Source organism: Streptococcus rupicaprae, from assembly GCF_040545225.1.
Classification (GTDB): Bacteria; Bacillota; Bacilli; order Lactobacillales; family Streptococcaceae; genus Streptococcus; species Streptococcus rupicaprae.
The window spans coordinates 1-57,671 of record NZ_JBEPLO010000014.1; the positions used below are offsets into that span (position 1 = coordinate 1).

57 protein-coding genes and 1 tRNA gene (1 of these 58 running past the window's edge) are annotated in these 57,671 nt (G+C 45.3%); 6 read left to right on the forward strand and 52 right to left on the reverse strand.

Annotated elements, in window-relative coordinates:
• The 13 genes from ABID29_RS06905 to ABID29_RS06965 all read right to left on the reverse strand — a co-directional run.
• On the reverse strand, positions 1-114 hold a 114-nt coding region (locus ABID29_RS06905; protein WP_354365487.1), incomplete at its 3' end, for a transposase.
• 213 nt (positions 115-327) lie between these two features.
• Positions 328-2,283, reverse strand: a complete 1,956-nt coding sequence (locus ABID29_RS06910) for a DUF2207 domain-containing protein (protein ID WP_354365377.1) — start codon at positions 2,281-2,283, stop codon at positions 328-330.
• A 348-nt stretch (positions 2,284-2,631) separates the two neighbouring features.
• Positions 2,632-3,048 carry a F0F1 ATP synthase subunit epsilon gene (locus ABID29_RS06915; protein WP_354365379.1) on the reverse strand — a complete coding sequence of 139 codons (417 nt, stop codon included), beginning with the start codon at positions 3,046-3,048 and terminating at the stop codon, positions 2,632-2,634.
• A gap of 11 nt (positions 3,049-3,059) precedes the next feature.
• A complete protein-coding gene (gene atpD, locus ABID29_RS06920; RefSeq protein ID WP_354365381.1) occupies positions 3,060-4,466 on the reverse strand; it encodes a F0F1 ATP synthase subunit beta in 1,407 nt (468 codons plus the stop codon).
• Between the two features lie 18 nt (positions 4,467-4,484).
• Positions 4,485-5,360, reverse strand: coding sequence for a F0F1 ATP synthase subunit gamma (locus ABID29_RS06925; protein ID WP_168549068.1), 876 nt, complete (start codon positions 5,358-5,360; stop codon positions 4,485-4,487).
• 17 nt (positions 5,361-5,377) lie between these two features.
• Positions 5,378-6,883, reverse strand: a complete 1,506-nt coding sequence (gene atpA / locus ABID29_RS06930) for a F0F1 ATP synthase subunit alpha (protein ID WP_354365384.1) — start codon at positions 6,881-6,883, stop codon at positions 5,378-5,380.
• Between the two features lie 14 nt (positions 6,884-6,897).
• Positions 6,898-7,434: a F0F1 ATP synthase subunit delta gene (locus ABID29_RS06935; protein WP_354365385.1), complete on the reverse strand. Its 537-nt coding sequence runs from the start codon at positions 7,432-7,434 to the stop codon at positions 6,898-6,900.
• Between the two features lies 1 nt (position 7,435).
• Positions 7,436-7,942 carry a F0F1 ATP synthase subunit B gene (gene atpF / locus ABID29_RS06940; RefSeq protein ID WP_354365386.1) on the reverse strand — a complete coding sequence of 169 codons (507 nt, stop codon included), beginning with the start codon at positions 7,940-7,942 and terminating at the stop codon, positions 7,436-7,438.
• Between the two features lie 15 nt (positions 7,943-7,957).
• The gene (atpB, locus tag ABID29_RS06945; protein WP_354365387.1) at positions 7,958-8,671 is read right to left on the reverse strand and encodes a F0F1 ATP synthase subunit A; all 714 of its coding nucleotides are present in this window, start codon (positions 8,669-8,671) and stop codon (positions 7,958-7,960) included.
• 28 nt (positions 8,672-8,699) lie between these two features.
• Entirely contained in the window at positions 8,700-8,900 is a 201-nt protein-coding gene (atpE, locus tag ABID29_RS06950; RefSeq protein WP_018373242.1) for an ATP synthase F0 subunit C, read from the reverse strand.
• A gap of 411 nt (positions 8,901-9,311) precedes the next feature.
• Positions 9,312-10,340, reverse strand: coding sequence for a diacylglycerol kinase family lipid kinase (locus tag ABID29_RS06955; protein ID WP_354365389.1), 1,029 nt, complete (start codon positions 10,338-10,340; stop codon positions 9,312-9,314).
• An 8-nt stretch (positions 10,341-10,348) separates the two neighbouring features.
• Positions 10,349-12,304, reverse strand: coding sequence for an NAD-dependent DNA ligase LigA (gene ligA / locus ABID29_RS06960; RefSeq protein WP_354365390.1), 1,956 nt, complete (start codon positions 12,302-12,304; stop codon positions 10,349-10,351).
• Between the two features lie 287 nt (positions 12,305-12,591).
• Positions 12,592-13,518 (reverse strand): peptidase U32 family protein, encoded by a 927-nt coding sequence (locus ABID29_RS06965; protein ID WP_354365393.1) that lies wholly within the window; start codon positions 13,516-13,518, stop codon positions 12,592-12,594.
• Between the two features lie 140 nt (positions 13,519-13,658).
• On the opposite strand from ABID29_RS06965, the gene ABID29_RS06970 reads away from it, so the two are divergent.
• The gene (locus ABID29_RS06970; RefSeq protein ID WP_354365394.1) at positions 13,659-13,955 is read left to right on the forward strand and encodes a DUF3270 family protein; all 297 of its coding nucleotides are present in this window, start codon (positions 13,659-13,661) and stop codon (positions 13,953-13,955) included.
• A gap of 407 nt (positions 13,956-14,362) precedes the next feature.
• Here the strand turns inward: ABID29_RS06970 and trhA are convergent, their stop codons facing one another.
• The 16 genes from trhA to ABID29_RS07050 all read right to left on the reverse strand — a co-directional run bounded on the left by trhA (position 14,363) and on the right by ABID29_RS07050 (position 26,899).
• The gene (gene trhA, locus ABID29_RS06975) at positions 14,363-14,992 is read right to left on the reverse strand and encodes a PAQR family membrane homeostasis protein TrhA (protein ID WP_354365396.1); all 630 of its coding nucleotides are present in this window, start codon (positions 14,990-14,992) and stop codon (positions 14,363-14,365) included.
• A gap of 109 nt (positions 14,993-15,101) precedes the next feature.
• On the reverse strand, positions 15,102-16,589 hold the full coding sequence (locus tag ABID29_RS06980) for a hypothetical protein (RefSeq protein ID WP_354365397.1): 1,488 nt from the start codon (positions 16,587-16,589) through the stop codon (positions 15,102-15,104).
• Positions 16,590-16,900: 311 nt separating this feature from the next.
• Complete coding sequence (locus ABID29_RS06985; RefSeq protein WP_354365399.1) at positions 16,901-17,611, reverse strand: ABC transporter ATP-binding protein; 711 nt, start codon at positions 17,609-17,611, stop codon at positions 16,901-16,903.
• Positions 17,611-18,375 carry an ABC transporter ATP-binding protein gene (locus ABID29_RS06990; RefSeq protein WP_354365401.1) on the reverse strand — a complete coding sequence of 255 codons (765 nt, stop codon included), beginning with the start codon at positions 18,373-18,375 and terminating at the stop codon, positions 17,611-17,613. Before ABID29_RS06990 ends, ABID29_RS06985 begins: the two co-directional genes overlap by 1 nt.
• A complete protein-coding gene (locus ABID29_RS06995) occupies positions 18,376-19,323 on the reverse strand; it encodes a branched-chain amino acid ABC transporter permease (RefSeq protein ID WP_354365402.1) in 948 nt (315 codons plus the stop codon).
• Between the two features lies 1 nt (position 19,324).
• Positions 19,325-20,194 carry a branched-chain amino acid ABC transporter permease gene (locus ABID29_RS07000; RefSeq protein ID WP_354365404.1) on the reverse strand — a complete coding sequence of 290 codons (870 nt, stop codon included), beginning with the start codon at positions 20,192-20,194 and terminating at the stop codon, positions 19,325-19,327.
• Between the two features lie 242 nt (positions 20,195-20,436).
• Positions 20,437-21,621 (reverse strand): ABC transporter substrate-binding protein, encoded by a 1,185-nt coding sequence (locus ABID29_RS07005; protein ID WP_354365406.1) that lies wholly within the window; start codon positions 21,619-21,621, stop codon positions 20,437-20,439.
• A 354-nt stretch (positions 21,622-21,975) separates the two neighbouring features.
• Positions 21,976-22,263 carry a DUF2129 domain-containing protein gene (locus ABID29_RS07010; RefSeq protein ID WP_354365408.1) on the reverse strand — a complete coding sequence of 96 codons (288 nt, stop codon included), beginning with the start codon at positions 22,261-22,263 and terminating at the stop codon, positions 21,976-21,978.
• Positions 22,264-22,362: 99 nt separating this feature from the next.
• Positions 22,363-22,602, reverse strand: coding sequence for a KH domain-containing protein (locus ABID29_RS07015; protein WP_354365409.1), 240 nt, complete (start codon positions 22,600-22,602; stop codon positions 22,363-22,365).
• Between the two features lie 27 nt (positions 22,603-22,629).
• On the reverse strand, positions 22,630-22,902 hold the full coding sequence (rpsP, locus tag ABID29_RS07020; RefSeq protein WP_354365411.1) for a 30S ribosomal protein S16: 273 nt from the start codon (positions 22,900-22,902) through the stop codon (positions 22,630-22,632).
• 203 nt (positions 22,903-23,105) lie between these two features.
• Positions 23,106-23,193 (reverse strand) — tRNA-Ser (locus tag ABID29_RS07025).
• Between the two features lie 37 nt (positions 23,194-23,230).
• The gene (locus ABID29_RS07030; protein ID WP_354365412.1) at positions 23,231-24,091 is read right to left on the reverse strand and encodes an NAD(P)H-hydrate dehydratase; all 861 of its coding nucleotides are present in this window, start codon (positions 24,089-24,091) and stop codon (positions 23,231-23,233) included.
• On the reverse strand, positions 24,091-24,930 hold the full coding sequence (locus ABID29_RS07035) for a bifunctional methylenetetrahydrofolate dehydrogenase/methenyltetrahydrofolate cyclohydrolase (protein ID WP_354365489.1): 840 nt from the start codon (positions 24,928-24,930) through the stop codon (positions 24,091-24,093). Before ABID29_RS07035 ends, ABID29_RS07030 begins: the two co-directional genes overlap by 1 nt.
• 125 nt (positions 24,931-25,055) lie before the next feature.
• Positions 25,056-25,790: an amino acid ABC transporter ATP-binding protein gene (locus ABID29_RS07040; protein WP_354365414.1), complete on the reverse strand. Its 735-nt coding sequence runs from the start codon at positions 25,788-25,790 to the stop codon at positions 25,056-25,058.
• Positions 25,787-26,518 (reverse strand): amino acid ABC transporter permease, encoded by a 732-nt coding sequence (locus ABID29_RS07045; RefSeq protein ID WP_354365415.1) that lies wholly within the window; start codon positions 26,516-26,518, stop codon positions 25,787-25,789. Before ABID29_RS07045 ends, ABID29_RS07040 begins: the two co-directional genes overlap by 4 nt.
• A 150-nt stretch (positions 26,519-26,668) precedes the next feature.
• Complete coding sequence (locus ABID29_RS07050; RefSeq protein ID WP_168549090.1) at positions 26,669-26,899, reverse strand: DUF1797 family protein; 231 nt, start codon at positions 26,897-26,899, stop codon at positions 26,669-26,671.
• A 303-nt stretch (positions 26,900-27,202) separates the two neighbouring features.
• Here ABID29_RS07050 and ABID29_RS07055 point away from each other — a divergent pair, with 303 nt between their 5' ends.
• The 3 genes from ABID29_RS07055 to ABID29_RS07065 all read left to right on the forward strand — a co-directional run bounded on the left by ABID29_RS07055 (position 27,203) and on the right by ABID29_RS07065 (position 30,568).
• A complete protein-coding gene (locus tag ABID29_RS07055; protein ID WP_354365417.1) occupies positions 27,203-29,413 on the forward strand; it encodes an ATP-dependent Clp protease ATP-binding subunit in 2,211 nt (736 codons plus the stop codon).
• A 376-nt stretch (positions 29,414-29,789) separates the two neighbouring features.
• Positions 29,790-30,239, forward strand: coding sequence for an NUDIX hydrolase (locus ABID29_RS07060; RefSeq protein WP_354365418.1), 450 nt, complete (start codon positions 29,790-29,792; stop codon positions 30,237-30,239).
• Between the two features lie 26 nt (positions 30,240-30,265).
• Positions 30,266-30,568 carry a DUF1827 family protein gene (locus tag ABID29_RS07065; protein WP_354365419.1) on the forward strand — a complete coding sequence of 101 codons (303 nt, stop codon included), beginning with the start codon at positions 30,266-30,268 and terminating at the stop codon, positions 30,566-30,568.
• Positions 30,569-30,621: 53 nt separating this feature from the next.
• Here the strand turns inward: ABID29_RS07065 and ABID29_RS07070 are convergent, their stop codons facing one another.
• The 20 genes from ABID29_RS07070 to ABID29_RS07165 all read right to left on the reverse strand — a co-directional run bounded on the left by ABID29_RS07070 (position 30,622) and on the right by ABID29_RS07165 (position 51,620).
• Positions 30,622-31,245 carry an alpha/beta fold hydrolase gene (locus tag ABID29_RS07070; protein WP_354365421.1) on the reverse strand — a complete coding sequence of 208 codons (624 nt, stop codon included), beginning with the start codon at positions 31,243-31,245 and terminating at the stop codon, positions 30,622-30,624.
• Between the two features lie 16 nt (positions 31,246-31,261).
• Entirely contained in the window at positions 31,262-32,125 is an 864-nt protein-coding gene (locus ABID29_RS07075; protein ID WP_354365423.1) for a GNAT family N-acetyltransferase, read from the reverse strand.
• A 64-nt stretch (positions 32,126-32,189) separates the two neighbouring features.
• Positions 32,190-33,176 carry an oxygen-dependent tRNA uridine(34) hydroxylase TrhO gene (gene trhO / locus ABID29_RS07080; RefSeq protein WP_354365425.1) on the reverse strand — a complete coding sequence of 329 codons (987 nt, stop codon included), beginning with the start codon at positions 33,174-33,176 and terminating at the stop codon, positions 32,190-32,192.
• Between the two features lie 223 nt (positions 33,177-33,399).
• Complete coding sequence (locus ABID29_RS07085) at positions 33,400-33,690, reverse strand: hypothetical protein (RefSeq protein ID WP_354365427.1); 291 nt, start codon at positions 33,688-33,690, stop codon at positions 33,400-33,402.
• Between the two features lie 360 nt (positions 33,691-34,050).
• A complete protein-coding gene (locus ABID29_RS07090; RefSeq protein WP_354365429.1) occupies positions 34,051-34,596 on the reverse strand; it encodes an ECF-type riboflavin transporter substrate-binding protein in 546 nt (181 codons plus the stop codon).
• Positions 34,597-34,605: 9 nt separating this feature from the next.
• Complete coding sequence (locus ABID29_RS07095; RefSeq protein WP_354365431.1) at positions 34,606-35,448, reverse strand: SAM hydrolase/SAM-dependent halogenase family protein; 843 nt, start codon at positions 35,446-35,448, stop codon at positions 34,606-34,608.
• A 449-nt stretch (positions 35,449-35,897) separates the two neighbouring features.
• The gene (ileS, locus tag ABID29_RS07100; protein WP_354365433.1) at positions 35,898-38,657 is read right to left on the reverse strand and encodes an isoleucine--tRNA ligase; all 2,760 of its coding nucleotides are present in this window, start codon (positions 38,655-38,657) and stop codon (positions 35,898-35,900) included.
• A gap of 467 nt (positions 38,658-39,124) precedes the next feature.
• A complete protein-coding gene (locus tag ABID29_RS07105; protein WP_168549099.1) occupies positions 39,125-39,880 on the reverse strand; it encodes a DivIVA domain-containing protein in 756 nt (251 codons plus the stop codon).
• Positions 39,880-40,671, reverse strand: coding sequence for a YlmH family RNA-binding protein (locus ABID29_RS07110; RefSeq protein ID WP_354365435.1), 792 nt, complete (start codon positions 40,669-40,671; stop codon positions 39,880-39,882). Before ABID29_RS07110 ends, ABID29_RS07105 begins: the two co-directional genes overlap by 1 nt.
• Before the next feature lie 3 nt (positions 40,672-40,674).
• Positions 40,675-40,962 carry a YggT family protein gene (locus tag ABID29_RS07115; protein ID WP_168549101.1) on the reverse strand — a complete coding sequence of 96 codons (288 nt, stop codon included), beginning with the start codon at positions 40,960-40,962 and terminating at the stop codon, positions 40,675-40,677.
• Between the two features lie 8 nt (positions 40,963-40,970).
• Positions 40,971-41,516: a cell division protein SepF gene (locus ABID29_RS07120; RefSeq protein ID WP_354365437.1), complete on the reverse strand. Its 546-nt coding sequence runs from the start codon at positions 41,514-41,516 to the stop codon at positions 40,971-40,973.
• A gap of 14 nt (positions 41,517-41,530) precedes the next feature.
• Positions 41,531-42,202 carry a YggS family pyridoxal phosphate-dependent enzyme gene (locus tag ABID29_RS07125; protein WP_354365439.1) on the reverse strand — a complete coding sequence of 224 codons (672 nt, stop codon included), beginning with the start codon at positions 42,200-42,202 and terminating at the stop codon, positions 41,531-41,533.
• Between the two features lies 1 nt (position 42,203).
• On the reverse strand, positions 42,204-43,472 hold the full coding sequence (gene ftsZ, locus ABID29_RS07130; protein WP_354365441.1) for a cell division protein FtsZ: 1,269 nt from the start codon (positions 43,470-43,472) through the stop codon (positions 42,204-42,206).
• 25 nt (positions 43,473-43,497) lie between these two features.
• Positions 43,498-44,856 (reverse strand): cell division protein FtsA, encoded by a 1,359-nt coding sequence (gene ftsA, locus ABID29_RS07135; protein ID WP_354365443.1) that lies wholly within the window; start codon positions 44,854-44,856, stop codon positions 43,498-43,500.
• Positions 44,857-45,132: 276 nt separating this feature from the next.
• On the reverse strand, positions 45,133-46,278 hold the full coding sequence (locus tag ABID29_RS07140) for a cell division protein FtsQ/DivIB (protein WP_354365445.1): 1,146 nt from the start codon (positions 46,276-46,278) through the stop codon (positions 45,133-45,135).
• Positions 46,271-47,365 (reverse strand): UDP-N-acetylglucosamine--N-acetylmuramyl-(pentapeptide) pyrophosphoryl-undecaprenol N-acetylglucosamine transferase, encoded by a 1,095-nt coding sequence (locus tag ABID29_RS07145; RefSeq protein WP_354365447.1) that lies wholly within the window; start codon positions 47,363-47,365, stop codon positions 46,271-46,273. The genes ABID29_RS07140 and ABID29_RS07145 overlap by 8 nt, the downstream gene beginning before the upstream one ends.
• Positions 47,366-47,377: 12 nt before the next feature.
• On the reverse strand, positions 47,378-48,739 hold the full coding sequence (murD, locus tag ABID29_RS07150; protein ID WP_354365448.1) for a UDP-N-acetylmuramoyl-L-alanine--D-glutamate ligase: 1,362 nt from the start codon (positions 48,737-48,739) through the stop codon (positions 47,378-47,380).
• A 284-nt stretch (positions 48,740-49,023) separates the two neighbouring features.
• Positions 49,024-49,566, reverse strand: a complete 543-nt coding sequence (gene hpf, locus ABID29_RS07155; RefSeq protein ID WP_354365449.1) for a ribosome hibernation-promoting factor, HPF/YfiA family — start codon at positions 49,564-49,566, stop codon at positions 49,024-49,026.
• 84 nt (positions 49,567-49,650) lie between these two features.
• Positions 49,651-50,319, reverse strand: coding sequence for a ComF family protein (locus ABID29_RS07160; RefSeq protein ID WP_354365451.1), 669 nt, complete (start codon positions 50,317-50,319; stop codon positions 49,651-49,653).
• On the reverse strand, positions 50,316-51,620 hold the full coding sequence (locus ABID29_RS07165; protein WP_354365453.1) for a DEAD/DEAH box helicase: 1,305 nt from the start codon (positions 51,618-51,620) through the stop codon (positions 50,316-50,318). The genes ABID29_RS07160 and ABID29_RS07165 overlap by 4 nt, the downstream gene beginning before the upstream one ends.
• Before the next feature lie 56 nt (positions 51,621-51,676).
• Here ABID29_RS07165 and ABID29_RS07170 point away from each other — a divergent pair, with 56 nt between their 5' ends.
• Positions 51,677-52,306 carry a YigZ family protein gene (locus ABID29_RS07170; RefSeq protein WP_354365455.1) on the forward strand — a complete coding sequence of 210 codons (630 nt, stop codon included), beginning with the start codon at positions 51,677-51,679 and terminating at the stop codon, positions 52,304-52,306.
• A gap of 91 nt (positions 52,307-52,397) precedes the next feature.
• On the forward strand, positions 52,398-53,321 hold the full coding sequence (gene cysK / locus ABID29_RS07175; protein ID WP_354365457.1) for a cysteine synthase A: 924 nt from the start codon (positions 52,398-52,400) through the stop codon (positions 53,319-53,321).
• 54 nt (positions 53,322-53,375) lie between these two features.
• Here the strand turns inward: cysK and ABID29_RS07180 are convergent, their stop codons facing one another.
• The 3 genes in view from ABID29_RS07180 to ABID29_RS07190 are tightly spaced (at most 32 nt apart) and all read right to left on the reverse strand, a layout consistent with a single transcriptional unit that may run on beyond the window.
• Positions 53,376-53,885, reverse strand: a complete 510-nt coding sequence (locus ABID29_RS07180) for a glycoside hydrolase family 2 TIM barrel-domain containing protein (protein ID WP_354365491.1) — start codon at positions 53,883-53,885, stop codon at positions 53,376-53,378.
• 15 nt (positions 53,886-53,900) lie between these two features.
• Positions 53,901-55,619 (reverse strand): CE1 family esterase, encoded by a 1,719-nt coding sequence (locus tag ABID29_RS07185; RefSeq protein ID WP_354365459.1) that lies wholly within the window; start codon positions 55,617-55,619, stop codon positions 53,901-53,903.
• A 32-nt stretch (positions 55,620-55,651) separates the two neighbouring features.
• Positions 55,652-57,671, reverse strand: the 3' portion of a protein-coding gene (locus tag ABID29_RS07190; RefSeq protein ID WP_354365461.1) for a family 78 glycoside hydrolase catalytic domain. 218 nt of this gene lie beyond the right edge of the window; only the last 2,020 of its 2,238 coding nucleotides appear in the window; the start codon falls outside the window, past its right edge; the stop codon is at positions 55,652-55,654.

Here is a 57,671-nt window from a genome sequence, read left to right on the forward strand (position 1 = left end):
TAAACTGCTTCGATATTGATTATAGATGACTTTTCGTCTATACTTAGGGGTGAACACAATGTGATATTTACAATTCCACTTTGTGTGTGATAAACTATGTGCTTTTTGAGCCATATTTTTCTCCTTTCGCTCTACAATAGGCTTGAACACCTTTATTGTATCGCGTTTGGAGTTTTTTTGGTATAACCTTCGATGCGCACCCGCATAGCGGGTGGTTTATTGGTCACGCACCTTCGGAGCGTAACGGACTTAAAGTCACATAATTACAAAAGACCCAAGCTGGCCTGCTTCGGTCTTTTAACATTTCATGTAAACTTGTGGATCAACTTAGAAGGATCCCCCTCCTCCGCCTCCGCCAGAGAAGCCGCCAGAGGAGAAGCCGCCTCCACTGCTGCTACTGCCTGAGGAGACAGAGAAGTTGCTGGCCTGCCTTGCTGTGTGAACATCTTGGCTGAAAGAACCCGTCCGTGCACTTAAAAACGGAGAATAGCCTCGGTAAACATAAGCGTTGAGAGATGGGTTATCCAATTGGATGTCATTGATTTCAAGGACTCGGCTCACTTCTTTGGCGTAGCCAAACAGGGTTGCATAGACCAAGAGGCGATTCCATAAAACAACTGCCTCAAGTTCCGTCTTGTCAAAACGGCCAATATCGCGCAGCATATTTTTAAAAGCCTCCCAAAGCTGATACTGTTCTAAACCTGCCTCGGTCAATAGGCCATCTCGTTTCAGACTTGACTTTTTACTATAAAGAGTCAAGATAGCGATCGCCATGAGCCCACTGAGGCCTAGGAGGACCCAACTGTGGGTTGAAAAGCGTGTGAGCAGGTAGAGGTAAAAGAGGAAGATAGTGAGTCCAACCGCGACAGAAGGGAGGCCAATGGTAAAGAGTTGCGCGCCTTCCCTCGACTGAAACGGTCTGTAGTAGACTGGAAGATTAAGTCTATTTAAGTCTCTATCTAGGGCATCGGAGAGCCCTTCAAAGGCTTGGTTATAGCGTTTGAGTAAGTTTTTTCCGCTAGCACGAATGGCAGTCTGCTTGCTCCGTGACCGAGAAGCCAATACATGGTTTTCTGCTGAAAAGTCTGAGAAGAGCTGGTCCATGGCCAGTTCTTTCTGGCCTGAGAAGGCCATGTTGAGAAAGGCACTTTCAGCCTCGCTAAGACCTTGACTAGACTGATAAACCAAGAGCGGCTCCTCTCCCTGCTCTTCAATAACCAAGTTGCCCCGGTCAATCAAGTCCAAGATGGTCGCTTGCGCAAGATGGTCAAAGTCCATGCGACTCGGCTGAGGATTGGCCGGATTGATGACTTCAAGCTCTGTATTGTAGATGGCACGCGTCACCTGCATGGGGTTGAGAGAACTTGGCACCTCATAGAGTCTCGAATTTTTAAGCATCTTGGTTCGAAGGTCAACCTTGCGCCTAAAGACAGTCCAGCGCAGGCCATCTAGGACCAAAGCCACAGCTGCGGCAAGAGGCAACCAAAGGTAGGTCACGCGCTCCATTAGCTGAGAATATTTTTTGATATTGGCTTCTGTGGCTTGATAGGCGGGGAGGCCATCTTCTGGGATGATCGTTTGTGTGTCCACAGCAGATAAGATCTCCCTGCTCCAGTAGCCATGAAACTCCAGCTTCTTCCCACTGCCTAGCCGTCCCAAGCGGACCAGATAGTCCTGACCATCCTGCTCCACCTGGGCAGCTTCCCTCAGATAGCCTGTGTGGACAGCCATCTGCCCCTTATCATAGGCTGGCGCAGTAATCCGAAAGTCGATATTATAGAGAGGAATATCCCAGTCACTGATGGGCAACCACTTGAGCTCTGCAATATCTTGGTAAGGATAGAGCATGTTTTGCAGGGGCCACCGAACCTGTATCTTGACTCGGTCACCGTCCTGTACTGCATTGTAAACCTTGAGGCGATAGCCATCTCCCATGTACTCAATAGCAACTTGTCTGGACTGCTCCAATTCGCCAGGATAGTTGGAACTGACCAGTGCATCATTTTTATAGACTCGGTACTGGATCTGGTCAGCCTGAATAGCAAAATTGGGAGGCAGGTCCCCCGCCATTCCTAGGGTCACATATTGACCATTGTAAGAATCCTCATACTGGTAATGCAATTCTTGGTCAAAGGTTGCTGAATTATCCTCCTTGATGGTCAAGTGCCCCTTGTACTGGGTAATGTCATAAGCCTTGACTACCTGAGGCCCAAAAAAGAAGGCCAAACAAGCTATTAAAAAAGCTAAGAAAAGTTTCTGCCATTTCTGCCGAGTCCCAATCATTGCCACACCTCCTTGTAGAATTTAAGATAGGTTACTTATCCTCAAAAAAATTAATCTAGCCTAGGAGACGAAGCTGATGATAGAACTAGAGTTGATCAAAGCAAGTTGACAAGAGCTATCATTGGTTTTCAAGAATATTCATCATTGTGCTAGTCTACCTATGCCAGAAGGGCCTTGGTACTTCTGGACGATTTACTAAGACTAGTATACCATTTTTTTGAAAAAGACTGATCCAAAAACCGCCTTTATGGGGTGCAAAAGGCCTGACTGCCAATTAGGATGGCAAATCAGGCCTCTTTTCATTTGGTTAGCTAGCAAGATTCTGCCAACACCCTTGTCTATACTAGTTTAATGCCTTCCCACATGAATCCGGTTGATGGCACGCTGGAGGGCAACACGTGCACGGCGCTCTTGGTCGATGGAATGGGCTGCTTGTGCACGTTGGATTTCCTGCTCTGCCAGGAGTTTAGCCCGCTCTGCCCTTGAAACATCAATATCTCTTTCGCGCTCCGCCGCATCCGACACAATGGTAATCAAATCATCAGCTATCTCAATGATACCACCATTAACAGCAATCCAGTCGACATGGTTGACATCATCGATCCGGCGCACCTTGATTTCTGCGATGTCTAAGGGGGCAATCAGATTGGAATGGCCTGGGTAAATCCCCATTTCCCCGACACTGGTCCGACATTGGACATAGGTCGCATGGTGGTCATAACGCACGCCATCAGGGGTCACAATTTGAACCGTCATCTGTTTCACAGTCTAGCCTCCTACAGTTGCATTTGGGCTGCTTTTTTGACCACATCCTCAATCGTACCGACGTTTCGGAAGGCATCTTCCGGCAGGCGATCGTGCTTGCCGTCTAAGATTTCCTTGAAACCGCGAACGGTCTCTTCAACTGGAACGTAGGAACCAGGAATTCCTGTAAACTGCTCAGCCACATTGAAATTCTGGGAAAGGAAAAACTGAACCCGACGCGCTCTGGCCACAAGTGTTTTTTCCTCATCAGACAGCTCATCCATCCCCAAGATGGCGATGATGTCCTGCAATTCATGGTAGCGTTGCAAGACACGCTGAACTTCCGTTGCGACTTGGTAGTGCTCCTCACCGACAATCTCAGGTGCCAGAGCGCGAGAGCTGGAAGCCAAGGGGTCTACCGCAGGGTAAATCCCTAACTGGGTGAGTTTACGTTCCAAGTTGGTTGTCGAATCCAAATGAGCAAAAGCCGTCGCAGGTGCTGGATCCGTATAGTCATCGGCTGGCACATAAATAGCCTGGATTGATGTCACCGATCCTCTTTCTGTCGATGTGATCCGCTCCTGCAACTGCCCCATTTCTGTAGCCAAAGTCGGTTGATAACCAACCGCAGACGGCATCCGCCCTAGAAGCGCAGAGACTTCTGACCCCGCCTGAGTAAAGCGGAAGATATTATCTATGAAGAGCAGCACATCCTGACCTTCCACATCACGGAAATATTCTGCCAGGGTCAAGCCTGTCAAGGCAACCCGCATCCGGGCGCCAGGCGGCTCGTTCATCTGACCAAATACCATGGCTGTCTTCTCAATAACGCCAGACTCTTTCATCTCCCAGTAAAGGTCATTCCCCTCACGGGTACGCTCACCGACACCTGTAAAGACCGAAATCCCACCGTGCTCTTGGGCAATATTGTGAATCAATTCTTGGATCAGTACGGTCTTACCGACCCCTGCTCCTCCAAAGAGACCAACCTTACCGCCTTTCAGATAGGGGGCCAAGAGATCAATCACCTTGATACCTGTTTCCAAAATCTCAGTTGAAGTCGACAACTGATCAAAGGTCGGTGCTTTTTTATGAATGGGCTCACGCTTGATCTCGCTGGCCAAAACAGGTTCCAAATCGATAGTGTCTCCCAAGACATTAAATACTCGGCCTAGGGTTTCTTTCCCGACTGGTACAGAAATAGGACGGCCCGTATCTAACACTTCAAGTCCCCTAGTCAAACCTTCTGTGGCCGTCATGGCAATCGTTCTCACCACACCGTCTCCAAGTTCTAGAGCGACTTCAAGGACAACTTTCTCCTTTGAACCGTCCGTCTTATAAACAACTAGAGCATTATTGATATCAGGGATTTTCGCTTCTGGCTCAAAATAAACATCTACAACAGGCCCAATCACCTGCGTAATTTTTCCTGAACTCATCTTCTTCCTCTCTCCTTTTTACGAAATGGCATTAGCGCCACTAACAATCTCAGTGATTTCCTGTGTGATTCCAGCCTGGCGGGCACGATTATACTGAATGGTCAAGTCTGAAATAATCTGCTTGGCATTATCGGTTGCAGCCTGCATAGCTGTCATGCTGGCAGCACTCTCAGCTGTTTTCGCATCAACAATCGCCCCATAAATCATAGATTCTGCGTACTGTGGTAACAACTGTTCCAGAATGGTATCACGGTCAGGTTCCAAATCAAAGGTCTTAGTGTAGCCATCTGCCTCGTTCGGATCCAGATGGGCAATCGGCAACATCTGCTCCACTCGTACCTGGCTGGTCAAACTATTAATATGGTGGGTGTAGCAGACATAGAGAGCATCAAAGAGCTCGTTTTGATACATGTCTAAAGCAGTCATGATAATCTGCCGCACCTCTTCAAAACTCGGATGATCCGATAAGCCTCTTAGCTCAAAAATAGGTGTAATCCCACGAACCTTTAAAAAATCCGCTCCAATTCCACCAAGACATAGAACCGCATACTCGTCTGGCGACTCATGATCCTGATCGATCATCTCCATAACAGAACGGAGGATGGTTGAATTGTAACTACCTACTAACCCCTTATCAGAGGTGATAATCAAGTAAGCTGTCTTTTTGATCTCCCGTTCAATCAGCATGGGATTGGTCGTCCCCTTAATCAGCTCTGCCTGCATAAGGTCCGTTGTAATCTGGCGAATTTTTTGAGTATAGATTTGAAATGATTTGGCATGGGTCTCCGACCTAGCTAAACGCGAAACAGCTACCATATGCATAGCACCTGTAATATGGCTGGTTTTCTGGGTGGATGCAATCCGAGATTTGATCTCATTGAGAGAATTTCCCATTCCTTACTCCTGTCGTTCTATTTATAAGAAGCCTCCGCCTTAAAACTGCGAATGGCAGCATCTAGGACAGCTTCGTCTGGCAAATCTTTGGTCTCACGAATATGGCTCAATAAATCATCATGGTGCAGGTCAAAGTAATCATATAATTGACTCTCAAAAGTCAAAATATCCTGAACAGGCACCGTATCAAGGAAACCATGTGTCAGAGCATAGAGAAGAACAACTTGCTTCTCCACAGGAATCGGCTGATGCAAGGGTTGTTTGAGCACTTCAACCGTCCGGCGTCCACGATTCAACTTAGCCTGGGTTGCCGCATCTAAATCTGAACCAAACTGCGTAAAGGCTTCCAACTCCCTATAGGAAGCCAAATCAATCCGCAAGGTCCCAGCCACTTTCTTCATAGCCTTAATTTGAGCCGAGCCACCGACACGAGAGACAGATGACCCCGCATCAAGCGCTGGCCGAATCCCTGAGTTAAACAGATTATCCTTTAGGAAAATTTGGCCATCCGTGATGGAAATGACATTGGTTGCAATATAGGCTGAAATATCTCCGGCCTGGGTCTCGATAAAGGGCAGGGCCGTAATCGAACCTCCTCCTAGCTCATCTGACACTTTGGCTGACCGCTCCAAAAGGCGACTATGGAGATAGAACACATCCCCTGGATAGGCCTCACGCCCTGGAGGACGGCGAAGCAAGAGAGACAATTCACGATAGGCCACCGCCTGCTTGGACAGGTCATCATAGACAATCAGAACATGCTTGCCTTGGTACATGAACTCCTCAGCCATGGCAACGCCGGCATAAGGCGCCAAAAAGAGCAACGGAGACGGTTGTGAGGCTGAGGCCGTCACCACAATAGTATAGTCCAATGCCCCATAGCGTCGCAAGGTTTCCACCTGTGTCCTAACCGTTGATTCCTTCTGACCAATGGCCACATAGATGCAAATGACATCCTGGTCTTTTTGGTTGAGGATCGCATCAATGGCGATGGACGTCTTACCTGTCTGACGGTCTCCAATGATCAATTCCCGCTGCCCACGACCGATCGGAACCAGAGCATCGATAGCCTTGATACCTGTCTGAAAGGGTTCTTTAACCGATTTCCGTTGCATAACGCCAGGCGCCGTTGCTTCCACCGGCCGGGTCTTCTTGGTCTTGATGATCCCAAGGCCGTCTACCGGCTGTCCCAAAGGATTGACCACTCGACCGATCAGGGCTTCCCCAACAGGAACCTCCATGATTTTTCCAGTCCGAGTGACCGTATCCCCTTCACGAATACCTGTAAAATCGCCTAGAATGATAATCCCGACATCATTGGTTTCCAGGTTTTGCGCCATTCCAAAAGAACCATTAGCAAAGCGTAACAATTCGCCACTCATGGCCTTCTCTAGCCCTTGGGCACGCGCAATGCCATCCCCGACATAGGTGACAACACCTGTTTCTGTCACTTCAAAACTTGGCTTAAAGCCATCCAGTTGTTGCTTGATTAAAGCAGAAATTTCCTGTGTGTTAAGAGCCAAAACAGCACCACTTCCTATTTCATCTCATGTTCGATCGTTTGTAACTGATGGCGGACACTGGCATCAATCACCTTGTGGTTGACTTCAACCACAAAGCCGCCCATCAATTCTGGACGAATTTCCTCATGGACCTGACGCACTTTCAAGCCCAAGAGTTTTTCCGTCTTCTCTATTAATTTCAATTTTTGACTGGCTGTAAATGGCACAACCGTAGACAGTTTCATGTCATACTGGCCCATGGCCACTTGCGAATGTTGGATCACTTCCGCCAAACTTGGATAAAGCAAGTCATACTCCTGCTTTAGGATAATCTGGTCAAAAAAGGTCGCCAAAATTGGAGAGACTTCCTCCTGAAACAGGTGCAAAATGCTCATTTTGTCCTGCTTACCAATCGTCTGGTTGGCAAAGAATTTCTCCAGATTTTGCTGATCAAAAACGCTTAAAACCTGACGAACCTCCTTAAAAAATTCTGCCAGGTTTGCTTCCTTTCTTGCTTGACGAACCAAATCCTGAGAATATTTCAGTACAGCATCAAATTGGGTTGCATCCATCTTATTCTCCTAATTTTTCCAAATAGCGGTCAATTAAGTCACTCTGTGCCATCGGATCTAATTCCTTCATCAAGATTTGCTGGGCCAGATCCAAGGACATGGTAGACACTTCTTCGCGCATGGCCGCCAACGCTTCTGCTTGTTTTCGAGCGATGTCTTTCTCAGCCTTTTCCTTCATCTGTTCAACCTGCTTTTCCGCATCTGCAAGCAGCCGACTTTTCATAGCTTCCCCAGTCTGCTTGGCTTCAAGCAAAATACCATCTGCCACCTTTCGAACGTCTGATAATTCTGCCTGACGTTGGCGCACAAGGGCTGTCGCTTCTTTTTTAGCCTCTTCAGCGCGATCGATTTCTTCCGTGATGTACTGAGCCCTTTTTTCAAAAATACCTGTGATCTTCTCCCAAGCAAACAAGCGCAAGAGGACAAAGAGCAAGATAAAGGCTCCCGTTACGATGATAAAATGTCCAATCATGGTCCCCAGAGCAGATGCTCCTACAATTGTTAACATACGATTTCTCCCTTTCTAATGCTCGTGGTGGTTAATTTTCTTGCCCAAATACATGGAAGATAATAAGACAAAGACATAGGCCTGCAGACAAGAAATGAAGACCGAAAAACCAATCCAGACCAAGCTCAACAAAAATCCCAAAGGTCCTGTCAAAAAATTAATCTGTGACATCTTCAAAATCAAATCGATGACCACTTCCCCTGCAAAGATATTCCCAAAAAGCCGCAAGCCCAAGGAAAGAATATTGGTGAATTCTTCCATCACATGGAAAAAAGTCATGGCAGGAGGTGTGATAAACTCCTTGAAGAACCCCTTCGCTCCATTAATCTTTAGAGACTGATAATTGTTATAGAGGGAAATCATCAGAGAAAGAGCCAGGGCATAAAACATATTGGCTGTCGGTGACATCCAGTAACTCAACTCATGATGCCCTTCTATTTTAGCGACTAGTCCTAAATTATTGGCAAGAACCAAAAAGGTAAAGAGCGTAAAATAAAAAAGGGAGTACTGTTTGGCATAGGTCGGTCCGAGATTTGGAGAAATGACCTTGATGACAAACTCATAAATCCACTCCAGGACATTTTGCTTGCCCTTCGGTTTCAAGGTCATCGTTTGACTAGCCCATAAGACGAAAGAAAAGACCAGCACAACCGTCAAGATGGTCATGGCTAAAACCGTCAAATCAAAGGTAATCGGACCAAGGTCAAATTTGGGAGTATGGGTTTCCAAGTGAGATACCTCCTTAGCTTCCTATAGCTTACTTCAAGACAAAAGCCATCGCCAGAGTAATAAAGTAGGATCCTTCAATAAAAGCCACCCCTACAAAAAGCGTCGTAAATAACTTGTCATACATCTCTGGTTGACGGGCTGCTGCAGTAAAGAAACGGCTCACCATGGTCCCTACCCCGATACCTACACCAAGTGTTGCTAGACCAAGCGCGAGAATCCCTAAGTTCATATTTTGTGCCTCCAAATAAAAATTTACTCCCCTAGTTTAGTCCTATTTTTTCACTTTGTCAATGAAAAGCCAGTAAGAAAGCGTTTTGTTTTCCAGATGGTTTTCATTTCTTTAATTTAAGGAAGCTTTCAAACTCTCCACCTCTAATAAAAAAGAAAAAACAGGATCTTAGCCTGCCTTTTCCTCTACATATTATTTTGAACCTTTACAGCTTGTCTCTGGTTCGTCAAGATAGCTCCAACCAAAAACTAGTTCCCCTCTTTCCGTCACTTTATCTGGCTTGTACTTCTTTAACTCACTTTTTCAACAGACTAACTCAACTCGTAGTTCGATGAGAACTGATCCTTGTCCTAGCGGCATCAAACCGCCCATCTCAGACTTCTGTGAATCCCGAGGTTAACTCTTCTGCCTCTAGTATGAATCGATCTCCTCTGCCTCTTGTTCAAAGCGGTGGAGGTTTTCCTCAATTTCAAGCTCAAAGAGATCTTGACTGAAGGCGTCATCTGAAATTTCATCCGTATTGCAGAAAAATTCAATATGGTTGCTGAGGTTGCGCAACTCAATCGGGGCATCCCCGCCGTATTCCCCATCTAGATTGATCATCATGTGACGTTGCTGAGGACTAATCTGCGGCTCAATATTGATGTAGCTGGTCTTGATATACTCTACTTTAGAGTGGTCAACATGCTTGCCCCCCTGCAAAACCAACCGAATCAGGTGCAGGATTTCAAACAAATTGTTGGTCTTGACCATGATCAAGGTAAAGTTCCCGTCATCCAATTTGGCATCAGGGGCAATCTGTTCAAACCCGCCAATCGTGTTGGTCAGGGCTGCAAAAAGCATGGAAATCTTCCCTTCAAAAACGCCGTGGTCATGGGTGACCTTGACAGGAGTGTACTGGATTTTGGGCAAGAGTTCTGCCCCCTTGACCACATAGGCTAGGTAGCCAAAGACGGTCTTTAATTGACTAGGCACACTATAGGTCAACTCCGTCAAGGTTCCGGCCGCAGCAATGTTGATGAAATAATCCTCTCCCCTAGCCAGACCGATGTCCATCTTGATGGTCTGGTTTTTGGCGATGATTTTAGCAGCTGCAACCGGATTTCCTCTTGGGATTTTGAGGGCCCTGGCATAGTCATTGGTCGTCCCTGTCGGAATAATAGCCATCTTAGGGCGCTTTTCCAAGGGAGCAATGCCATTGACCACCTCATTGATGGTCCCATCTCCTCCCGCTGCAATAACTAGGTCAAAGCCTGCCAATCCTGCTCTCCGAGCTTCATTTTTGGCAGACTCTGGCTCAGCCGTCGTCTGAAAGGCAGATGTCTCATATCCTGAATTCTCCAAAATATGAAGCACCTCTGCCACGTGTTTTTTCATGATTTCTTGGCCAGAGGTGGGATTATAAATCAACCTGGCCTTCAAAACCTGTCCTTCTGTCATACGGTCTCCTAAAGACTTTCTAGCCAATTCTCGTCTTGAATTGGAATACCCAAGGCTTGAGCCTTGGCTAACTTACTGCCTGCATCTGCTCCAGCCACGACTATATTCGTTTTTTTAGATACAGAGCCTGTGACACTAGCTCCCAAGGCTTCTAGTTTTTCCTTGGCTTCGTTGCGGGTTAGGCGTTCTAATTTTCCAGTCAAAACAATGATTTGACCTGCCAGAGGGGCTGTGCCAGCCACTCTCGAACCTTTGTAGGCAAGATTGACACCTGCTTCTTTCAGCTCTGCCAAAAGGACCTTTGCCCCATCCGCCTCAAAATAGGTCCGTAAACTTTGGGCAATGACCTTGCCCAAACCTGGAATCGCAGCAATGGCCTCTTCTTCTGCCTGGGCTAAACTTTCCAGATCACCAAAGGTTTCCAGTAAAAGTTTGGAAGCCTTGCTGCCGACATGGCGAATTCCTAAACCAAAGAGCACTTTTTCTGCTGAGTTACTTTTTGAAGCTTCAATAGCTTCCAAGAGCTTGGTCGCTGACTTTTCCTTGATATTAGGAAGCTTCAGCAAGTCCTCTTCCCTTAAACGGTAGAGTCCTGCCACATCCTGAATAAGATGATGGTCAAAGAGCTTATCCACTACAGAAGGCCCAAGTCCTGAAATATTCATGGCATCACGGCTAGCAAAATGCCGTAAGCGTTCCTTCAGCTGGGCTGAACACAGAGGATTGATGCACCTTAGGGCAACCTCATCCTCATAGTGTCTCAGTTCTCCTTCACAGGAGGGACAATGCTCAGGAATCGGCATAGGCATCTGGTCCTGCCTGTCGCGCAAAACCACCTGAAGGACAGCTGGAATAATATCGCCTGCCTTGTAGACAATGACAGTGTCTCCGATACGGATGTCCTTGTCTGCAATATAATCCACATTATGAAGCGTTGCCCGACTGACCGTGGTCCCTGCCAGCGAAACTGGCGTTAAATTGGCCGTCGGTGTCACAACTCCTGTCCGACCAACAGTCCAGTCCACGGATAAGAGCTGCGCTTCCTTCTCCTCAGCAGGGAATTTATAGGCAACTGCCCAACGCGGGGCCTTGACAGTAAAGCCTAGTTTTTCTTGCAGGTCCAGCTGATTGACCTTGATGACAATCCCATCAATATCGTAAGGCAGGTCATGGCGTCTCTCATCGATCCTGGTGATAAAGTCCCAGACCTGATCTAAATTTTGGGCTAGAACATAGTCCCTATTGGTCACAAATCCTAGGCTGGCCAGGTGTTGCAAAACTTCTTCTTGACTGGCGCGATCACCTGGACTGGCTTCTTGGTAGAGGTAGGTCGCGAGGCCTCGGCCTGCTACGATGCCTGTGTCTAATTGCCGCAGGGTTCCTGCCGCAGCATTGCGGGGATTGGCAAAGATGGCTTCACCTGCCTCCTGACGCTGGCGGTTAATCCGTTCAAAAGAGGCCTTGGGCATATAACACTCCCCGCGGACCGTCAAACTGACTGGCTCCGGGAGACGCAAAGGAATATCAGCCACCCGCTTGAGATTCTCCGTGATGTTCTCACCGATAGTACCGTCGCCTCTAGTCGCACCGACCGTCAACACCCCATCGACATAGGTCAATGAAATCGACAGGCCATCAATTTTTAACTCACATAGGTAGGTCGCTTCCGGAAAAGCCTTTTTAACCCGTTGGTCAAAAGCTTCCAGCTCTGCACGTGAAAAAGCATCCTGCAAACTATAAAGCGGATACTCGTGAGTATATTTCTCAAAACCTGATAAAATTTTCCCGCCAACACGATGCGTAGGGCTATCTGGCAAAACGGCCTCAGGATAGCTTGCTTCCAAGGCTACCAACTCACGGTAGAGACGATCATACTCCTGATCTGTCACCAAGGGCTGGTCCTTGGTATAATAGGCTTCTGCATATTGATTTAACAGAGCCACTAGTTCATTCATTCTTTCCATAGTTTTATTGTAACATATTTCCAAGGCTCTGCTTTATTTAGAAACTGATATTTTAGGAGAGATCTGAGGCCTGTCTAGAAAAAGCTGTCTCTTTCTGATGTTTCTGATCCTTGAAGAATCTATCCACATCAAGCATAGCTACTTAAATTACCGACTTTAAGGACACATACAAATAGCAATGCCTTCTCAAGAAGGCACCAAATAGCTTTCTGAGAACCCATGAATTAATGAGAGCCTGGGTAGGCCTTATCCTCTTTCCCATATCTCTGGAGAATAACGGCTGACGGCTATTTCACCGTATTGGGATCGAGTTCATAAAAACCTGTATCCAAGCCCCTACCTGCAGGATGATGTTGCTGCACGACTTCATCCAGTCGCAAGGCCTCTTCCTGGGTAAAGGTACCAGCTTCTAGCGCCGTTCGCGCCTTGACAAAGCACGCCACAATCGCCACAAAATCTTCCCCTGGACAATAGATGCCGTCTAATTTCCAATGGGTAAAACCATGTTTTTCTAACTCAATCAACTTGCTCATCATATCAATATCATTGTTCATGAAAATATGGGTCCCATGATGATCTTCAAAGATCGAATAGTGGGTCTCTGGTTTCTTGGGCTCAGATAGAAAGAGCCCCCGATCCTTGTCAATCCCATCCTCAATTCCAGTAAAATGGTAATAGTTTTGCAGGAGAGGACGCTTGGAATGATGGATAACTGACGCGCCGTAAACCAGAATCTCTGCCGGAATTTCAAGATTCTCTGCGATTTTAAAGAGTTCTTCTGATGGAATTTCCCGGGCCAAAACAGCCTCTGTCGCCCCATGTTGACCCCAGAAGTTCAATTGGCGACTGCTGGTTGCCATGACCGAGGTATCATAAATGGCCTTAAAGGGATAGTCGTCCCTCTTCAGAACATAAAAAACGCCCGTATCTCCAACGGTTAGGTAGTCAGCACCAACTTCCACTAAAAAATCCAGATAAGGCTTGATCTGATCCATCATGCCTTGATGCATCAAGGCATTGACCGCTACAGTGATGGCTTTGCCTTGTTGGTGGGCCAAGTCTGCTACTTCTCTCAATTCGTCATGACTAAAAGGACGCGGAAGTCGCAAACCAAATTGAGATTCACCAATGTAAATTCTATCCACACCAAGGGCTAATAAGGTTTTAGCCTGTTCCACACTCTCTGCTGTCGCTGTTATCGTAATCTTTTTCATAGCCCTATTATAGCGAAAAAAATCACAATTTACTAGCCAAAACCGAGGATTTTCAGACTATATATCAGACTTTGTTACACAATTGTAATATAAATTTAACTATTTTATGATATGATAGTAAGGAACTTCAAGGAGAGATTATGGCACTAAGAGATTATAAATACGATGAATTCCCGAACGAGCAAGCCTATCCCAAGCCTGCTCCTTCTTATCAAGACTATCAAACAGACGACGACACCAGCTCACAACTCAACGACCTCTTGTTTTTTATTAATGTCGCTATTTTTGCTATCGCTAGCGTCCTAGCCGTCTTTATTTTGTCAGCTCTGAATGTTCATTCCCTAGTGGCTTTTGCACTAGCTATCCCTCTTGGCATTCTAGGCTTAAAAGGATTCCATCTATTTAGATACTACCAAAAGAAACACAGACAAAACTAAAAGTTTATCCCCTGTCAACTTGGATTGGCAGGGAATTTTTTTGCTGTCGTCACTCCGTCCATCGCTAATCACACCGCCGTCTTAATTAACCAACTAACCGAGACTATTGGAGAATAGCCGGAAGAAGCAAGAGAATCTGCGTAGCGTTCCTTTCTCTCTTCTGCTAAAACCGCAATAATTTTGACAAAAATGAATCGAGACAGGACAAGACCGGGCTTCACCCACCTTCTACCGTCAAATCGGCTTCCACTCGTATGCTTATTGGCTTCTCCCCCACCATCCAAAGCCCTTTCTGATCCCTAATGCTCTACTACTTTTAGAATTGTCTACAACTTTTTGTTTGTAGCTAAAAAGCCTGGTCACCCCAGGCTTTTTTGGCAGTATTTGATCATTGAATCATCTCGGACCTACAAAATCACGATAGAGGCAAACATAAACCCTGCCCCGCCCATGACAAAAAGGTGCCAAATGACATGCATCCAATCAATATGCTTCTGTTTGTAAAAAATGGTTCCCAGAGAATAAGTCACTCCTCCAGCCAATAGGAGCCAAAAGACCGGCCAGCCAGCCATCTGAATCAAGGGCCAGATGATTAAAAGCGAGAGCCAACCCAGGCCTAGATAAAGGTAGGTCGATAACCTCGGAAATTTCCCGATGGCAAGCAACTCAAAAACGATTCCCGCCACAGCCAATAACCAAATCAAGGCTAACAGGATATAGGCTCGCGTATCCGCAATCGCCAGCAAGAGGTAGGGGGTGTAGGTTCCTGCAATTAAGAGGTAGATAGCTGAGTGGTCTAATTTTTGAAAGATCCCTCTCGCCCTAGTGAAGCTCAGACTATGGTACATGGTTGAGCAGAAAAAGAGCAGGAATAGACTAGTGCCGTAGATGCTATAGGCAACAATTTGCTTGACGGAACTAGCCTCCCAGAGTAGAGCCACCAGACCGATTAAACTTAAGAGTGCTGCAAGGCCATGCGTGATGGCATTCCAAACCTCGACAACAACTCGCCGAGGCGCTTGTGGACTGTATCCCATATTCTTACCTCTTCTCTTTTTTTATTTCATTAGTTTAGCGCTTTTTCTCCTATAAGCCCAGTAAAAAACTTGGGCTGAGACAAAAAGCGCCTTTTTGTCTGCCCCTATCCTAGTCAAAGACATTGCCTCTGATATCGTTATCAACAGTTGAATTGAGATGAATTGGTTCTAAGACCCAATTAGGATTCTTAGGATCTTGGAAACGCTTGGTCAAGGTTTCTTTAAAAGTATTATGAGTGATCGAAACTTGACCAACCAATGATGAATGCTGGCCAATAGTCGCGCCGTAAGCTATTAATTTCCCATCCTGATAATAGGGCAAGAACTGATTCCTAGTGATGGTGATATGGTTGCTCATAATCGGGGTAACAGAAGTCCATTGGTAATTCGGATCGATAGCCTTCATGAAGCCACCATCCCAACCTGTCTGTACGCTCGACTCATCAAGCTGGATAGCCTCCGCATAAAAATTATGTAAATTTCGATCACCAAGTTCTGTGACTGCTGTCAATTCTGGCGCGTAGCCTTCAAACACATTGTCCTCAAAGGTCGCATGCTGAATGCCTCCAAGGTCAAAGACATGGCTGGACATCTGATGAACCTGAGTAAAACGATTATTTTTGATATGCCAAGTGTGCCCGTGATTGGCCATGATGATGAACTGATTCCCCTTTTCCAGATCGCTGGCTTCAACATGCAGGCCATTCATCAAAAAATATGACAGGCCGTCAAAGGCAGTCTGACCAGTTGCTAGACCATACCAGCGGGCCGAACCATTGACTTCTAGGGTCGTCTCCTGGCCGCGTAACTCAACATTAGACCGCAGGATGATATACTCCTGATCTGGCAGGTGTGATCCGATTTTGAACCGGCCTTTGGGAAATCTTAAAACGGTAAAGGTATACTGCTGCGATAGGTCTAGTGCTTCCTGAATCAAACGGTTGTTATCCGTAGCTTCATAGTCTTCCTGCAGAGGAATATCATAGACGTAGGCCAGCTGATACTCCGTCAGCTGGTCAAACATCTCACCGGTCTCCATCCTGATCTGATAGAGCCAACCAGAAGGCCCTTGACTAATTTGAGTAACCTCTGCAGCGCCTTCCCTATCCAAAAGTTCTACCTCCTGCCCCAAACTAAAGGTCGTCTCCACGACTTCCAAATCCTCTTCGTAGACCTGAGAGACCTTTTCATCTTTGCTGAACTGGAGCTGGTAGATGAGACGATCACCATCTTTTTCCTTGGCTACCTTAGCGACTAGAGCCAGCCGATGTTTAAAGGGCTCAAGTGATTTTCCGTTTGCCGTCTGGCTAGCAGAAGCCTTCAGTCCAACCTGTTGTCCAGGTGAGTAGAGCCCTGTTACCGCTTCTTCCTTTTGATCAGGAACCTCCTTTGAGTCAGCTTCTGAAGACCACGACCAGGACCATTCTAACTTGGGAAGGGGCATTTTAGGAAGGCTTATTGAGACGCCTTCGATAAGGACAAAAGCCCAGACAGTCGTCATTAAAAGACCTAACAGGCTCAGTAAAATAACCCGATCCCGCTTTTTAGCCCGTTCTCGCCTGGCCTTCTGTATTTCCCGTCTTGACTCTTTCACCATCTACTCCTTAAATTTTCTTCTCCCTATCATACCAAAATAAAGCTAAAAATACACTTTTTAAGCCATATTTTTCAGATGACAAAAAAGGGAGTTGAAAAGAACTCCGACAAACGAAAAAGGGTTCGTCTTCGCTATCTTATTTCAAGGCTCAGACCTGAAACTGTCCACTGGACAGTTTCACTCCCACCCCCGCACAGTTAATTAGGTCAGTTTTGAAGCCTATAGAGCGAACAAAACAGCCAATCACTGCATCAAGCCTTTTTTTCTAGATAGCTTCAATAGAGCTGACTTTTTGTCTGGCCTCTTCATGCTTAACCACCAAGATAAGCTCGTCTGACCTCATCGGATGCCAAGAGTTCTTGGCCGGTCCCTGTCAAAACAATCGAGCCCGTTTCTAGCACATAGCCTCGATCTGAGATAGACAGTGCCATATTGGCATTTTGCTCAATCAGAAGAACGGTTGTTCCCTGAGCTTGAATATCTTTGATAATATCAAAAATTTCCTGGATAAAGATTGGAGCCAGTCCCATAGATGGTTCGTCAAGGAGCAAGAGCTTCGGGGTTGACATAAGAGCACGGCCCATAGCCAGCATCTGTTGCTCACCACCAGACAGGGTAGCAGCGTCCTGATTTTTGCGCTCTGCCAGACGAGGAAAGCGGTCGAAAACCTTCTTCATATTCAGTTGATTTTCTTCCCTGTCCTTCTTAAGAAAGGCACCCATTTCAAGGTTTTCCAGGACTGTCAAACCAGCAAAGACATGCCGTCCTTCAGGGACTTGCGACAGGCCGCTGGCTACGATTTTCTGGGCAGGAATTTTTTGGATTTCTTGGTCTAAAAAGGTTATCTTGCCACTCGATGGCCGGACTAGACCTGAAATGGTTCTAAGGATAGACGTTTTGCCTGCACCATTGGCCCCAATCAAGGAGACCACTTCTCCTTCATTAACTTCAAAAGAGACTTCTTTGACGGCTTGAATCACGCCATAGTGGACGGACAACTGGTCAACTGTTAACATTGGCATTAGGCTTCACCTCCTAGATAGGCTTCAATGACGCGCTTATTAGTTCTTATTTCGTCGGGTGTCCCATGGGCAATCAGACGCCCATATTCCAGCACATAGATGCGCTCTGTCACTTCCATGACTAGACTCATATCGTGCTCAATCAGCATGATGGTCAAATCAAATTGTTCTTTTAGCTGTCGAATAAGGGCTGTTAATTCTGCCGTTTCCTGCGGGTTCATGCCAGCTGCGGGTTCATCCAAAAAGAGGATTTTGGGCTCGGTAGCTAAGGCTCTGACGATTTCCAGACGGCGCTGCTGACCGTAGGGCAGGTTTTTGGCTAACACATGGGCGTCCTTCTCCAAATTGAAGATGGCTAGGAGCTCCAAGGCTTTCTCTTTCAAAGCTGCCTCTGATTTGTAAAAAATTGGTAGGCGCAAAAAAGAGGCAAAGAGGTGCGACGGGTGATGGTTGCCCATTCCGATCAACACATTGTCTAAAACCGTCAAGTTTTTGAAGAGACGGATATTTTGGAAGGTTCTTCCAAGGCCAGCTGCGGCAATCTTATAGGGAGCTTTGCCATTTAAGAGCTTGCCATCCAAGGTCACGGTTCCCTCGCTGGGCTCATAGACACCCGTCAATAAGTTGAAGAGCGTTGTCTTACCAGCGCCGTTTGGCCCAATTAGACCTACCAGCTCACCGCGATTGAGTTCGAGGGTCACATCTCCCACTGCTGTTAGACCACCGAAGTGCTTGGTCAATTGATTTACTTCAAGCAAGGCCATTTACTGATCCTCCTTTTTCTGAAACAATGTGGACAGGGCCAATTCCTTGGTGCCCAGGAGTCCTCCCGGACGGAAAATCATCAACAAAATCAAGGCAAGTGAATACAGAATCATCCGAATATCAGCCACATTCTGCAAGAGAACATTGATGATTCCTAGGACAACTGCTGCCAAAATGGACCCTGTCATCGATCCCAAACCACCTAGAACAATGATAATCAAGACATTAACCGAGGTCATTAAGCCGAAGTCCTTGGGCACAACTGTTCCGATGTAACCGGCCTGTAAGCTCCCTGCGATCGCTGCAGTGACAGCCCCAATCACAAAGGCAATCACCTTGATTTTAGTCGTGTTGACCCCCATGGATTCTGCGGCAATCTCATCCTCTCGAACGGCCAAGGTTTTACGGCCCATCGGACTGCGCAAAAAATTCATGACCATTACAATCACTAGAACCGCAAAAACAAATACCAGCTGCCAGGTTGTAAACGGTGGAATTCCCATGATCCCCCGCGGACCGTTGGTCAAGTTGCCCCCATTGACAATCAGGATACGGATGATTTCAGCCACCCCAAGAGTTGCAATCGCTAGGTAGTCCCCTTTTAGGCGCAAGGTTGGAATACCAACAAGAACCGCAACCGCACCAGCCAGCAACATGCCCACCACAAGGGTTAGGAAAAACCCGCCATAGGTCGGAATCTTAGAGCCTAAAATAGCTGTCGTATAGGCACCAATCGCCATAAAACCAGCATGTCCTAGCGAAAACTGGCCAGAAAAACCGACAATCAAGTTTAGACCAACAGCCAAAATAATATTGATCCCAATCTGTTGTAAAACCTGGATATAATAAAGATTTAATAAACCTGTCCCAATCAGCAGACTAATCAAGGCATAGAGGCTGACAATGACCGCTAACCAGATCAGGTTGAGTTTTAGATTTTCTTTCATACTAGACCTTCTCCTTCACATTTTTACCTAAAAGGCCTGCTGGACGGACAAATAGAATCACAATCAAGATGGCATAAACCACCCCATCTCGGAAGTCCGATAGGTTGAGAGCGATCGCTAGCGTCTCTAAAACACCGATGACCACACCACCTAGAGCTGCACCAGGAATGATGCCAATTCCGCCCAAAACAGCTGCAACAAAGGCCTTAAGACCAGGGGTAACCCCCATCAGGGGCTCGACTGAATTGTAGTAAAGACCAATCAAAACTCCCGCAGCACCTGCAAGAGCTGACCCTAAGGCGAAGGTGAAGCTGATGGTCCGATTGACATTGATTCCCATCAATTGAGCCGCATCGCTATCCACAGAAACCGCCCGCATGGCTTTTCCCATCTTGGTTTTCTTAACAATGAACTGCAAAATAAGCATGAGAACAACCGAAACAGCAAGGATGATCAACTGAATATTGGTGACAGAAACAGGCCCCAAATCATATTTCACTGTCTCAATAGCTTGCGGGAAGGCACGTGTGTTGGGACTAAAGAAATAGACCATCACATACTGGAGGAAAAAAGATACCCCGATCGCCGTAATCAAGGCCGCAATCCGTGTCGATTGCCTCAAGGGCCGATAGGCTAGAAACTCTATGGTCACCCCCAAGATGGCAGAACCAGCCATTGACAAAACAAGGGCAAGGAAAAAATTAAGCTTGAAGGCATTGATTAGAAAATAGCCCATAAAAGCGCCCATCATGTAGATATCACCGTGGGCAAAATTAATCAGCTTGATTATCCCATATACCATGGTGTAGCCCAGGGCCAAAAGCGCATAAACGCTCCCTAGGATCAAGCCATTGACAAGTTGTTGAATCATTTTTACACCGAACTTTCTAAATCTCAAAAGAAAAAGCAAAACACTTAACAAGGTAAAAGAGTGTCGGTATCCTGACAAAAGGTGTTCTTGATACCACCACTCCCATATCTTATGTCTACAGTTGCTCACCAAATTAACTAAGTGCGAGACCTTCCTTGTTTTCTATTGTAACTACTATAAACCAAAGATAAATCAGCCACAGAGGGCTGATTTATCAAGGAGATTATCTAACTGGTACCGACTTATTTGGCCTCCAAAACTTCAACACCAGAGACCTTGCCATCTGTAAAGCTGATGACATAGGCAGATTTTACCACGTTGTGATTTTCATCAACCGACATGGTACCAGTTACACCTTCAAAACCGCTAAGCTTTTCCAAGTTGTCTTTGATATCAACTGAGCTAGAAGCTCCTTTAGCTGCTTGAGCCGCCATGTAAACAGAGTCATAGGCTAAAGCAGAGAACATGGATGGTTCTTCACCATACTTAGCAAGATACGCGTCATAGAATTTCTTGGCTTTTTCAGAACCTTCTGTTGAGAAGGCAGACAAATAGTGCACATCTGTCGCTGCAGCACCAGCTTTTTCGAGGAAGACAGGGCTATCAAAACCATCAGGTCCTGCAATAGCTTGCTTGATTCCAAGATCACGAGCCTGCTTCACAATCGCACCAGTCTCTTCATAGTATCCTGGCATGATAATGGCATCGAAATCTTTATCCTTAATCTTGGTCAATGCCGCTTGGAAATCCTTATCACCTGCTGCAAAGGTCAAGGTCTCCACAATCTCACCCTTGTATGCTTCCTTAAAGGCATCTGCAATCCCCTTAGCATAATCGCTTGCATTATCGTAGTAAAGAACGACTTTCTCGGCCTTCAAGCTGTCTGTTGCGTAAGTAGCCAAGAGCTGTCCTTGGTAGCTGTCCACGAAGGTTGCACGGAAGAAATAATCATTGACTGTTTTTCCGTCTGCTGCAAAGACGAGATTATCCTGAGTTCCAGATGGGCTGATCATAGGAACGCCACCCTTGGTTAAGTTTGCTGTCGCTGCTGCAGAAGCCCCTGAAGTTGCAGGTCCGATAACCACGTTGGCCCCTTCAGTCACCAGGCTAGTCGCCACTGTCGCAGACTCAGCAGTTTCTGATTTATTGTCTTTTGAGATGACTTCTAATTCCTTACCATCAACACCGCCAGCAGCATTGATTTCTTCAACAGCCAAATCTGCACCGTTTCTCTCTGTGATACCGTAAGAAGCTACTGCACCACTCAACTCAAAGTTGTAACCAACCTTAATAGTCTCACCGATACTATTTCCTGCAGGTGTCTCTGCTGAAGAGCTTGAATTGTTTGAGCCTACTTCACCACAAGCCGCCAAGAAGGCGACACTGGCAAAAGTTAGTAGGCTTAAAGCGAATGATTTCTTTTTCATAAAATGATACTCCTAGAATCTAATATAAAATCAAGTATCACTAATATACAAAATTATCTGAAAATTGTCAACAGGTTGATTTAGTGTAAACGTTTTTATTTTCAAGAAATTTTTCAAAACCATTAAGATACTACTTAGAGCTTAACTTCTGGCTTGTCACATAAGGGATTCTCAGTGAAGCACTGTTCTACAACAAAGCACCAGAGCTTGTTTTCGATTCTCAACTCTATTTACAAGCAAGATTTCATGCAAAAAAGCAGCACACCTATGGGTTACTGCTCTAACTTCTAAACTCAAATCAATAAAACAGGCCTGAGACCATCAAGCCATCTGGCTTGCTCTACTGCGAAAAAACTAACCAACTTTCACGACAAAGGGATCCTGAGAGGAAGCTTCTCGCCATAAATTTCCGACAAATTTTTGATCCAAATCTTTTATATAGGAAGGGACGACCTTTTTCACATACTTTTCTTTGGATAGTTTTGCCACTACCTCTTGGACCTGGTTCTCGTCTAAATACATCACTACATAACGCCCTCTACGAGAGGTATGGACCACATCTCCGAATCCGACTACTTTTTTAATATCTCTATGATAATGAAGGTAAATAACAATGCTTTGTCTTGCTTTCTTTTCAAACATATCTACTCCTTTGCTTCAATTATACCAAAAAGTCATTAAAATAACACCTTAGAGCGATATAAAAAACGACTCCCCTTCAGGAATCGTTTCAATCAGGCTCTATTTTTCATCAATCACAAGGCGAACTTTTTTACCATCTGTCGGAACAGAATAGACAATCGTTCTTATCGCAGAAATGGTACGGCCTTTGCGGCCGATCACGCGACCAATATCGCTCGGATCAAGATCCAGATGGTATTCCAAAAACTCTGGCGTATCCTCAATCCGCAAGGTCAGCTTGTCTGGGTGTGAAATCAAAGGTTTCACAATTGCAATAATCAGATCTTCAATCATGTCCATAGGTCTTCTCGCTTTGTTTTAAATAGATTATTTTGAGAACTTTTGCTCGTGGAACTTAGCCAAGACACCAGCCTTAGACAAAAGGCTACGCACTGTATCTGATGGCTGTGCACCTTTGGCCAACCACTCAAGCACACGGTCTTCCTTGACGGTCACTTGGTTTTCAGTGACAAGTGGGTTGTAAGTCCCAACCGTTTCGATGAAACGGCCATCACGCGGTGCACGCGAGTCTGCAACGTTAATACGGTAGAAAGGTTTCTTTTTAGAACCCATGCGAGTCAAACGGATTTTTACTGCCATTTTGAATAAATCTCTTTTCTGTTTCAATTTTTTTGAGGTCAATAGCAGAGCTACAACCTTACTTCATCTAGTATAGCACAAAAACATCAGGTGTCAAGAAAAAAACTTGACAGACGATTCTTTCTGATGAAACGAGCTTATGTCTCTTAAATTTTTTCAAAAAAAAACTGAGCTGTCGCCCAGTCTTTCGCACGCTTAGTCTAAGGAGAACATGGGATTCGAACCCACGCGCCGCGTAAACGACCTACCACCTTTCCAAGGTGGCCTCTTAAGCCACTTGAGTAATTCTCCAAAACTGTAACCAGTATAGCACAAATCTATCGGAGAATCAAGGTCTTTCGTCAGCATATTTGAACTTTTCAATCTGTTTCATGGCCCTGCTCACTTCTCGGCTGATCTGACTCGGTAAGACCACATAGGCATCCTGAGCTAGCTGGTCAGCAATTGCTGAGTGTAAATGGGTAGCGGCTGCAACAGTCTCAAAAAAATCCTCCTGAAATTGGGCAACAAATCCTGCAATCATTCCAGCCAGGGTGTCACCCATCCCACCTGTTGCTTGGTAGGGACCGCCGACATCCAGTGTCAGTGGTTCTCTGTCCAAGCAATGGATACTCGTCCGATGGGATTTGGCGACTAAAATTGTCCATGCTGGAAATTGCTGCAGGGCCTGCTGAGAAGCCCTTACAGACTGCTGCTCAATCGCAAGTTCCGATAAACGTTCCCACTCCTTCTGATGGGGCGTCAGTATCAGAGCCTGGCACGTAGGAAGCTGCTGAGAGGATTTTGCCAATAGATTCAGGCCAGAGCCATCTACTAAGAGAATCTGATTTGGACTCACCTTAGAAAGGACTTCTGTGAGCAAGTGCTGGGCTGGAGGACCCTCTCCCAATCCCGATCCAATTAGAATGACATCTGCCATTTTTAGTTGCTCAGCTAAGAGATCCTGATCTCTGACATCAAAGGCCATAGCTTCTGGGAGTTGCGCATGAAGGGCTGGGATATTGTCCCTGTCTGTCGCGACCATCACAAGACCTGCTCCGCTATGCACACAAGCAAGGGACGCCAAGATAATGGCGCCCCCATAAGGATAGAGGCCCCCAATCAAGAGGACGCGCCCAAAGGTTCCCTTATGACTATCCAAAGGTCTGGATCGAATCACTTTTTTTAGCAAATTTTGATCAATTGCCATCAACTGATACTCCTGAGCGCAGCTTGGTAGGTCTGCTCCATCAACATGGTGATGGTCATGGGACCAACACCTCCTGGGACTGGCGTGATGAGGCTGGCAACACCTGCAACAGAATCAAAATCCACGTCGCCACACAACTTGCCATTGTCATCTCGATTCATGCCAACATCGACAACAACCGCTCCTTCTTTGACAAAGTCTTTGGTGACAAATTTAGCCTGACCGATTGCTACGACCAAGATATCCGCCTGGCGTGCCAAGGCCGGCAAATACTGTGTTCGAGAATGGCCGATAGTAACTGTCGCATTGGCATCCATGAGCAACTGGGCCATCGGCTTGCCGACAATATTAGATCGACCAATGACCAAAGCCCGCTTACCAGCCAGCTCAACCCCATAGGCCTTGAACAGTTCCATGATACCCGCTGGCGTTGACGGAACCATGACCGGGTGACCAGACCAGAGTTTCCCCATGTTGGTCGGATGAAAACCATCAACATCCTTGCCTGGATCGATAGCCAGAAGGACCTTTTCCTCATCGATGTGCTTGGGCAGTGGCAACTGGACCAAAATCCCATGCCAGGTCGGATCTTGATTGTAGGTGGAAATCATCTCTAACAACTCTACCTCAGTGACCGTCTCCGGCAAACGTACCACTTGACTCTTAAAACCAGCTGCTAAAGCCGAACGTTCCTTGTTTCGGACATAGACTTGACTGGCAGAGTCTTCTCCTACTAAAATCACCAACAAACCAGGTGTCACGCCATGTTCATCCCGTAATTTCTCTGTTTTTTCTGCTAGTTCTGCCTGCAATTTAGTCGCTAAAGCCTTGCCATCCATTATTTTCACTTCAATGCACCTCTTACGTTTTGACCCATTATAACAAAAAAGTATCGTTTTTTCTAGTGATACCTTATCAGAGTGAGAAAAAGAAAAGCCTAGCTCTATTAGCCAGCTTTTCCCACTTATAAGACTTTGGATAGGAAATCCTTGGTCCGCACTTCCCTCGTTGCTTCAAAAATCTGTTGAGGCGTGCCTTCTTCGACAATTACCCCACCATCCATAAAGATAATCCGATCCGCAACTTCTCTTGCAAACCCCATTTCATGAGTGACAATCACCATGGTCATGCCTGACTTGGCCAGGTCCTGCATAACTGCTAATACCTCCCCGACCATCTCTGGATCAAGTGCAGAAGTCGGCTCATCAAAGAGAAGAACATCTGGATCCATAGCAAGGCCTCTGGCAATGGCAATCCGCTGTTGCTGCCCGCCAGATAAACTCTGAGGAAAAGCATGGGCCTTATCTGGTAAACCAACTTTTTCCAAGAGAGCATGAGCTTTTCTTTGTGCTTCTAGCTTGTCCATCCCCTTGGTTTTGATCGGCGACAGGGTAATATTATCAAGGACAGACATGTTGGGAAAGAGATTAAACTGCTGAAAGACCATGCCCATCTTTTCCCGCATTTTAAAGAGGTCATTGGCCTTGTCGGTAATATCTACCCCTTCAAAAATAACCTGTCCCTGCGTTGCATCTTCTAGCAGATTCATGGTCCGAAGCAGAGTAGACTTGCCCGATCCTGACGGACCGATAATCACCACCACTTCTCCTTGATAGATGGTTAAATCGATCCCTTTTAGGACTTCCTGCCGTCCAAAGTATTTGTGGAGGTCTTTTATTTCAATAATAGCTGACGTCATATTGTTCTGGCTCCTTTGTTAAAATGATTCTCTAAACATTTGATGATCCAGGTCATCAGGCTGGTCATGATCAAATAATACATAGCCGCAAACAAGAGGGGGCTGAGGTGCAGGTAGGTCGTTACAGAAACAGTCGTAGCCCCGTTCCAAAGCTCCATAACGCCGATAGTAGACAAGAGAGAGCTGTCTTTGATAATGGTAATAAACTCATTCCCCAAAGAAGGAAGGATATTTCTAATAGCCTGTGGCATGATGACATAACGCATGGTTGGCCAAGGCCGCATGCCCAAAGAGTAGGCAGCTTCCATCTGGCCTGCGGCTACCGCATTGAGACCAGCTCGCACTGTCTCAGAGACATAGGCCCCGCTATTCATCGAAATGATGATAATGCCAGGCAGGAGACGGGATAAATCCAGATTGATACTGCCAAAAGGCACAATGGGGGCTGAAATTTTGATCAAAATAAAGGAAATCATGATTTGGACCACCATAGGGGTTCCACGAAAAATCCAGATATAGGTATTGGCTAAAAGCGCCAAGGGATTGAACCTAGCAAGCCAAGGAAGACGGGTCATACCAGCTAGAGGGTAAAAGCGAGACCTCTGGGCAAAGGCCAGCAATACGCCCAAAATCGTTCCAAAGAAAACCACACAAGCAGAAATAATCAAGGTCACAAGAACCCCATAGTTAAAATAGGGCAGAAATTTAGGTAAAAATGAAAAATCCATAACGATCCCTTTCTAAATATAGAAATATTATACACTTTTTGAATAATAATTCAAGTTGTAAGCTTTAATTTTTTGAAAAATCATGAAAAACAAGAAAAACACCTGAAAATTCAGGTGTTTTACATGCTCTATGTCTGCTCCTATTAGCTATTAATAGAGCAATTCGTAAATTTCCATAGCAACCAAATCGATGGAGTCGAAGGTAAAGGTCTCATGGGCTGCTACATCACGTAGGGTGAAGACAGAGCCATTCTCCTCATCGTAGCTGTAAGACACTTCTGCCACAACCACTCCTTCGCGTTCAAAATTACGTTTTAAGTTCCCGCCATCTTTAGCCATCAGCTCCAAGCGGTTAATAATTCTCACCAAATGTGATTCCATAGTCGTTCTCCTCTTAAAAGTCTATACCTTATTCTACCATAATTTCCACAAGTTGGGCTAGAAAAAAGGATTTTTTAAGGGACTTACAGGAAATTTTCTTCAAATCGAGGCTGAAAGAAGGAGAGAACGCTTGATTGGTCCTATATCAGTTTGGAAATAGGTCCTGGTCTCTTCATTTTCCAAAACAAGGGCTAGTAAGCTTTTCAGTTGCTTTCTTTTCCAGAAGTGATATAATTAAATTAACATTTGACCTTTTTTGACCTTTGGTCAGTCATCTGTGAATCTAGGAAAAGAGGTAGTTCTATGCTTTGTCATAATTGTCAAATTAACGATGCCACCATCCATCTTTATAGCAATCTCAATGGTCGCCAACACCAAGTAGACCTCTGCCAAAACTGTTACCAAATCATGAAAACCGATCCTCAAAATGCCTTATTTAAGGGGATTTCTAATCCACAAAACAGCCAAAGAAACCCCTTTGAAGATTTCTTTGATGAATTAAGCAACTTCCAACAGAACAATCGCCGCCCAAGTAACACCACGCCTCCAACCCATCCTGGTCGTTCAGGTGGGAATGGGAACGGGCAAAATGGCCAACCACCTAAGAAAGGGCTCTTGGACGAGTTCGGTATCAATGTCACCGATATTGCTCGCCGAGGAGGCATTGACCCTGTCATCGGTCGTGACGAGGAGATTATCCGTGTGATTGAGATCCTCAACCGTCGGACCAAAAACAACCCTGTTCTCATCGGAGAGCCTGGGGTCGGTAAAACAGCTGTCGTTGAAGGCTTGGCCCAGAAAATTGTCGATGCGGATGTCCCGCATAAACTGCAAAACAAGCAAGTCATTCGTCTCGATGTGGTCAGCCTGGTCCAAGGAACAGGGATCCGCGGCCAATTTGAGGAGCGCATGCAAAAACTCATGGAAGAAATCCGTGAGCGTCAGGACGTCATTCTATTCATTGACGAAATCCATGAAATTGTCGGAGCCGGTGCAGCTGGCGATGGTAACATGGATGCGGGTAATATCCTCAAACCTGCGCTGGCTAGGGGAGAATTGCAACTAGTTGGAGCAACCACCCTCAACGAGTACCGCATCATTGAAAAAGACGCTGCCTTAGAGCGACGGATGCAGCCCGTTCGTGTCGACGAACCGAGCGTTGAAGAAACCATCACCATCTTAAAAGGGATTCAAAAACGCTACGAAGACTACCACCATGTGCGCTACACTGACGAAGCGATCGAGTCTGCCGCCCACCTCTCCAACCGCTACATTCAGGACCGTTTCTTGCCAGACAAGGCCATCGATTTGCTCGACGAGGCTGGCTCCAAGATGAACCTGACCCTCAATTTTGTGGATCCTAAAGAGATTGACCAGCGCCTCATTGAAGCTGAAAACCTCAAGGCTCAAGCTACGCGTGACGAAGATTACGAAAAAGCCGCCTATTTCCGCGACCAAATTGCCAAATACAAGGAAATGCAGCAAACCAGCCTTGATGAGCAAGACACTCCCATCATCACTGAAAAGGAAATCGAGAGCATCGTTGAGCGCAAGACCAACATTCCAGTCGGTGACCTCAAGGAAAAAGAGCAGAGCCAGTTGATCCATTTGGCCAGCGACCTCAAAGCTCATGTCATCGGCCAGGATGAGGCCGTGGATAAAATCGCCAAGGCCATCCGCAGAAACCGTGTCGGACTCGGAGCTCCTAACCGCCCAATCGGCTCCTTCCTCTTTGTCGGACCGACCGGTGTCGGCAAGACCGAATTGTCTAAACAATTAGCGATCGAGCTCTTTGGCTCAGCTGACGCTATGATTCGCTTTGACATGTCAGAATACATGGAAAAACACAGCACAGCCAAGCTGGTTGGAGCCCCTCCGGGCTATGTTGGCTACGAAGAAGCCGGTCAATTAACGGAAAAAGTTCGCCGTAATCCTTATTCGCTCATCCTCCTGGATGAAGTAGAAAAAGCCCATCCAGATGTCATGCACATGTTCCTTCAAGTTTTGGATGACGGCCGCCTCACAGATGGCCAAGGCCGCACGGTCAGCTTTAAGGATACCATTATCATCATGACTTCTAACGCAGGAACAGGCAAGGTAGAGGCGTCAGTCGGCTTTGGCGCAGCCAGGGAAAATCGGACCAACTCCGTCCTTTCTCACCTGGGCGACTTCTTTAGTCCGGAATTTATGAACCGTTTCGATGGGATCATTGAGTTCCAAGCCCTCAGCAAGGATAACCTGCTCAAGATTGTCGACCTGATGCTAGATGGGGTCAGCGAACGTCTAGCGACCAATGGTATCAGTCTCCACGTCACCGACAAGGTCAAGGAAAAACTGGTCGATCTAGGCTACGACCCTAAGATGGGAGCAAGACCCCTACGTCGGACCATTCAGGACCATATCGAAGACGCCATCACTGATTTCTATCTGGAAAACCCTACTGAAAAAGCCCTTAGAGCAGTCATGACCTCTAGCGGTCAAATTACCATCAAGGCTCAAAAAACTGATAAGTAACCATCTTGAGAGTGGGACAAAAATCGGTAATTCGTCAGAATTCGATTTTCCCTCACTCTTTCATTTCTAAGTTCGGGCTGAAACAGTCCACTGGACTATTTCACTCCCACCTCCGCACAGTTGAGTAGGGCTGTAAAAGCTGATGAAATCAGTGTATTAGAGCCCACTCAACAACTGCGTCTTACTTGACAATCCAAAAAGAATTGAGAGGTTAGGACTGAGTCCCAGCCTCTTTTGCTGCATTTCCATGAAGCCTTTATAGTTCAAGCATTCGAGGCTAGATTTGTCAATAGGGCCTTTGAAATTTTTAATTTTTTTCGAGTCCACAATATTCCAAAAATAGATTTTTTGGTATAATGGTAAAAAGGAGAACGCTATGCAACATCCCGTATTCGGTCAAAAAATCGCTGACGCTGACTACCAGTCGCGCTATGGTGTCTATGGTATCATTCCCAATGAAACAGAAACAGAACTAGTCTTGATCCAGGCCCCTAATGGTGCTTGGTTTCTGCCGGGTGGAGAAATCGAAGCAGATGAAAACCATCAAGAAGCTCTCTCTAGGGAATTGCTAGAGGAGCTGGGGGCAACTGCAACTATCCAAGCATTTCTTGGTCAGGCAGATGAATACTTCTATTCTCGCCACCGTGACACCCATTTTTACCATCCAGCCTATCTTTATACGGTTTCTGATTTCAAAAAGGTCCAACAGCCCTTAGAAGATTTCAATCGAATCGGCTGGTTTCCGATTGCAGAAGCCAGAGCCAAATTGAAGCGCGACAGCCACCGCTGGGGCATTGACCAATGGTTGGAGCAAAGGGGTAAATAACCTCTCTCATTTAAAAGGAGTTTTCTATGAAATTAATCAATACCACCAACAGCCATGCTGAGCTGGTCACTAAGCAGTTGGAAAATACCGATGCAACCTTGGTTGAAACCTACTCCGCAGGCAATACAGATGTGATTTTCACCCAAGCTCCGACCCACTATGAGCTATTGATTACCAATAAACACCGGGCTATTCGGCAGGATGAAGTTGAGAAAATCCGCGCCTTTTTCCTCAAGCGCAAGATTGATACAGACCGTATTGATCAATCCAAAATCCAAACCCTCATCTGCCCTACCCTAATTGAAATGTCTATTCCAATTGTGAACTGATCCCCAGCCTATAAGAAAAGCCTAGGAAAATTTCCTGGGCTTTTTGAAAATGCTCATTTTGAAATGGATTCAACAAACGCTAAAATTCGATCTGCAAGAAGAAGAGGCTGGTCCTTATTGACTTCGTGGCCTGCTTCAGCTATCACCGCCATCTCTGCTTTTGGCATCAAGTTCTTCAGTTGCTTGGCTGTTCTAAGGTTAATCTTATCGCGCTCCCCACAGAGCAAGAGGACTGGCAAGGTCGTTGTTTGTAGAAAACCTGTCATATCCAGCTGAGCCAAGTCTCGATAAAAAGCCAGCAAATTCTCCTTATCCAAGCCTTGTTTTGCCAAGAGAGATGGAGGCAAGAGCTTGAGCAAGGCAACCTGCACCTTATAAGCCCAGTTCTTGGTAAATTGGTACTGGCCTGCAATGCTAACGACTGCTCTAAGCTGCGGCTCTGGGTCTTTTAACAAGGACAGTGCCAGCATGCCTCCCAAAGATAGCCCAATCACAACAACGTCTTCCTCGCTCTCACGTACCGCCTGCCTGACCTGCTCTTGTAGGCTGGAAAAATCAGGTAATTTTCCATGACGAAATAAGTTTAGGCTGACACAGTCATAGCCCTGCAACCCGTCCATCACCTGCTCCCAAGCTCGGCTATCTTGCCCCACTCCGTGTAGAAAAATCAATTTCATCACTCAATCCCCTCTCTTAATCCTTGCTGGAGAGATAAATCACTTCTGTCTGGGTGACAAAGCCCAGTTGTTCATAGAGTTTTTTAGCACCGTCATTGTCCTTATCAACGGCAATCTGTAGCTCGGTATCACCTGCATGGTAACGGTCGTTGATGATGGTTTTCACCAGCTGACTGCCGATGCCCTGACCGCGATAGGCAGCATCAACAGCAAGACCGTAAAGGTAAGTCAGGCTAGAGCTGATGTCCACCGTACAAGTGCCAATCACTTGATCAGCTAGGCGGGCAACATACAGGAGACTGTTCTGATCAGCCAGGGCTTCTGACACATAGGTCAGACTGAGCTCTAGCGGCGTCTCAAACACGCGCGCTTTCAGCTCAGCAATATCCTCCACCTCCTCTGGTCTAGCCAGCGAGAGAGACACCTCAAGGGGCAGCTCTGCCATGTCCATAGGCAAGCACGGCCGTCCCAAAAAGTACTCACTATCGTCATCAATGACCACTTCCCAAGCGGACAGGAGACCTGGATTTGCCTCAATAAAGGCACGCTCCGCAATAAAGGATACCTCTGTCACACCATATGCTGCCGTTTCCTCCAAAAATTTCTGATAGAGTTGCCGAGCGATGCCTTTTCTGCGGTGCTCTGGTGCAACAAAAAGCGACAAGTCAACCTCAGGTGTATCGGCATAGACCGTCAACAAGCCAATCAACTCACCCCTATCGTAAGCCAAGAAAAAGGCCGGCATGTCAGGGTTAAAGTTAAGCTGATTGGACAAGTAGGGCTCTTTATAAGTCTTATCATGAGCCATGCAGTGGGCTAGAAAAGCTTTTACCCGTTTGTCTTGTTCAATAGATAAGCAATTCGTACTGATGATTTCCATAGAAGTACCTCCATGAGGTCTATTATACCAAAAAACCAGCCAAGAGGCTGGTCATCATCGCTGATTAAGCTGGAGCAACAATAGGTAGTGTTTCTCCGATTTCCGCTAATCTTGCTGCCCATTCTTCATGGGTCAATCCGTTCTCAGCCACGTAGCGGTTGCGGGCATGAGCACGGCATTCTGCTGAACAGCCACGAACGTACTTGTGTTCGTTTTCTTCAGACGTCAACAGGTGACGGTTACAGAATGGATTTGCACAATTAACATAACGTTCACACGGTGTGCCATCGAACCAGTCCTTACCGATCACTTTCGGGTCAACATGGTTGATGTCGACAGCGATCCGCTCGTCAAAGACGTACATCTTGCCATCCCACAACTCGCCTTGAACCTCTGGGTCCTTACCGTAAGTCGCGATACCACCGTGGAGCTGGCCGACATCCTTGTAGCCTTCACGCACCATCCAGCCAGAGAATTTCTCACAGCGGACACCACCGGTACAGTAGACCACGACACGCTTGTCCATGAATTTTTCCTTGTTGTCACGCACCCACTGTGGCAACTCACGGAAGTTGCGGATGTCTGGGCGAATGGCGCCACGGAAGTGACCAAGGTCGTACTCGTAGTCATTACGGGTATCAAGCACGACTGTATCTTCGTCAAGCAGCGCTTCCTTGAACTCTTTTGGTGTCAAGTAAGCACCCGTTGTCTCAAGTGGGTTGATATCGTTGTCAAAATCGTTGTCTTCCAGACCCAGGTGAACAATCTCCTTGCGGTAACGAACAAACATCTTCTTGAAAGCCTGTTCTTCTTCTAGGTCAATCTTGAACCAGAGGTCCGCAAAACGCTCATCGCTATGTACCCAGTCCATGTATTTCTGAGTGGTCTCAAAATCACCAGAAACAGTTCCGTTGATCCCCTCTTCAGAAATCAAAATCCGACCCTTAAGGCCGATTGACTTACAGAAATCCAAATGAGTCTGCACGTATTCTTTAGCATTCTCAATGTGGACGTATTTATAATAGAGTAAAACTCTGATGTCCTTTGACATGTGCTTCTCCTTTTCCCTGTTGCATGCAGGTTATTGTATGAAAAACATGTTTTCACCTTCTTTATTATACCGTCTTAGTCAGATTTGGGAAAATATCTTGTCTGCAAAATGAAAAGACAGCCAACTTGACTGCCTTCTGCGAAGCTCTAACAGACACTCATTAATCCACCGCAGAGATTGCTATAGGTAACAGCAACCTCTACAATTGGTCAAAAACCTGAACTTAATTACCAATGATCAATGGAAAAATTGCAAATATGACAAACAAATTTATCCAAAATGCAAATATTACTCCTACTCCTAAAATAAAAACTGACAGCTTTTTAAGTATGACAGCTAAAACAATCAAGGAAGCGCCTAGCACCGGAAAAATGTTCCTCAGTATAAAAGGATAAACCGCTACTCCTCCCCATTGGGTATCCCAAGACAAAAAGAAGGTGGCCACCCAAAGACAAAGAATAAGGATGATGCAATATGAGTGGTAAGTTTCGATAAGCTGTTTCGTTTTTAACATCCTAAACACCCCTTTTCTATTTTGCTCTTCTTGTACTCTTTTCTCAAGAATGCTAAACTCGTTAATTATCCTTTAATTCTAGCCTATCATATCATTTTCGTAAAAACAAGTCTTATATTTTAGTGAAATTTATGGCATAATATATTAGTTGGCATAAATTTTGCTAGGCTATCTTATTATCAGATTGCCTTTTTAGTTTACATTGATTTTCACCTCACTTCTATAGGGGCCTTATAGAGTATTTGAAGGTAGGACAGGCGTGCCTAAATGTTTTCTTGAAAATTGGTAAAATGATAAATCCTGAGGTAACATAAAAAAGACAGTCGTCAGGACCGTCTTTTTATTATCTTCAGCGATTTTTTAATGCTTAGAGAGAGACCCTTTTTGCACACGGGTCTTGGCATAAACGCTTAAAAGAGCTGTTCCTGCAACCGCAACAGTTACAGCATTAGCCAGACCAGCTACCAAACCTTGAGTGAAGACTTTAGAAGCAGGCTCACTGTGGATAAAAATATCTCCGAGAGGCGCAACAAGTCCCCAAGAAATCACCACACCTACTAAGGTCCCTAAAATTGTCCAGGCAGCATCTTTCTTAGTAAAGATTCCTGATTCGATACGCAATTTTTGACCAACCAAGCCTAGGATTAAGCCAAAAATACCAGCAGCTAAGATCCAAGCCCACCAAGGTGTCCCCCATGATAAATCAATCAAGGTATTGCCCAAAAAAGCAATCAAGAAACCCGCCAAAGGACCATAAAGGGTCGCAAAGAGCGCCAAAACTGCGTATTGTAGCTGAATATTAGTGTTTGGAATCCCTGTTGGAATGCTGATAAAGCGCCCGATTAGAAAGAAAAGCGCAGCTCCAATCCCAATGGCAACAACTGTTTTAATAGATAATTGTTTCATGTAAAGCTCCTAAATTTTTTTAAATTCAATCTGCCAGTTAGCTCCAACAGAAACGTTATACGCCTTGGCAAATGAACCTTGGTTGATCGCGACACCAACGCAATAGACCGAATTGATATAGATAATGGGCTGTCCAATCCGAACATCTGCAAAGGACTTCCCATAGATGACCTGATTCTGGTAGACCAACATATCATTATTATAGATCGTCACCTCAAAACGATCGCCAAATTCTGGGTTCAACGTATAGAATTCAGACCGGCTAATAGATGTCCACAAAGACCCAAAGCGCACATCCAAGATATCAATTGCGCCTTTAACAGAGTCTGTTGTCACAAGCGTTTCCACAATCGGCATCTCGACAATATCTGCCACGGAAAGCTCTGGCCCAACCTCTTCAAAAGAAATATGACCACTCGCGAGCTTAGCTCCCGTATAAGCGTAAACATCTCGTCCATGAAAAGTATAAGAATGTTCCGTATTCTTGCGACGATTTTCCACTTCAGAGATTTCCCGAACAGCCTTGATTCCCACTTGTTTTTTCAAATAGCTGAGCGTCCCATTGTCTGGAGTAACGATATACTGGTTACGTTCGGTTAAAGCCACAACACTCTTACGCTTCGATCCGACACCAGGATCAACCACCGAAACAAAGGTTGTACCTTCCGGCCAATATTCCACCGTTTGGAAAAGGCGGTAGCTGGCTTCAAAGATATTATAAGGCGTAATATCATGAGTCAGATGATGAATTCCAAGCGTTGGTTCCTCCTGAAGCGCGACCCCAATCATAGCGGAAACAGCTCCGTCTACCAACCCAAAATCGGATTGCAGTACCAATAAATTATTCGACATTTTTCCCCCTCCTAAAGGATACTTAATATCCTACCATATTTTAAAGCACTTTAAAAATAGTTGATTTTTATAACCAGTTATATCTTTTAACTGAGAGGTCAAACTTTTAGGACTGTTCATCCTAACGTCTCATCTTTTAAGAGAAGATCATGAACACTAGAAACCAGATGCTCTTGGCATATTTGTCTTAACATTACTAATTCTAACTCATCACCCATTCCTGACTCCAAAGCGCGTCAGCTCCTTAGGCTATCCATTACGACATCTCCTCCCTGTGGCCAAACCTATCGCATAAAGGATGGGCTGTCAAGCTAATCACTATGCCTCGAAGAACCCCATCTAACGCCCATTTTCTCATTTGTAGCATGCTCTAGACGATTGGGAATCCAATCGGCCTGATTCACGCTAAAAACCAAAGAAGGCCAGACCTTCTTTGGCTAAAATACCTATTATCCTTCAAACCCTTGAGCAACGGCTTCTGGGAATTCAGCTTCCACAATGTTGGCACAGTGGTCACAGATAGTCACGTTATAAGAACGCTCTGTTGTCGTCTCATCAATACGGCGGCAACGGGCACAGACTTCACCTGCAGCACGCTCAACGGCAAAGTTGGTTTCTCCTTCGACAAGAGTCAGGTTTGACACGATAAGGAGTTGAGCCAGGTCAACATTGAGGGCTTCGAGGGCTGATTTGACCTCAGCAGAAACTGTTGCGATCAGGTGAGCTTCCAATGACTTACCGATGACTTTCTCGTTACGCGCTTCTTCCAGAGCTTTTTGAGCTCTGGTACGGAAGTCCATAAAGTCGGTCCACGCTGCCAAAATAGCGGCGCTATTGTCATATTCAACCGCCTCTGGCAGGTCGGTCAACTGAACAAAGTCTACGGTCTCGTGCTCCAGATAAGACCAGATTTCCTCTGCGGTGTGTGGCAAAATTGGCGTCAACAGCTGGGTCAGCTTCACCAAGATGTCGTAGAAAACAGTCTGCATCTGACGACGCGCTCTGCTATTTTCCGCCTCGATATAGACCACGTCCTTGGCAAAATCAAGGTAGAAAGCGGACAATTCAACCGTAATGAAGTTGACCACGCTCTTGTAAATGGTCATGAAGTCGTAGTTATCATAAGCCGCACGGACAGTCGCCACAAGCGCATTAAAGGCTACGGTCATGTACTGGTCAACACTACGAAGGTCGTCAAAGGCGACTGTATCTGTCGCAGGGGTGAAATCGCTAGTGTTAGCCAGTAGGAAACGCAGGGTATTGCGGATTTTGCGGTAGGTTTCAGACACCTGCCCCAAAATGTCCATAGATACCCGCACGTCGTTTGAGGTATCAACCGAAGTCACCCAGAGGCGGAGAATCTCAGCCCCGTATTGCTTAGCGACATCGTTTGGCGAGATGATATTGCCCTTGGACTTGGACATTTTCTCGCCCTTACCATCAAGGACAAAACCTTGAGAGAGAATACTCTTGTACGGCGCATGCCCATTGACAGCAACAGAAGTGATCAGAGACGAGTTAAACCAACCACGGTACTGGTCAGAGCCTTCAAGGTAAAGATCCGCTGGATAAGCAAGATTATCACGCGCATTCATCACCCCATTCCAAGAGCTACCAGAGTCAAACCAGACATCCATGATGTCGGTTTCCTTGGTAAATTCCCCATTCGGTGAACCTGGGTGACTAAAGCCTGCTGGCAGGAGGTCTTTGGCATCACGCTTCCACCAGATAATCGAACCTTCTTTTTCAAAGAGGTCTGCCACATGGTCAGTGACTTCCTTGCTCAGGATTGGCGTGCCATCTTCGGCATAGAAAATCGGTAGCGGCACACCCCAAGCCCGTTGACGGGAAATCACCCAATCTCCACGGTCACGGATCATGTTGTAAAGGCGGGTTTTACCCCAACTTGGGTTAAAGGTCGTTTTCTCGATATTATCCAAGATGTCCTGACGGAATTTAGACACAGAAGCAAACCACTGCGGTACTGCCCGCCAGATAATCGGCTTCTTGGTCCGCCAGTCAAATGGGTAAGAGTGGTTGATGACTTCCTTAGCAAGAAGCAAATCACCCAACTTCTCCACAACCGTCGGCACGACCTTGTCATAAAACTGCCCCTCAAAATCAGGACCCGCCAGCTCATTCATCAGTCCACGCTCGTCAACTGTCACATAGACCTCAAGACCGTACTTGACACCGACATTGTAGTCATCCTCACCAAAGCTCGGCGCAGTATGGACGACACCTGTACCAGACTCAGTCGTCACATGGTCGCCCAAAATCACCAGCTCATCCACTTGGGCATCCCACGGGTGCTCGGTCACGATATACTCCAGCTCCGCTCCCTTATGCTGTTGGACAATAGCAAAGCTGTCCCAGCCAAACTTGTCTGCCAGCTTGTCAACCAAGGCTTCAGCAAGGAGGTACTTTTTAGAAGAAGCCGCTGGCTGTACCACCACATAGTCCATGTCAGGTCCGACAGTCAAACCACGGGAAGCCGTGATGGTAAATGGAGTAGTCGTCCAGACCACGATGTAGGTATCCGTATCCAACACGCCTTTGCCGTCCTTGACCTTGTTGGCATAGTAGAGCGAGGTCGAGTCGATGTCGTGGTATTCGATTTCCGCTTCAGCCAGAGCAGACTCAGATGACCATGACCAGTAGACAGGCTTAGCGCCACGATAGATATAGCCCTTGTCCGCCATCGCACCAAAGACACGGATCTGAGCTGCTTCAAAGTCCGGTGTCAAGGTCACATAAGGATTGTCCCAGTCTGCGGATACACCCAGACGCTTGAAATCCTCTCGCTGCTTGTCCACCTGTGACAGAGCATAGTCACGACACATTTCGAGATAAGTGGCCAGCTCCAACTCCTTGCGTTTAACGCCTTGCTTGGCTAAGACCTGTTCAATCGGCAGACCATGTGTATCCCAACCTGGAACATAAGGAGCAGAAAAACCTGACATGGACTTGCTACGAACGATGATGTCCTTGGAAATCTTATTGAGGGCATGCCCAACGTGGATATTCCCATTGGCATAGGGAGGACCATCATGGAGATGGAAGGCAGGTTTTCCTGCATTTAACTCCTGACGGCGTTGGTAGAGCTTGGCTTCTTCCCAAGCTTTTTGCCATTCAGGCTCTTTTGTCGGCAACCCAGCCCGCATAGGAAAGGCTGTTTGACCGAGGTTAAGGGTTTCTTTTAATTTCATAATGTTCTCACTTTCTGTTGCTTTACACGATTGTCGATGTTCCCTAAAGGGCAATCCGACTAGGAGATAGTTTCGTTGTGGTCAGCTATATCAGTATTTTAGCCTTGGTAGGCAAGCCTCTCAAGACTTCTTAACTCACGAATGAAGTCTGAAATTTAGCATTCTCAGAAACAGACTTCCAAACTATTTTGTTTACCATCTCTGACCACTTTAGACACTATCAAAAAGAAAAAAGCCTTCATCATAAAGGACGAAAGCTCGTGGTACCACCTTTTTTCAGACAAGTCAAAAAGACCTGTCCCTTGTGTGGCTAGTAAGGTTAGCCAAACCTTCTGACCTAATTTGGTTATTTTACCAGTTCAGCCAGAAACCTGCAAAAGGATAAATTCACAAACAGGGACCTCAGGGCTTCCACCATCCCCTGCTCGCTCTGCGTATGCTTGAAAACTTGTGTTTTTGCTTTATTTTTAATATAAGTCAACTGCTTCAGCTGCTGCTTGGTTAACAGCATCCGTAATCTCTTGGCGGTTTAAATTCTGGGTTGCCTGATAGGCTTCCAGTTCTTGGTTTGCTTCCTCTGCACGACGAGCAATTTCAGCCAAATCTTCAGGGCTTAGCTGACGTGTCATATCCAGAGAATCTTCTTCATAAACATGGACTTCTTCTTCCAGAGCTGACGAAACCACTTCTCGGAAAGCCTCATCACTTGTCTGCAAATAAGTCGCTGTCGGACGCAGGATTTCTTCCCATTCGGAAGAATCCACAATCGCTAACTGGCTTTCAATCGTAGACTTAAGTCGCTGATGGAAAATGCGGGCCTTATTCTTCAACTCCTCTGTCTCAACCGCAACTCGCTTAGCATTATCAGTTGCCTGTCTCAACATCTCATTGGCTTTAGCCTTTGCTGTTTCCAATAAGAATTGTGCATCGTGCTCCGCTTGCTTAATAATATTTTGGCTCTCACTTGCAGAAGTCGCCTTCAATTTTTCAGCTGTATCCTGAGCTAGGATGACTGACTGACTGAGAGATTCTTTCATCTCATCAAAATAAGCCAAACGTTCCGTCAGCATTTTGATTTTGGTTTCATTTTCCTGATTTTGACGGAGAATTTCTTCGTAATCGCGCGTCACAATATCCAGAAATTCATCCACTTCTTGAATGCTATAACCACGAAATTTTCCGTTAAAACTTTTATCCTTAATATCTAATGGAGTAAGTACCATTATTTTCCTCCTATTTTTGTTAGGGTCAATTTATATTTTCCATTTTTTGTCTGTCCAGTTTGATCTTCCAGACGAAAGCGGCCATAACCGCGACAACTCACCAAATCACCAACGGTTAATTGATGGGCTGGCGCTGTTATGGGTTGATAATTTACCTTGACCTTACCATGTTCAACTAGATTAACAGCTATGGGCCTGGTTAATTGATAAGCTACAGCAATGATCTTGTCCAAGCGCATACTGCTGGATAAGATCTGGGAGGTCTGGCTAGTTTCTTCTGGAACAATAAGATGCTCTAAGGAGCTTAATTTCCAAGTGACAGGCACGCGAGAAATTTTTGTGACATGTTGCATCAAAAAATCTGCCATCTTTTGATCCACTATAACCTGAGTGCGATCTACAGTTAGTAGAATATCCCCCAGCAGACCACGCTTTATTCCCAGCTGATTCACTAAATTTCCTAAAATCTGAGAATGGCTCAACTGGTTAAACTTACGGGCATACGTCAACTCTAAAAGTGCCAGTTCAAAATCAGCTAGATCCAAGACATAATAATCTGGCGCCAAAATCAAACGAACTGATTCTGTCTTATAGTGTTCACCACTAGAAAAGACCTGCAAACCAGCTCTCTTTGCTAAAGACGTAACGATGAAGGCTTCTCTAGGATTGAGAAAGGCGGTCACTTCAATGCTGTAATGAGAGACGATTCGCTCAATTTTATCCAACATTTGCTCCACAAAAACTTTCTCTTCTGGATGAAAATGCTGAAATACTGGTGATTTTTCTATCATATTTTAGACAAATAATGTGAGGAGAAGCCCAAGAAATTTTAAGCCAAAATATTCAATTGCCTGTAAAGACAAGATAGCTGCCATTACAGAAAAATCTACCATTCCGATATGTAAGTTGAGTCTTCTAAAGACGGTCACATAAGGATCAGCCAAGCGAATAATAAACTGCCCTAGCTTGGTCTGGTAAGCGCCTGGAAACCAGGACAGCAAGGCATAGGCCACCAGGATAAAACTATAGACATACAGAACTTTTGTAAAAACTTGAGCAATAAATAAAATCAAATGTACCATTTACTTCCTTATCGGCGCTTCATATCGAAATCATAGTTGGTATCCTGAGCTTCACCACGCAGTCCCATGTCCTCAATATTAACAACCACATTAACTGGTGTCAATAAAAACATGGTCGAGGAGATTTTTTTCAGGTTGCCATTTAAGACAAAGCGCGCACCATCCAAGTAATCAATGCAACGGCGTGCCTGCGAGTCTGTCATGTGCTGGAAGTCGATCAAAACACTAACATCTTGAAGCAACAAATTGACAATTTCACGCGCTTCCTCATACTTTCTCGGAAACTTAATATCGATGACAGTTGTCTCAGCACTGGTGTGATGACTCCGAGCATAAGTAACAGTTTCCCTTGGTGCTGAAGGCACTGAATTTCGCGTATTAGGCATACTTGGTCTTCTTTCTTCTTGCAAATGAGCTGAACCTTTGGGCTCAGAAACAGGAACTGGCTGCAACTCTTCCTCATAATCTGGAAGCTCTGCCATCTCTTCTTCAACAATATCTTCTGTATCAAAGTAAGCCATTATGCTGTTGATCTTATCTTGTAAAAATGACATATCTTCTTCCTTCTTTATTCGAAAAATGCCGTACCGATGCGGACAAAGGTCGCACCAGCTTCAATCGCCAACGGATAATCCTGACTCATCCCCATACTCAGCTCTGTCATGGGCATATTTGGCCAAGCTTCTTGCTGGATAGTCTGTCTCAGGGCTTCTGTTTTTGAGAAAATCGATTTAAGCAAAGCTTCGTCAGCGTCCAAAGGAGCCATGGTCATAAGACCTATCAAGTTCAGCTGATTCAGCTGAGCCAATTGCGGCAAAGCTTCTTTTAATTCCGCCTCCGAGAAACCATGCTTGCTGTCTTCACCCGAAATATTAACCTGGATGAAGCAGCTAATCGGATGATCAGCCCGTTTGTCAATCTCCTGAGCTAGTTTTAGGGAGTCGAGGCCATGAAAATAATCCACTTGGTTGATGACATCTTTGACCTTTCGCCGTTGAAGACTACCGATAAAGTGCCATGTAATAGGCAAATCCTTAAGTGCTTCACGCTTAGCCAAAAATGGTTCCACACGGTTTTCACCTAGATGTCTTGCCCCGGCCTCTACTAGCTCCCTAGTAATAGAGCTGTCAACATATTTGGTGACAGCTATTACCTTCACATCGTGTTCAGATCGTCCAGACTCCCGGCAGGCATTTGAAACTTTCTCAAAAACTTGAACAGTATTCTCTTTTAGTGACATACTAGCGGTTACGGAAGAATGGTGGTGTGTCAAGTTCTTCATCATCAGCAAAGTCGTCTGCTGGTGCAAACTTCTCTACAGAAACACCTGACGATTCATTCACTGGACGAACAATATTGCTACGGCGCAAATCCCAATCGCCAAAGCTGGCTCCCCTTGGCGCTTCAGGGCGACTTGTTGCTTCTGTTTGAGGGGCAGACGTAGCATTCGGTGCAAAACGTTCTACCATATCAAAATTACGGTCATAAGCATTAGGTGCTGGACGGCTAGCTGAAGCCTCACTTTGTCCAAAGCCAGTTACAGCAGTTGCACGATCCTGACGGACACCTGTTGCGACAACAGTCACACGGATTTCATCCTTCATGCTCTCATCGATCGATGTTCCCAACCAGATGTTAACACCTTTACCTGCTGCTTGATGAACGATTTCAGACGCTTCTTCAGCCTCAATCAGACTCATATCAAGACCACCAGTAACGTTGACGATGACATCTTCTGCACCATCGATAGTCGTTTCAAGAAGCGGTGAGTAAATGGCCTTACGCGCAGCTTCCTGAACACGCTCATCTCCAGTACCGATACCGATACCCATCAGAGCGTTCCCTTTGTTTTCCATTACTGTCTTCACATCCGCAAAGTCAAGGTTGATGAGACCTGGATTAGTAATCAAGTCTGAAATCCCTTGAACACCTTGGCGAAGAACATTATCAGCTTCGCTCAAGGCTTGTAGAAGCGGAGTCTTCTTGTCAACAATTTCCAAGAGGTTGTTATTTGAAATAATGAGAAGCGTGTCAACGTTATTACGCAATTCGTTGATCCCTTCGATGGCGAAGTTGCCACGTTTCCCACCTTCAAAACCGAAGGGACGTGTAACAACAGCAACTGTAAGAGCTCCTAATTCCTTGGCAATACGGGCAATAACTGGCGCAGCACCTGTTCCTGAGCCGCCACCCATACCTGCCGTGATGAAGACCATGTCAGCGCCTGATAAAGCTTCTCTGATGACTTCTTCGCTCTCTTCCGCTGCTTTACGGCCAACGTCAGGCTGACCTCCGGCACCGAGACCGCGCGTCAATTTAGGGCCCAACTGGATAACAGTCTCTGCTTTTGACGTGCTGAGAGCCTGTACATCTGTATTGGCTGCAATAAATTCTACACCAGCAACACCCTCAGTGATCATGCGGTTAATCGCATTACCACCACCGCCACCAACACCGATAACCTTGATGACAGCGCCTTGGGCATAAGCTGCTTCAAATGAAAATGTCATAACTGTTCACCTTTTCTTTTATCTATTATTCAAACATACTGCCAAAGAGACCACGGACACGATCTCCTAATTTAGAACGATTGCCACCTTCAGCTGGAAGGCCATAATCTGGAACATCGTTGGTCACAAGAGGCTCATCCACTTCCGTTGTATAGGTCGGCAATGGCTGGGCTGTTTTTCCATAGTTCGGAATATCAATTGGCTTAGAACGCAACAACTCCTCCCCGTTGACCGCCGTTTGAGCAATCTGCTCAATCTCATCCATTTGACCCGCATACTCCACTAGGCTGATGACATGGGCAAAGGCCGGGTTACGAATTCCGATCTGATTTGGCACATAGAGCTTAACTGGGCGAGCAAATACATCTTGAGCCAGCTCCACGATCCCTGGCAGGGTCGCCCCACCGCCAATCAGCACTAGACCACCTGGCAAGTCCAAATGACGCGTTCTGTCCAAATCCTGCTTCACCCGGTCAAAGATATGTTGCAAGCGTGCCGCAATAATCTCAGATAAGTAGGCTTCTGTGATTTCTTTTGGCGTGCTCTCACCAATCACCTCAACCTGGAAAGTTTCCTTGTTGCTTGCTAAAGCTGGATAAGCAACACCGTAGGTAAACTTAAGGTTTTCTGCAATTGATTGAGAGGTTGTCAAAACTTTTGAAATGTCCTTGGTCACATAATCCCCACCTTCTTGGTAGACATTGGTGTACTGTAACTTTTGGCCACCCACACAGGCAACTGTTGTCTGACCACCACCCAAATCAATGATGCTGGCTCCAAACTCGCGCTCTCCTTCATTGAGAACCGACTGACTGAGTGCCAAAGGACTAATCACCACATTCTCAACCGCCACACCCGCTTGTGCTACTGTTTTTCTAAGGTTGTGAAGAATCGTTTTTGGTCCTGTGTAGAGCAATCCTCTCACTTCGAGACGAATCCCCATCATGCCACGCGGGTCCTTGATCCCTGCAAAGGAATCCACGATAAATTCCTCTGGTACAAAGGCAACAATCTCACGCTCTGGTGTCATGTTCTTGGTCAAGGATGATTTGATCACATTTTCAACATCCTTGTCAGTGATTTCCTGTGAATTACTGGTCACCGGAATCATGCCTTGAGTTGGCTCAAACTGCAAGAGATTTGCCGGCAAACCTACGCTGACCTTATCGATAGCAATCCCTGCTTTTTCCTCAGCCTCTTTTATTGCCTTACGAATCGCAGTTGCTGCAACTTCAATGTTGATGATAATACCATCTTTCACGCCAGCACTCTTGGCATTACTAACACCGATGATATTCATTTCACCGTTGACAAACTCTGCTACCAATACCTTGATAGAGCTTGACCCGATATCCAAACCTGTAAAGAAGCCACCTCTAACCATTCCATCAATCCTCTCTGCCCTAGATTTCCATCTAGGTTTTTAACTCTGTATTTTTCTATATTTTGGGTAATATTCAATCAGAATAGAACTATCCAAGTTTTATTATACCATAAATGCTTTAAAAAACTAATGTTTTTCTTCTTTTCAATCGATTTTTTTGGGTTGAACAGCTATTATTCCTTAATCAGCCATTCTTATCTCTCATCCATGAGAAATCTGCCAAAAGTAAGTAAAAGCAATCTCGATTCTCTCAAAATTGCTTTTCGATCTACGATTCTATTTGGCGTAGGTGTAAATACCTGCTTCCATATCAATATAACTAGGGATCATCAAATCTCGGCTAACAGCTTCATAAAAGGCTAGTTTTTTCCCCAGTTCCGATAAAGGAACGAGTACCGTGTGCCCTTCTACCATGTTCAGGGTCAGCAGGTCATTAGTCGCTTGAGTCGGGGAAACATCAACCGTTTGGATATGCTGAGTGATACTTAACAAATCCGACTCCGCCAAATCCACCACAAAATTCTTGATTAAGTCTAAATCGGTTACTCGAAATAATAAATAATTTCCTGGCAATCCCTCCTCAGTAACAGCTGCATCAATGGTCTCCCCACTAGATAAAACGGGATAGTAGGAGGCCCCGTCTTTGACATAGCCCACGATATATTTTTCCTTGACATCAATTTTAAAGGTCGTTGGAAACTGGTAGGTCAACCGCGCCTTATCCACCCAAACCAGCTGATTTTCAACCGTTTCTTCTATCTTTTGTTTGTTGAGCAGTACTCCTGCCGTATAGTCGGATTCTGTTAAGTTGGTCGCTAACAAAACCTGTTCCTTGGTCGTATTGGTTAGTCCTGACACCTCAAACTGCTTGAGTTTGGACAAGGGAGAGACAAGATAGAGGCATCCGATTAGCATAAGGAACAAGAAGGTCCCAAAGAAAACCGTCTTGTAGATAAAGGCTCTCTTCTTAGGATTTTTGGGGCGACGCTTTTTGAGCTTTAGAGGACCAACAATTGGCTCAGCTTCTTCTACCAACAATAGGTCTTGCGAATCCTCATCAGAGAGCTCCTCCGCCTCTTCTGCAAGCTCTTCGTCTTCCTGTCCTTGGACAGAAGGTTCTAATGTCTCGCCTGTCAATTCTCCGTCAGAAACCTCTTGCTCCGAAGTGTCTGAGTCAACTTCCTCTTCCAAGAGAGCCTCCGCTTCGGATGATGGTTCTTCAGACGTTTCCTCGCTAGATGTCTCATCTGGTGTTTCTTTTTTTTCTATCTCTGCCTCTTTGGCCAGCTCCTTTTCACGCGCCCGTTTTTCCAAATAGGCTTGGTTTTTGACCTGCCATTCATCTAAATCAATGGTTTCCTGATCAGAAATTTCCTGTATTTCCTGCTCAATCCCTTCTTGTGGGTATTCTTTTTCAGACATGCTTTTCTTCTCTCTTTGTGTGTTGGGCAATATCTGCCATCAAAAGGTTATAAAAACTTTCCAAAGATTTCAAATCCTGGGCCTGAGCCATCCTTTTCTGATAAGCCTGGCCCTGTGACAAGAGCAGATCGATTTTCTCTTTTAAGTGCTCAAAAGTCAAATCATCCTCGCTCAGGTTCGGAGCATAACCCTTGGACTCAAAGTAGGCTGCATTCTCCAGCTGATCGCCACGGCTGGCCTTCTTACCTAGCGGAACAATCACGTGACGCTTTTGGAGGGCCAGCAATTCAAAGATGGTATTAGCCCCGCCTCTGGTGATAACAACATCTGCCAATTGCAACAAGGCCTGGTAAAGGTCCGTGACATAATCCACACGGTAGAGGCCTGGTGATAACTCATTCAGCTCGGGATCTCCAGTCAAGTTAATCACATTGTAGTGGCTCAAAAGCTGGGCACGGTGCTCTGTTACAAACGCGTTAAAGATTCTAGCACCCGCAGACCCGCCAACAAATAATAGGGTGGGTCGCTGAGGATTCATCTGCTCTGCCACCGCCGTCAAAGCATTTGGTAGCACTTGATTGGTTGCTTCTGCCTTAATCTTAGTCACCGCTCCAACATGCTTGGTCTTACTTGCCCCTGTCGTCTGTTCAAAGGTCGTGTACATGGTAGTCGCAAAACGGTAGGCAATTTTATTGGCCAAGCCCATGGACAGGTCCGATTCGTGAATGAAAACAGGGACTCCTGACAACTTGGCCGCGACTACTGGCGGCACAGACACAAAGCCCCCTTTTGAGAAAAGGGCTTGTGGTCGGATCTTAAGCATGAGGAAAAGAGACTGCAGGGTTCCCCAAGCCACTTTGAAGACATCTTTTAAATTTTGCCAGCTAAAGTAGCGACGCAGTTTTCCTGTTGAAATCCCATGGAAGGTAACGGGGAGATTTAGCGCCTGGATTTGACGGTACTCGATACCAACCTTATCCCCGATGTAATGAACTTCCCATCCCTCTTCAATCAATCGTGGAATGAGGAGAAGGTTCAAGGTGACATGGCCTACCGTCCCACCGCCAGTCAATACAATCTTTTTCATCTTATCACTTTCTTATTGCTTTTCAGCCTTTAGCGCCTCGTAAGTTGCTAGGAAACTGTCTCCCCTCACTTCGAAGTTGGCATACATATCCCAACTAGCATTGGCCGGACTGAGGAGGACAACCTCGCCTGGACTGGCTAGTTCAAAGGCCTTCTTGGTCGCATCTGCAACATCTTCTGCCAAGACGTAAGGAACTCCCGCGGACTTAGCTGCCCTCACCATGCGCGGTGTGGATTCTCCCAGTATCATCATTTGCTTCAAACCCTTTAAATCAGGAACCAGATCGTCGAACTCATTGCCTCGATCCAGACCGCCAGCAATCAGAAGGACTTTAGCTGGATCAAAGCCTGACAAAGCCTTTTGAGTGGCTAAACTATTGGTTGACTTGCTGTCATTGTAAAAGGCGACTTGGTTGATTTCACCGACATACTGAAGGCGATGTTTAACCCCACCAAAATGACTCAACGTCTCTACGATCGCTTGATTAGCAACTCCCATGGTCTTGGCAACCGCTATGGTCGCCAGGGCATTTTCCACATTGTGCAAGCCAGGGACACCCAAATCATCCGCTGACATAATCGCTTCGTCCTTAAAGTAGAGCACGCCATCCTTCAGATAGGCCCCATCCACCTTCTCTTGACTGGAGAAGGGAACTAGACTTGCCTTAGTCTTAGCCGCTAGGTCTCGGGCGATTTCCTGAGTCATGTTGAGGATCAAGGTATCCTCAGTCGTCATCTGCTCCTGGATCTGCCATTTGGCTGCCACATAGGCATCAAAATCACCATGATAATCTAAATGGCTAGGAATCAGATTGGTCACCACCGCAATATTTGGCCTAAACTGCTCGACCCCCATCAGCTGGAAACTGGACAATTCCATGACCAAGACATCCTCAGCCGTCGCTTCCTGAGCAACACTAGAAGCCGGAAAACCAATATTGCCGCAGAGAAGAGCTGCCTGCCCGCCAGCATTCAAAACTTCCGCAATCATGGTGGTCGTCGTTGTTTTGCCATTTGACCCTGTAATCCCAACAATCGGTGCCTCCGAGATTAGGTAGGCCAATTCCACCTCCGTCAAGACAGGAATCCCCTTGTCAAGCGCCTTTGCCACCATGGGATTTGTATAAGGAATCCCTGGGTTCTTGATGACATAAGCAAACTCTTCTTCTAAAAGTTCCAAGGGGTGACCACCACAGATGACCTTGATTCCCTCTTCTAAAAGGGCTTGGGCGGCACGATTTTCCTCAAAGAGCTTGCCATCATTGACAGTCACAATAGCGCCCAACTTTGCCAGAAGACGCGCCGCAGATTCTCCTGACTTGGCCAAGCCAATAACCAAAACTTTTTGATTTTCAAAACGTGTGATATGTTTCATCTCTACTCAATTTCTCTTCATGTTTTTTACTATTTTACCGTGAAAAAGAAATATTTTCAAGGAAAGACGAAGCAAAGCCCAAGAAAGGCAATGTCTTGACCAAAACCTACTTCAAGAGAAAACGACTACTACTCTGATTTATAAATGATTAGTCTCTCATTTATCAGAACCTCTGCTATCCAGCCTTACTAATAGTTCTACACCTGTTGCCAAGTCAAAAACTCCCCCATCTTATAAGCCAAGACGGGGGAACCTTTTTATTCAATTATGATGTATCGGATTACTTAAACCTTAGCTTCCAAAAGACCGATATCTCCGTCTTCACGCTTGTAAATCACATGAGTACCATTCGTTTCCACATCCGTGTAGATGAAGAAATCGTGTCCTACCAACTCCATTTGAAGGAGGGCTTCGTCAAGCGTCATCGGCTTCAAGTCAACTTGCTTGGTACGGACCACTTGTGAATCCGTTGATTCTTCCTCAACCAGCGCTTCCGTGAAGAGCTGACCAGTTGAAACTTTCTCACGATGGCGTTTTTCAATCTTGGTCTTATTCTTGCGGATCTGACGCTCAATTTTGTCAACGACCAAGTCAATAGAGCCGTACATGTCTTGGGACACATCTTCTGCTCTAAGGGTCACATTGCCAAGCGGGATAGTCACTTCAACCTTTGCAGTCTTTTCCCGGTATACTTTCAGGTTAACCTTTGCGGTCAAGTCAATGTCTTCTGAAAAATATTTTTCAATCTTGCTGACCTTGAGTTCAACATAATCACGAATTGCTTCGGTGACTTCAATGTTCTCGCCACGGATGTTGTACTTAATCATATAGGTTCCTCTTTTCTAAGCGTTTTCCGCCTTTCTTTATAACCTTATTATACCGCTTTCATGATTTTTTTGCAACGATTTTCCTCACCTAGCCAAGGAGAAGGTAAGGACGTCTTCAATCCCATTTTGACTCAACAGGTCTCGCAGTAATTGTAGGGTGGCCCCTGTTGTGTAGATGTCATCAATCACTAAAACCGGCTTATCTGCTGAAATTTTTTTGGCCATTGTGAAGACTTGATCTGCTGCCAAGCGTTGCTCCCGTGTCTTACTGGACTGCTTGTCCGTATGCTTTTTTTCAAAAACATCTTCATACTTTAAATTGGCCGCTTCCAGCAGAGCTGTGACCTGATTGAAGCCTCTTTCCTGATAGGAAACTTGGCTTAAAGGAACTGGCACGAAGCGATGAGTCTTCTGGTAGGGTTTTAAGGCCTGTCGAAGATCTGCTGCAAAAACGTCCCTCAAGGCGTAATCACCGCTAAATTTAAAACGGCTGAAAAAATCCTTCATGGCCTCATTATAAGCGTAAAGACTAATATGCTGAACTGCCTTGCCCTGCTCTTTCCAATAGCAACAATCTTGGCAAACCTCACCCGTTGAACTTGGTTTGTAGCAACTGGGACAATGAACTTCTCCTATCGGCATAAATGCTTCTTGGCAGGTCTGGCACAGGCCGACTTGTAGGTCACTCAAGCCTAGGATCGCTCCGAAGGACCATTTTTGCTTTAAGGTTTGCTGGCACAATAAACACATCATCCTAGCCCACTCTCCTTGTTCATCAATTTAATCTCTGCAATGGCCTTTTCAATGGCCCGATTGGTCCCATCTTGGTAGAAATAGAGCAAGCCTGTCGGCCTCTCCAAACTGCGTCCCACGCGCCCACCAATCTGGACCAGACTAGACTTGCTATACAAGCGGTGGTTAGCCTCCACCACAAAAACATCCACACAAGGAAAGGTCACTCCCCGCTCCAAAATGGTTGTCGATACTAAAATGCTTACCTCACGCTCACGAAAGGCCGTCACCACCTCCAAACGCTCAGCGGTCTGACTGGACACAAAACCAATGCGCTCATTTGGAAAATAGGTTTCTAGACATTTGGCCAAAGCCTCTCCAAGCGCAATCTCTGGTGCAAAAATAAGGAGCGGAAAACCAGTCTGTCGTTGAGTTCGAATATCTTTCAAAAACTTTGTGGGCAACTTCCTCTGATTAATAGCCTTCTCGAAGCCTGAAAGCCAGACTTTTTGAGGAACCACTAAGGGATTTTCATGGAACCGTCTCGGCAGGCGCAAGCGAACCAGTTCTCCTTTTTGGACCTGCCTATCTAGCTCATCCGTCGATGTAGCCGTCAGAACCAACTTTCGTCCCTCTGAGGTCAGAGATTGGTTGACCGCATGGTATAGGACAGGGTTATCCACAAAAGGAAAAGCATCCACCTCATCGATAATCAAAAGGTCAAAGGCCTGGTAAAACTTCAAAAGCTGATGCGTCGTGGCGATCACTAAAGGCGTCCTAAAATAGGGATCTCCCTCTCCATGTAAGAGAGCAATCGGGCAGGAAAAATCTTGACTCAATCGGCGATGAAGCTCAATGCAAACGTCAATCCGTGGTGTCGCAATACAGACAGCCTGTCCTTTAGCTAACGTTTCAGCAACCACTTGATAAATCATCTCGGTCTTTCCGGCCCCTGTCACTGCATGAACGAGAGCGCTTTGTCCGCCAGCTACAGCTTCTAATAAGCCTTTTGAAATCCTCTCCTGCCAAGCCGTCAGTTGGCCTTTCCAAAGCAGGTAATCCTTAGGTTCAAAGGGAGTCTGCGGGATGTGGTAGAGGGGTTGATCACTTCTTACCCTTCCCAGCAGCAAGCACTCTCGACAATAAGTTGCTCCGATTGGCAAGAGACACTTGACTGTGTCCATTTCTGAGCCACATCGGCCACAAAACTGGCGTCCTTTTTCCTCTCTGACAGCTGGCAAAGTTTCTGCATAAGCGGCAAAACTTTCTGGCAACTGTCCTTCTACAAAAAGGCGCCCACGGTAATCATCTAAATTCTCCATACTCTTTCATTCGTTCTTTTTTTGAAAAAAGGAGCATTTCTTGGTACAATGACCTTATGGAATACAAGACTATCACACAGGACGGCTCCGTCGAAGAAGAAATCAAAAAATCCCGCTTTATCTGCTACCTCAAACGGGTGGAGACAGAAGAAGAAGCCCGTGCTTTTATCCAGCACATCAAAAAAGAGCACTACAAGGCCAACCACAACTGCTCTGCCTTTATCCTGGGAGAAAACAGCCAAATCAAGCGTAGCAGCGATGATGGCGAACCCTCAGGAACAGCAGGCGTCCCCATGCTTGGCGTTTTAGAGGCGCTTGAACTCACAAATGTTGTCGCCGTTGTCACCCGCTATTTTGGTGGCATCAAACTGGGAGCCGGTGGGCTGATCAGAGCTTACGCAGGCAGTGTATCCAAGGCTGTTCAAGAGATCGGTCGTGTCCAAATCAAAGAGCAACAGGGGATTCGGTTAGTCTTAAGTTACCCCCAATACCAAGACTTTACCAATTTTCTAAAGCAGAACCAACTCTATGAAATTGATCCTCAATTTACCACTCAAGTAACGACCGAAATCTTTGTGGATAAGGAAAAGACACAGGATACCATGGCTCAGCTGATTGAGTTCTTTCAAGGCAAGGCTCAACTAGAGATTTCCGATATCCGAGAAATCGAGGTGCCTCTGATTTAAAAAAGCTATCCCAACGATAGCTTTTTTATATTTTACAAAGTCTGCTAGACTTCTTATACTGGAGATACTAGGTATTCAGAAAGGAAAGCTTATGACACTTTATCAAAATATCACCGAACTTGTCGGCAAAACCCCGATTGTAAAACTCAACCGCATCGTTCCTGAAGGTGCGGCTGATGTTTACGTGAAGTTAGAAGCCTTTAACCCCGGCTCTTCTGTCAAAGACCGTATCGCTCTCAACATGATCAAGGATGCCGAAGAACGTGGCGTTCTAAAACCTGGGGACACTATCGTTGAGCCAACATCCGGTAACACTGGAATAGGTCTTGCTTGGGTAGGTGCTGCTCTCGGTTACAAGGTGATCATCGTCATGCCAGACACCATGTCTATCGAACGTCGCAAAATCATCCAAGCCTACGGCGCTGAACTCATCTTGACGCCAGGTGCAGAAGGAATGAAAGGCGCCATTGCTAAGGCACAAGAAATTGCTGATGAAAGAGACGGTTTCGTGCCTCAGCAATTTATCAACCAAGCCAACCCGGCCGTTCACGAAGCCACTACCGGTCCCGAAATCCTTGAGGCCTTTGGACCAAAGGGACTGGATGCCTTCGTCTCAGGTGTCGGAACTGGTGGAACCATTTCTGGCGTATCTCACGTCCTCAAAGAAGCTAATCCTGACGTGCAAATCTATGCTGTCGAAGCAGACGAATCAGCTGTCCTATCTGGTGAAAAGCCTGGACCTCACAAGATTCAAGGCATCTCTGCAGGATTCATTCCAGATACCCTTGACACCCAAGCCTATGACGGCATTGTCCGCGTCAGCTCTGACAACGCCATCGCTACAGGTCGAGCTATCGGTGGCCAAGAAGGTTTCCTCTTAGGAATTTCAGCTTCCGCTGCTATCTATGCAGCCATTGAAGTTGCCAAAAAACTGGGCACTGGCAAAAAAGTCTTAGCCATCGCACCAGATAACGGCGAACGCTACCTCTCAACCGTCCTCTACGATTTTGAGTAATTTCCCTACTAGAGCAAAATCCCCCACACTTTGAAATGGTGTGAGGGGATGTTTTTATTTTTCAAGCCATCTTTTTTGAATCTCAAAAGCGACAGACTTAGGACGCCTATCCCTCGTAAAGATGCCTTTTAGGTTGCCATCTATGCGACGAATATTATTTCCCGTTGCAAAGTCTGCAAAATTCCATAAATGCTCTCCAATAATGTATTCATATCGATCCAAGACAGCAAAATGTTCTCGATAAAATTGTGCTTGAAATTCTTCTGAATAGGGATTTTTGTATAAGGAGTGCATTCCAGAAACCGTGTCAACCCCAAATTCAGAAAACATTATAGGTTTATCTGGGTATTTTTCATGCCAACGCTCAATTTCAGCACATAATTTCGGAATAGCTGCATCTAAATAACCGTGGTCAATGTACCACCCATAATAGCGATTTAAACAGATAATATCGCACATTTCTGTAATCTTATCTAATTCTGGGGTAGCGTTGACGATGTTAGGAACTACTATCGGCCGTTTTTCAAAGTCTAGTTTTCTTTGATTATCATATGAGCCAATTATTTATTAGCAAGAGCGCTATGGCTGAGTAAAAAGCAGTTGCCCTGTTTCGCTATCTCTCTCATATTGTTTAAAGAAATTCCAGATATAGGCAGCTTCTGGTCTATAATTCCAATGAGCTAAATTTTTTATCGTAACCAATCGAATAAGTTCTTGATTCTCATTATCTACATCTACCATAGAACCTGAGAGAATTTCCTTATCTCCGAGAATTCCTTCTACTTGGTTAGATAAAGCAACTCCAAAATACGGATTTAAATTTAAATCTGGCTTAGATGATACCGGCAAACCATTCATTCTCTGATAGGCTTGGATGAACTCAAACATTGAAACATTGGGATCATCAAAGAAAATATTTGGCATACCAAACGGACTACTCCCATCTACTGGCACCATTTGGAAGAAATCATGATCTCCAACAACATAGAGGTAAGGAATTTTGTTCCCGTTATAGTCTCTTGCTAACTGCGTTAATTCCTCCTTGTCAATTCCTGGAGCAGAAACTGAAGCTCCAGCAGCAAATACATCTGAATGCTTAGCAGCCCAAAGAGCCGTCTTTGAACCACCTGCTGATAAGCCGGTCAAATAAATACGACTTGTATCAATTTGTGGATAAGTTTCCTTGAGATAGTCAATCAGCTCCAATACTCCCTCTTCACCTAGTCCATCTACCTTGGCAAAGTTTAATTCCTTCTCCTGCCACTCTGGAGACACAACAACAATGTCCTCTTTCGCTGCTACTTCAACCCAACCGCTGGTATCTCCTTGAAGACGTGGGTCATTAGCAAATCCATGCAATGTAATAATCAAAGGGACCGTGCCCTTAGACGCTTCTTTGATTGTTTTCGGAACATACTCATACCAAGTATACGAACCTTCACCGTTAAGGGGAACTTCTTCATTTTGGTTATATATAATGCCTAATTTCTCAAAATCAATAACTGGTTCTAGACCATATCCTGATGTAACCTCTTTAACATTAGCATTATAAAATTCTGTTATGTCATTATGCATTCGGTAATTCTGCGACAAGACCTTTGACCAAGCATCTTCAAATATTTTGGCAAGTTCATTTTCTAAATTGGACACTACTACTTTTTGCAATGGATTCGATTGATCTTGATAAGTATCACTGACTTTCTTATCATCCTGACCATACAATAAATAGACTGTTTCGTCTGAATTTACAATGTAAGTCGGTACTTGTTCTCCGAGATTTACCCCTTCATCAACTTTACCATTAATCGTTAAGATACCAGCTATAAGGTAACCATATTTAGGCGCAAGTTTATTATTGACAAACGTTGCACCTTCATCAATCCCAATCAATTTTATATTAGCAACAGGAGTTTGAGAAATTAGATCAATAAAGGCTACCATATCATCATTTGAGTAGGTGCTACCATTTATAGGTGGGATGACATAAACATTAGAAGCCCATTCTTCAACAACATCCGACATTTCAAATTCAGTCACTAAGGCATTAGCTTCGTCTACTGTCTTTGGCCCAGCATATATATAAAAGGTTGGCGTCAAAACATTTGACCGATCACTTCTATAACCAGCCTCTTCAGCATTAAAGTGATAGTACTTAAACTCGGGATTATTAGAGTCTTGCTTGCTAACCAAAGACACCGCAGATTCTTTGTCCACTGTACTTTGCTTATCTGAAGTCTGTGTCTGACAAGCAGTTAATAAAATTATACTAATGAGTATCAAAAAGATTTTTTTCTTCATTTCCTTTCCTCCTCAAATATGTGTTAGAAATCCTAATCCAGTAGGTTAACAATAATATTCAAATCCGTTTCAATAGATATTCTATCCTTTAAAGCCTTAGAATAATATATCGACAAATCCTTCTGCGTCCATTCCAGCTGCACTCTCCCCTCAGGAAGTTGGTAGGCCCCCTTCACCCACTCTAAAGGTAAATTCGACGCAGGTGCTATTTCTATCCTTCCACCAGAAACCTTTATCCCCAAAACTTCTCGAATAAGCCAGCTAGAGTATGATGAAAACATGGCATGGTTTTTTGAGCCTGTGAACGTTTCTCCTCCTGAGAAATGTTCAGACAAGGTTTGATTTCCAGACCTTATCATATCCATGTAACTTGGTGTAGCTTGACGAGTCAACCAATCAAAAATCAACTGATTGTCTCCACGTTTTGCAAATTCCTCATAAGCCCAAGACATGCCAAAGATACCAAACGGGAAAATACCATCTCGCGACCTGATGGCTACTACCAATTTATCATACCAGATAACTTCATCATCAACTAAGCCCGTTCTCAGCGCAAAAATGATACTAGAGGCACTTCCAGAAGCGAATCGTTGCTGAACATCATCGTAAAACTCATTTTTGATGGACTGTTTAACAGTTTCGATAACTTTTCCAAGTTCTTCTTGGTAAGGTTTCAAGTCCGATAAATACCGACTCAACTTTTGATAAGTCTGTAAGTTCAAGAGATACATGACAGCAGAACAAAATTCTTGGTCAGGTGATTTAATAAAAAATCCATAAGCTGTTTCATCAATAGACCCCCAGTCTCCTAGACAACACATCTTGACATAATCGTAATCAAAAGACATAAGGTGATTCAGGTGTTTTTTTAAGGCTTCTTGATACTGTTCAATAAAGTTTTCTTCACCGTATTCTTCAAAAATAATTTGTGCTAAGGTGGGTAAAACCAATTGCCAGCCGAGAGATCCTGCTCCGTTTGAAGTCCCATTAGTCATGATTCCAACATAAGGAGCTGTTTGTGTGATACCTCCATCAAGTCTTTGCTCATTTACGAAGTCAATGAAAACTTTTTTAAACATCTCCTTCCCATCTATAGTGGCAAGATGAGCCTTTAATAAGGCAACTATATCACCACCATATCCCAGTCGTTCTCTAGAGCAATCCTCGAAGTATGAGTGAATATTATGAAGCCTAGTATTTCTCCCTGCAATCCATAATTGATTTAAGATCTCAGACGAACATTCAAATTCACTGATATTTTTAACAGCTGTGTGAACTCTATAGGCCGTTAAATCACAAAGAGGAAAAGTCTCACTTCCCGTCTTTACCATGACATAGCGAAATGAATGGTAAGTGTATTGATTACTATAATCAAGAGCAACATTTTTTGTTTTGATGATTTTATCCTCTTGGATAATCGTTTTGTCTGGCTCTATATCTTTACTATCATCTCTCAGGCCATACCGCCCACTTATAGTTGAAGTGAAATCTAACTCCTCCCCATCAGTTAACCTTTCTTCAGCATATTGAAGTAAGATAGTTCCAATATAATCTGGTTCCACTCCAAAAGCAATCTGACCACTAAGAATCTGACCAAAATCTACAAGCCAATTTTCACCCAACCTCTCGATCTTTACTGGTCTTATTACGTCATGTCTCTTTACTTTAGGGATAAAACTGGGAACCAGTTGACCAGCCGGACCAGAAATAGTGACCGTCTGAACACTAGAATCTACATACCAATTCTCATCTGTAAAAACTTCACCAATATAGATATCATTTTGCAATAAATTTCCAAAACCAGACTCCCAAGTAGAGTCAGAATAAATATGGCCGTCACCTAATTGTATATCACAGATTAAACAAGGTTTTCCAACAGCTAATTGTTTACGAATATTATATTTTCCAAGAATGTGAAGGGGTGCCGGATTATACCAGCCATTAGCTAGTTCAATAATTATTTTATTAGTCCCTCTTTTCAAATAAGGACTAATATCATAAGTATCATAATATACTACTTTATCGTAGTTTGTAACATCGCTATTTAAAAAT

Coding starts and splice junctions, on each gene's coding strand:
- ABID29_RS06910 (WP_354365377.1), bottom strand. CDS start 2,283: ATGATTGGGACTCGGCAGAAATGGCAGAAACTTTTCTTAGCTTTTTTA.
- atpD (WP_354365381.1), bottom strand. CDS start 4,466: ATGAGTTCAGGAAAAATTACGCAGGTGATTGGGCCTGTTGTAGATGTT.
- ABID29_RS06925 (WP_168549068.1), bottom strand. CDS start 5,360: ATGGGAAATTCTCTCAATGAGATCAAATCTCGGATTGCATCCACCCAG.
- ABID29_RS06935 (WP_354365385.1), bottom strand. CDS start 7,434: ATGGATGCAACCCAATTTGATGCTGTACTGAAATATTCTCAGGATTTG.
- atpF (WP_354365386.1), bottom strand. CDS start 7,942: ATGTTAACAATTGTAGGAGCATCTGCTCTGGGGACCATGATTGGACAT.
- atpE (WP_018373242.1), bottom strand. CDS start 8,900: ATGAACTTAGGGATTCTCGCGCTTGGTCTAGCAACACTTGGTGTAGGT.
- ABID29_RS06955 (WP_354365389.1), bottom strand. CDS start 10,340: ATGACAGAAGGACAGGTTTTGAAGGCCAGGTTGATTTATAATCCCACC.
- ligA (WP_354365390.1), bottom strand. CDS start 12,304: ATGGAAAGAATGAATGAACTAGTGGCTCTGTTAAATCAATATGCAGAA.
- ABID29_RS06965 (WP_354365393.1), bottom strand. CDS start 13,518: ATGAAAAAGATTACGATAACAGCGACAGCAGAGAGTGTGGAACAGGCT.
- ABID29_RS06970 (WP_354365394.1), top strand. CDS start 13,659: ATGGCACTAAGAGATTATAAATACGATGAATTCCCGAACGAGCAAGCC.
- trhA (WP_354365396.1), bottom strand. CDS start 14,992: ATGGGATACAGTCCACAAGCGCCTCGGCGAGTTGTTGTCGAGGTTTGG.
- ABID29_RS06980 (WP_354365397.1), bottom strand. CDS start 16,589: ATGGTGAAAGAGTCAAGACGGGAAATACAGAAGGCCAGGCGAGAACGG.
- ABID29_RS06985 (WP_354365399.1), bottom strand. CDS start 17,611: ATGCCAATGTTAACAGTTGACCAGTTGTCCGTCCACTATGGCGTGATT.
- ABID29_RS06990 (WP_354365401.1), bottom strand. CDS start 18,375: ATGGCCTTGCTTGAAGTAAATCAATTGACCAAGCACTTCGGTGGTCTA.
- ABID29_RS06995 (WP_354365402.1), bottom strand. CDS start 19,323: ATGAAAGAAAATCTAAAACTCAACCTGATCTGGTTAGCGGTCATTGTC.
- ABID29_RS07000 (WP_354365404.1), bottom strand. CDS start 20,194: ATGATTCAACAACTTGTCAATGGCTTGATCCTAGGGAGCGTTTATGCG.
- ABID29_RS07005 (WP_354365406.1), bottom strand. CDS start 21,621: ATGAAAAAGAAATCATTCGCTTTAAGCCTACTAACTTTTGCCAGTGTC.
- ABID29_RS07010 (WP_354365408.1), bottom strand. CDS start 22,263: ATGTTTGAAAAGAAAGCAAGACAAAGCATTGTTATTTACCTTCATTAT.
- ABID29_RS07015 (WP_354365409.1), bottom strand. CDS start 22,602: ATGGACATGATTGAAGATCTGATTATTGCAATTGTGAAACCTTTGATT.
- rpsP (WP_354365411.1), bottom strand. CDS start 22,902: ATGGCAGTAAAAATCCGTTTGACTCGCATGGGTTCTAAAAAGAAACCT.
- ABID29_RS07030 (WP_354365412.1), bottom strand. CDS start 24,091: ATGGCAATTGATCAAAATTTGCTAAAAAAAGTGATTCGATCCAGACCT.
- ABID29_RS07035 (WP_354365489.1), bottom strand. CDS start 24,930: ATGGATGGCAAGGCTTTAGCGACTAAATTGCAGGCAGAACTAGCAGAA.
- ABID29_RS07040 (WP_354365414.1), bottom strand. CDS start 25,790: ATGACGTCAGCTATTATTGAAATAAAAGACCTCCACAAATACTTTGGA.
- ABID29_RS07045 (WP_354365415.1), bottom strand. CDS start 26,518: ATGGATTTTTCATTTTTACCTAAATTTCTGCCCTATTTTAACTATGGG.
- ABID29_RS07050 (WP_168549090.1), bottom strand. CDS start 26,899: ATGGAATCACATTTGGTGAGAATTATTAACCGCTTGGAGCTGATGGCT.
- ABID29_RS07055 (WP_354365417.1), top strand. CDS start 27,203: ATGCTTTGTCATAATTGTCAAATTAACGATGCCACCATCCATCTTTAT.
- ABID29_RS07060 (WP_354365418.1), top strand. CDS start 29,790: ATGCAACATCCCGTATTCGGTCAAAAAATCGCTGACGCTGACTACCAG.
- ABID29_RS07065 (WP_354365419.1), top strand. CDS start 30,266: ATGAAATTAATCAATACCACCAACAGCCATGCTGAGCTGGTCACTAAG.
- ABID29_RS07070 (WP_354365421.1), bottom strand. CDS start 31,245: ATGAAATTGATTTTTCTACACGGAGTGGGGCAAGATAGCCGAGCTTGG.
- ABID29_RS07075 (WP_354365423.1), bottom strand. CDS start 32,125: ATGGAAATCATCAGTACGAATTGCTTATCTATTGAACAAGACAAACGG.
- trhO (WP_354365425.1), bottom strand. CDS start 33,176: ATGTCAAAGGACATCAGAGTTTTACTCTATTATAAATACGTCCACATT.
- ABID29_RS07085 (WP_354365427.1), bottom strand. CDS start 33,690: ATGTTAAAAACGAAACAGCTTATCGAAACTTACCACTCATATTGCATC.
- ABID29_RS07090 (WP_354365429.1), bottom strand. CDS start 34,596: ATGAAACAATTATCTATTAAAACAGTTGTTGCCATTGGGATTGGAGCT.
- ABID29_RS07095 (WP_354365431.1), bottom strand. CDS start 35,448: ATGTCGAATAATTTATTGGTACTGCAATCCGATTTTGGGTTGGTAGAC.
- ileS (WP_354365433.1), bottom strand. CDS start 38,657: ATGAAATTAAAAGAAACCCTTAACCTCGGTCAAACAGCCTTTCCTATG.
- ABID29_RS07105 (WP_168549099.1), bottom strand. CDS start 39,880: ATGGTACTTACTCCATTAGATATTAAGGATAAAAGTTTTAACGGAAAA.
- ABID29_RS07110 (WP_354365435.1), bottom strand. CDS start 40,671: ATGATAGAAAAATCACCAGTATTTCAGCATTTTCATCCAGAAGAGAAA.
- ABID29_RS07115 (WP_168549101.1), bottom strand. CDS start 40,962: ATGGTACATTTGATTTTATTTATTGCTCAAGTTTTTACAAAAGTTCTG.
- ABID29_RS07120 (WP_354365437.1), bottom strand. CDS start 41,516: ATGTCATTTTTACAAGATAAGATCAACAGCATAATGGCTTACTTTGAT.
- ABID29_RS07125 (WP_354365439.1), bottom strand. CDS start 42,202: ATGTCACTAAAAGAGAATACTGTTCAAGTTTTTGAGAAAGTTTCAAAT.
- ftsZ (WP_354365441.1), bottom strand. CDS start 43,472: ATGACATTTTCATTTGAAGCAGCTTATGCCCAAGGCGCTGTCATCAAG.
- ftsA (WP_354365443.1), bottom strand. CDS start 44,856: ATGGTTAGAGGTGGCTTCTTTACAGGTTTGGATATCGGGTCAAGCTCT.
- ABID29_RS07140 (WP_354365445.1), bottom strand. CDS start 46,278: ATGTCTGAAAAAGAATACCCACAAGAAGGGATTGAGCAGGAAATACAG.
- ABID29_RS07145 (WP_354365447.1), bottom strand. CDS start 47,365: ATGAAAAAGATTGTATTGACTGGCGGTGGGACGGTAGGCCATGTCACC.
- murD (WP_354365448.1), bottom strand. CDS start 48,739: ATGAAACATATCACACGTTTTGAAAATCAAAAAGTTTTGGTTATTGGC.
- hpf (WP_354365449.1), bottom strand. CDS start 49,566: ATGATTAAGTACAACATCCGTGGCGAGAACATTGAAGTCACCGAAGCA.
- ABID29_RS07160 (WP_354365451.1), bottom strand. CDS start 50,319: ATGATGTGTTTATTGTGCCAGCAAACCTTAAAGCAAAAATGGTCCTTC.
- ABID29_RS07165 (WP_354365453.1), bottom strand. CDS start 51,620: ATGGAGAATTTAGATGATTACCGTGGGCGCCTTTTTGTAGAAGGACAG.
- ABID29_RS07170 (WP_354365455.1), top strand. CDS start 51,677: ATGGAATACAAGACTATCACACAGGACGGCTCCGTCGAAGAAGAAATC.
- cysK (WP_354365457.1), top strand. CDS start 52,398: ATGACACTTTATCAAAATATCACCGAACTTGTCGGCAAAACCCCGATT.
- ABID29_RS07185 (WP_354365459.1), bottom strand. CDS start 55,619: ATGAAGAAAAAAATCTTTTTGATACTCATTAGTATAATTTTATTAACT.